This window comes from Azoarcus sp. PA01, from assembly GCA_001274695.2.
In the GTDB taxonomy this organism is placed as follows: Bacteria; Pseudomonadota; Gammaproteobacteria; order Burkholderiales; family Rhodocyclaceae; genus Aromatoleum.
In genome coordinates, this window is sequence record LARU01000002.1 from 172549 (window position 1) to 228800 (window position 56252).

Annotated in this window: 57 protein-coding genes (2 of these 57 only partly in view); 33 read left to right on the forward strand and 24 right to left on the reverse strand. The window is 66.6% G+C overall.

Annotated elements, in window-relative coordinates; genetic code table 11:
• Nucleotides 1-388: the 5' end (the start) of a DNA ligase gene (locus tag PA01_01895; protein KON82242.2), read on the reverse strand. It extends 527 nt beyond the left edge of the window; the window shows 388 of its 915 coding nt (coding positions 1-388); its start codon is at nucleotides 386-388; the stop codon falls past the left edge of the window.
• Nucleotides 389-603: 215 nt separating this feature from the next.
• Between PA01_01895 and miaA the strand changes: the two genes are divergently transcribed.
• Nucleotides 604-1566 carry a tRNA (adenosine(37)-N6)-dimethylallyltransferase MiaA gene (miaA, locus tag PA01_01900; GenBank protein ID KON80559.1) on the forward strand — a complete coding sequence of 321 codons (963 nt, stop codon included), beginning with the start codon at nucleotides 604-606 and terminating at the stop codon, nucleotides 1564-1566.
• On the opposite strand, the gene PA01_01905 is transcribed toward miaA, so the two are convergent.
• The 4 genes from PA01_01905 to purM form a co-directional block, all read right to left on the reverse strand.
• Nucleotides 1546-2877 (reverse strand): hypothetical protein, encoded by a 1332-nt coding sequence (locus PA01_01905; protein KON80560.1) that lies wholly within the window; start codon nucleotides 2875-2877, stop codon nucleotides 1546-1548. The two genes, miaA and PA01_01905, sit on opposite strands and share 21 nt — an antisense overlap.
• Nucleotides 2878-5952 (reverse strand): efflux RND transporter permease subunit, encoded by a 3075-nt coding sequence (locus PA01_01910; protein ID KON80561.1) that lies wholly within the window; start codon nucleotides 5950-5952, stop codon nucleotides 2878-2880.
• Nucleotides 5953-5965: 13 nt separating this feature from the next.
• Entirely contained in the window at nucleotides 5966-7126 is a 1161-nt protein-coding gene (locus PA01_01915) for an efflux RND transporter periplasmic adaptor subunit (GenBank protein KON80562.1), read from the reverse strand.
• A gap of 100 nt (nucleotides 7127-7226) precedes the next feature.
• The gene (gene purM / locus PA01_01920; protein ID KON80563.1) at nucleotides 7227-8273 is read right to left on the reverse strand and encodes a phosphoribosylformylglycinamidine cyclo-ligase; all 1047 of its coding nucleotides are present in this window, start codon (nucleotides 8271-8273) and stop codon (nucleotides 7227-7229) included.
• Nucleotides 8274-8426: 153 nt separating this feature from the next.
• On the opposite strand from purM, the gene PA01_01925 reads away from it, so the two are divergent.
• From PA01_01925 to PA01_01970, 10 genes are all read left to right on the forward strand, one after another.
• Entirely contained in the window at nucleotides 8427-9524 is a 1098-nt protein-coding gene (locus PA01_01925) for an AI-2E family transporter (protein ID KON80564.1), read from the forward strand.
• The gene (gene hda / locus PA01_01930) at nucleotides 9521-10192 is read left to right on the forward strand and encodes a DnaA regulatory inactivator Hda (protein ID KON80565.1); all 672 of its coding nucleotides are present in this window, start codon (nucleotides 9521-9523) and stop codon (nucleotides 10190-10192) included. The genes PA01_01925 and hda overlap by 4 nt, the downstream gene beginning before the upstream one ends.
• A gap of 80 nt (nucleotides 10193-10272) precedes the next feature.
• A complete protein-coding gene (locus PA01_01935) occupies nucleotides 10273-10935 on the forward strand; it encodes an HAD-IB family hydrolase (GenBank protein ID KON80566.1) in 663 nt (220 codons plus the stop codon).
• 77 nt (nucleotides 10936-11012) lie between these two features.
• The gene (gene pcnB / locus PA01_01940; GenBank protein KON80567.1) at nucleotides 11013-12371 is read left to right on the forward strand and encodes a polynucleotide adenylyltransferase PcnB; all 1359 of its coding nucleotides are present in this window, start codon (nucleotides 11013-11015) and stop codon (nucleotides 12369-12371) included.
• The gene (gene folK, locus PA01_01945; GenBank protein KON80568.1) at nucleotides 12368-12892 is read left to right on the forward strand and encodes a 2-amino-4-hydroxy-6-hydroxymethyldihydropteridine diphosphokinase; all 525 of its coding nucleotides are present in this window, start codon (nucleotides 12368-12370) and stop codon (nucleotides 12890-12892) included. Before pcnB ends, folK begins: the two co-directional genes overlap by 4 nt.
• 7 nt (nucleotides 12893-12899) lie before the next feature.
• Nucleotides 12900-13262, forward strand: a complete 363-nt coding sequence (locus tag PA01_01950) for a DMT family protein (GenBank protein KON80569.1) — start codon at nucleotides 12900-12902, stop codon at nucleotides 13260-13262.
• 15 nt (nucleotides 13263-13277) lie between these two features.
• A complete protein-coding gene (locus PA01_01955; GenBank protein KON80570.1) occupies nucleotides 13278-13919 on the forward strand; it encodes a deoxynucleoside kinase in 642 nt (213 codons plus the stop codon).
• Between the two features lie 87 nt (nucleotides 13920-14006).
• Complete coding sequence (panB, locus tag PA01_01960; GenBank protein ID KON80571.1) at nucleotides 14007-14822, forward strand: 3-methyl-2-oxobutanoate hydroxymethyltransferase; 816 nt, start codon at nucleotides 14007-14009, stop codon at nucleotides 14820-14822.
• 30 nt (nucleotides 14823-14852) lie between these two features.
• Nucleotides 14853-15683 carry a pantoate--beta-alanine ligase gene (gene panC / locus PA01_01965; GenBank protein ID KON80572.1) on the forward strand — a complete coding sequence of 277 codons (831 nt, stop codon included), beginning with the start codon at nucleotides 14853-14855 and terminating at the stop codon, nucleotides 15681-15683.
• A gap of 138 nt (nucleotides 15684-15821) precedes the next feature.
• On the forward strand, nucleotides 15822-16268 hold the full coding sequence (locus PA01_01970; protein KON80573.1) for a CBS domain-containing protein: 447 nt from the start codon (nucleotides 15822-15824) through the stop codon (nucleotides 16266-16268).
• 110 nt (nucleotides 16269-16378) lie between these two features.
• On the opposite strand, the gene pepN is transcribed toward PA01_01970, so the two are convergent.
• From pepN to PA01_01995, 5 genes are all read right to left on the reverse strand, one after another.
• Complete coding sequence (gene pepN, locus PA01_01975; GenBank protein ID KON80574.1) at nucleotides 16379-19081, reverse strand: aminopeptidase N; 2703 nt, start codon at nucleotides 19079-19081, stop codon at nucleotides 16379-16381.
• Nucleotides 19082-19273: 192 nt separating this feature from the next.
• Nucleotides 19274-19717, reverse strand: coding sequence for an RDD family protein (locus tag PA01_01980; protein ID KON82243.2), 444 nt, complete (start codon nucleotides 19715-19717; stop codon nucleotides 19274-19276).
• 25 nt (nucleotides 19718-19742) lie between these two features.
• A complete protein-coding gene (locus PA01_01985; GenBank protein ID KON80575.1) occupies nucleotides 19743-20183 on the reverse strand; it encodes a DUF3106 domain-containing protein in 441 nt (146 codons plus the stop codon).
• A complete protein-coding gene (locus tag PA01_01990) occupies nucleotides 20156-20530 on the reverse strand; it encodes a DUF3619 family protein (GenBank protein ID KON80576.1) in 375 nt (124 codons plus the stop codon). Before PA01_01990 ends, PA01_01985 begins: the two co-directional genes overlap by 28 nt.
• Entirely contained in the window at nucleotides 20527-21090 is a 564-nt protein-coding gene (locus PA01_01995) for an RNA polymerase sigma factor (protein KON80577.2), read from the reverse strand. The genes PA01_01990 and PA01_01995 overlap by 4 nt, the downstream gene beginning before the upstream one ends.
• Before the next feature lie 121 nt (nucleotides 21091-21211).
• On the opposite strand from PA01_01995, the gene PA01_02000 reads away from it, so the two are divergent.
• The 5 genes from PA01_02000 (at nucleotide 21212) to pssA (ending at nucleotide 26249) form a co-directional block, all read left to right on the forward strand.
• Nucleotides 21212-22921 carry an acetolactate synthase 3 catalytic subunit gene (locus tag PA01_02000; GenBank protein ID KON80578.1) on the forward strand — a complete coding sequence of 570 codons (1710 nt, stop codon included), beginning with the start codon at nucleotides 21212-21214 and terminating at the stop codon, nucleotides 22919-22921.
• A gap of 148 nt (nucleotides 22922-23069) precedes the next feature.
• Entirely contained in the window at nucleotides 23070-23561 is a 492-nt protein-coding gene (gene ilvN / locus PA01_02005; GenBank protein ID KON80579.1) for an acetolactate synthase small subunit, read from the forward strand.
• 97 nt (nucleotides 23562-23658) lie between these two features.
• Nucleotides 23659-24675, forward strand: coding sequence for a ketol-acid reductoisomerase (gene ilvC / locus PA01_02010; GenBank protein ID KON80580.1), 1017 nt, complete (start codon nucleotides 23659-23661; stop codon nucleotides 24673-24675).
• A 69-nt stretch (nucleotides 24676-24744) separates the two neighbouring features.
• Nucleotides 24745-25392 carry a phosphatidylserine decarboxylase gene (locus PA01_02015; protein KON80581.1) on the forward strand — a complete coding sequence of 216 codons (648 nt, stop codon included), beginning with the start codon at nucleotides 24745-24747 and terminating at the stop codon, nucleotides 25390-25392.
• Nucleotides 25393-25475: 83 nt separating this feature from the next.
• Nucleotides 25476-26249: a CDP-diacylglycerol--serine O-phosphatidyltransferase gene (gene pssA, locus PA01_02020; GenBank protein ID KON80582.1), complete on the forward strand. Its 774-nt coding sequence runs from the start codon at nucleotides 25476-25478 to the stop codon at nucleotides 26247-26249.
• Nucleotides 26250-26369: 120 nt separating this feature from the next.
• Here the strand turns inward: pssA and PA01_02025 are convergent, their stop codons facing one another.
• From PA01_02025 to PA01_02040, 4 genes are all read right to left on the reverse strand, one after another.
• Nucleotides 26370-27302: a DUF533 domain-containing protein gene (locus PA01_02025; GenBank protein ID KON80583.1), complete on the reverse strand. Its 933-nt coding sequence runs from the start codon at nucleotides 27300-27302 to the stop codon at nucleotides 26370-26372.
• Nucleotides 27303-27470: 168 nt separating this feature from the next.
• Nucleotides 27471-28841 (reverse strand): sensor histidine kinase, encoded by a 1371-nt coding sequence (locus PA01_02030; protein ID KON82244.1) that lies wholly within the window; start codon nucleotides 28839-28841, stop codon nucleotides 27471-27473.
• Nucleotides 28838-29500, reverse strand: a complete 663-nt coding sequence (locus PA01_02035) for a response regulator transcription factor (protein ID KON80584.1) — start codon at nucleotides 29498-29500, stop codon at nucleotides 28838-28840. Before PA01_02035 ends, PA01_02030 begins: the two co-directional genes overlap by 4 nt.
• Nucleotides 29500-29835 carry a PepSY domain-containing protein gene (locus tag PA01_02040; protein KON80585.1) on the reverse strand — a complete coding sequence of 112 codons (336 nt, stop codon included), beginning with the start codon at nucleotides 29833-29835 and terminating at the stop codon, nucleotides 29500-29502. The genes PA01_02035 and PA01_02040 overlap by 1 nt, the downstream gene beginning before the upstream one ends.
• 193 nt (nucleotides 29836-30028) lie before the next feature.
• On the opposite strand from PA01_02040, the gene PA01_02045 reads away from it, so the two are divergent.
• The 4 genes from PA01_02045 (at nucleotide 30029) to PA01_02060 (ending at nucleotide 34180) form a co-directional block, all read left to right on the forward strand.
• Nucleotides 30029-30445 carry a DUF1924 domain-containing protein gene (locus tag PA01_02045; GenBank protein KON80586.1) on the forward strand — a complete coding sequence of 139 codons (417 nt, stop codon included), beginning with the start codon at nucleotides 30029-30031 and terminating at the stop codon, nucleotides 30443-30445.
• A gap of 63 nt (nucleotides 30446-30508) precedes the next feature.
• Nucleotides 30509-31003, forward strand: a complete 495-nt coding sequence (locus PA01_02050; protein ID KON80587.1) for a diheme cytochrome c — start codon at nucleotides 30509-30511, stop codon at nucleotides 31001-31003.
• 45 nt (nucleotides 31004-31048) lie between these two features.
• A complete protein-coding gene (locus PA01_02055; protein ID KON82245.1) occupies nucleotides 31049-32368 on the forward strand; it encodes a ferric reductase-like transmembrane domain-containing protein in 1320 nt (439 codons plus the stop codon).
• A gap of 276 nt (nucleotides 32369-32644) precedes the next feature.
• Nucleotides 32645-34180: a 2-isopropylmalate synthase gene (locus PA01_02060; GenBank protein ID KON80588.1), complete on the forward strand. Its 1536-nt coding sequence runs from the start codon at nucleotides 32645-32647 to the stop codon at nucleotides 34178-34180.
• 38 nt (nucleotides 34181-34218) lie between these two features.
• Here the strand turns inward: PA01_02060 and PA01_02065 are convergent, their stop codons facing one another.
• Together PA01_02065 and wrbA are read right to left on the reverse strand one after the other, a co-directional pair.
• The gene (locus PA01_02065; GenBank protein ID KON80589.1) at nucleotides 34219-34578 is read right to left on the reverse strand and encodes a DUF2069 domain-containing protein; all 360 of its coding nucleotides are present in this window, start codon (nucleotides 34576-34578) and stop codon (nucleotides 34219-34221) included.
• A complete protein-coding gene (gene wrbA, locus PA01_02070) occupies nucleotides 34578-35174 on the reverse strand; it encodes an NAD(P)H:quinone oxidoreductase (protein ID KON80590.1) in 597 nt (198 codons plus the stop codon). Before wrbA ends, PA01_02065 begins: the two co-directional genes overlap by 1 nt.
• A gap of 66 nt (nucleotides 35175-35240) precedes the next feature.
• On the opposite strand from wrbA, the gene PA01_02075 reads away from it, so the two are divergent.
• Entirely contained in the window at nucleotides 35241-36464 is a 1224-nt protein-coding gene (locus tag PA01_02075) for a YihY family inner membrane protein (GenBank protein ID KON82246.2), read from the forward strand.
• Here PA01_02075 and PA01_18450 read toward each other — a convergent pair.
• Nucleotides 36452-36625, reverse strand: a complete 174-nt coding sequence (locus PA01_18450) for a hypothetical protein (GenBank protein KAI5913008.1) — start codon at nucleotides 36623-36625, stop codon at nucleotides 36452-36454. The two genes, PA01_02075 and PA01_18450, sit on opposite strands and share 13 nt — an antisense overlap.
• Nucleotides 36626-37401: 776 nt before the next feature.
• On the opposite strand from PA01_18450, the gene PA01_18455 reads away from it, so the two are divergent.
• From PA01_18455 to rplS, 5 genes are all read left to right on the forward strand, one after another.
• Complete coding sequence (locus PA01_18455; protein KAI5913009.1) at nucleotides 37402-38151, forward strand: hypothetical protein; 750 nt, start codon at nucleotides 37402-37404, stop codon at nucleotides 38149-38151.
• 13 nt (nucleotides 38152-38164) lie between these two features.
• The gene (gene rpsP, locus PA01_02085) at nucleotides 38165-38416 is read left to right on the forward strand and encodes a 30S ribosomal protein S16 (protein KON80591.1); all 252 of its coding nucleotides are present in this window, start codon (nucleotides 38165-38167) and stop codon (nucleotides 38414-38416) included.
• Between the two features lie 21 nt (nucleotides 38417-38437).
• Nucleotides 38438-38944 carry a ribosome maturation factor RimM gene (gene rimM, locus PA01_02090; GenBank protein ID KON80592.1) on the forward strand — a complete coding sequence of 169 codons (507 nt, stop codon included), beginning with the start codon at nucleotides 38438-38440 and terminating at the stop codon, nucleotides 38942-38944.
• Between the two features lie 7 nt (nucleotides 38945-38951).
• The gene (trmD, locus tag PA01_02095; protein KON80593.1) at nucleotides 38952-39743 is read left to right on the forward strand and encodes a tRNA (guanosine(37)-N1)-methyltransferase TrmD; all 792 of its coding nucleotides are present in this window, start codon (nucleotides 38952-38954) and stop codon (nucleotides 39741-39743) included.
• Nucleotides 39744-39828: 85 nt separating this feature from the next.
• Entirely contained in the window at nucleotides 39829-40215 is a 387-nt protein-coding gene (rplS, locus tag PA01_02100) for a 50S ribosomal protein L19 (GenBank protein ID KON80594.1), read from the forward strand.
• A gap of 144 nt (nucleotides 40216-40359) precedes the next feature.
• Here the strand turns inward: rplS and lptG are convergent, their stop codons facing one another.
• The gene (gene lptG, locus PA01_02105; GenBank protein ID KON80595.1) at nucleotides 40360-41439 is read right to left on the reverse strand and encodes an LPS export ABC transporter permease LptG; all 1080 of its coding nucleotides are present in this window, start codon (nucleotides 41437-41439) and stop codon (nucleotides 40360-40362) included.
• Nucleotides 41436-42515: an LPS export ABC transporter permease LptF gene (gene lptF, locus PA01_02110; GenBank protein KON80596.1), complete on the reverse strand. Its 1080-nt coding sequence runs from the start codon at nucleotides 42513-42515 to the stop codon at nucleotides 41436-41438. Before lptF ends, lptG begins: the two co-directional genes overlap by 4 nt.
• 109 nt (nucleotides 42516-42624) lie before the next feature.
• Here lptF and PA01_02115 point away from each other — a divergent pair, with 109 nt between their 5' ends.
• Genes PA01_02115 through PA01_02125 form a run of 3 tightly spaced genes read left to right on the forward strand, consistent with a single transcriptional unit; the run spans nucleotide 42625 to nucleotide 45088 of the window.
• Nucleotides 42625-44127 (forward strand): leucyl aminopeptidase, encoded by a 1503-nt coding sequence (locus PA01_02115; GenBank protein KON80597.1) that lies wholly within the window; start codon nucleotides 42625-42627, stop codon nucleotides 44125-44127.
• 17 nt (nucleotides 44128-44144) lie between these two features.
• On the forward strand, nucleotides 44145-44582 hold the full coding sequence (locus tag PA01_02120) for a DNA polymerase III subunit chi (GenBank protein ID KON80598.1): 438 nt from the start codon (nucleotides 44145-44147) through the stop codon (nucleotides 44580-44582).
• Entirely contained in the window at nucleotides 44579-45088 is a 510-nt protein-coding gene (locus PA01_02125) for a hypothetical protein (protein KON80599.1), read from the forward strand. Before PA01_02120 ends, PA01_02125 begins: the two co-directional genes overlap by 4 nt.
• 347 nt (nucleotides 45089-45435) lie before the next feature.
• Here the strand turns inward: PA01_02125 and PA01_02130 are convergent, their stop codons facing one another.
• Complete coding sequence (locus PA01_02130; GenBank protein ID KON80600.1) at nucleotides 45436-46701, reverse strand: CAP domain-containing protein; 1266 nt, start codon at nucleotides 46699-46701, stop codon at nucleotides 45436-45438.
• Nucleotides 46702-47045: 344 nt separating this feature from the next.
• Between PA01_02130 and PA01_02135 the strand changes: the two genes are divergently transcribed.
• The gene (locus PA01_02135; protein KON80601.1) at nucleotides 47046-49895 is read left to right on the forward strand and encodes a valine--tRNA ligase; all 2850 of its coding nucleotides are present in this window, start codon (nucleotides 47046-47048) and stop codon (nucleotides 49893-49895) included.
• A gap of 98 nt (nucleotides 49896-49993) precedes the next feature.
• Here PA01_02135 and PA01_02140 read toward each other — a convergent pair whose 3' ends face one another.
• Complete coding sequence (locus tag PA01_02140) at nucleotides 49994-50224, reverse strand: sulfurtransferase TusA family protein (GenBank protein KON80602.1); 231 nt, start codon at nucleotides 50222-50224, stop codon at nucleotides 49994-49996.
• A gap of 167 nt (nucleotides 50225-50391) precedes the next feature.
• Complete coding sequence (locus PA01_02145) at nucleotides 50392-51831, reverse strand: M48 family metalloprotease (protein ID KON80603.1); 1440 nt, start codon at nucleotides 51829-51831, stop codon at nucleotides 50392-50394.
• Nucleotides 51832-51910: 79 nt separating this feature from the next.
• On the opposite strand from PA01_02145, the gene moaC reads away from it, so the two are divergent.
• Nucleotides 51911-52426, forward strand: a complete 516-nt coding sequence (moaC, locus tag PA01_02150; protein KON82247.1) for a cyclic pyranopterin monophosphate synthase MoaC — start codon at nucleotides 51911-51913, stop codon at nucleotides 52424-52426.
• Nucleotides 52427-52723: 297 nt separating this feature from the next.
• Here the strand turns inward: moaC and PA01_02155 are convergent, their stop codons facing one another.
• Nucleotides 52724-53626 (reverse strand): 3-methyladenine DNA glycosylase 2, encoded by a 903-nt coding sequence (locus PA01_02155; protein KON80604.1) that lies wholly within the window; start codon nucleotides 53624-53626, stop codon nucleotides 52724-52726.
• Nucleotides 53623-54150, reverse strand: coding sequence for a methylated-DNA--[protein]-cysteine S-methyltransferase (locus PA01_02160; GenBank protein ID KON80605.1), 528 nt, complete (start codon nucleotides 54148-54150; stop codon nucleotides 53623-53625). Before PA01_02160 ends, PA01_02155 begins: the two co-directional genes overlap by 4 nt.
• A gap of 243 nt (nucleotides 54151-54393) precedes the next feature.
• Between PA01_02160 and PA01_02165 the strand changes: the two genes are divergently transcribed.
• Nucleotides 54394-55452, forward strand: a complete 1059-nt coding sequence (locus PA01_02165; protein ID KON80606.2) for a hypothetical protein — start codon at nucleotides 54394-54396, stop codon at nucleotides 55450-55452.
• A 1-nt stretch (nucleotide 55453) separates the two neighbouring features.
• A protein-coding gene (locus tag PA01_02170) for an AMP-binding protein (GenBank protein KON80607.1) crosses the window boundary here: on the forward strand, nucleotides 55454-56252 show its beginning. The gene runs 977 nt beyond the window's last position; the window shows 799 of its 1776 coding nt (coding positions 1-799); it begins with the start codon at nucleotides 55454-55456; its stop codon lies off the right edge, out of view.

Genomic DNA, 56252 nt, shown 5'->3' on the forward strand with positions numbered 1-56252 from the left:
GCTTGCGCACGACGCCCGACAGCTGCTCGAAGCTGCGCCGGCCGATCCACAGCTCGCCGTCGAGCGCCTCCCGCGGCAAGCCGTCGAGGAACCATTGCGGTGTCGCGATCGGCTGTCCGCTGCGAAAGCGCAACGTCCGCCCGTCCCACAGCGCCCTCACGCCGTCGAGCTTTTCACTGATCCAGTACGCTGCCGGATCGATATCGTCGCGATACACCATCGCGAGCGTCGCAGCGGGCCCGCTTGGCGTATCGGCGGGCGCTGGTAGCGGCGACGCGAGCAGCAGGACGCAAAGAAGCGTGGCCAGGACCTGCGGACGGAAGCTGCTTTCGCGGCACGCTCGGCCGATGCGCGGAAAACGGGAAAGCGACAGCGAGAACGGATTCATCGGGCGCACGCTCCGGGCTTTAATGCCTTTGGCATTGTACGACCTTTCGTGCCTACCGGCATTGCGACCGCCTGGAACACTCCTTGTGCACCTTGCGCGGCCCGGTCCGTTCGCACGGCCTGCGTGACCCCGCGGCGTGAGGCGACGTCGATCGCGCTTCGCCGCTACAATCCCTTCCCCGGATTCTCCGTCACCGCCCCCCGCCCCTGCTCCCGATGCAACCCTCCGCCCTCCTCCTGCTCGGCCCGACCGCCAGCGGCAAGACCGCCTCCGCGCTCGCCCTGGCGCGCGCGCTGCCGATCGAGATCGTCAGTGTCGATTCGGCGCTCGTCTATCGCGACATGGACATCGGCACCGCGAAGCCGAGCGCAGCGGAACGCGCCGCCTGCCCGCACCACCTAATCGACATCGTGTCGCCCGAAGAGCGCTATTCGGCAGCGCACTTTCGTCGCGACGCGCTGCGGCTGATCGGCGAAATCCACGCGCGCGGGCGCATCGCGCTGCTCGCCGGCGGCACGATGCTGTACTTCAAGGCGCTGCGCGACGGGCTGTCGGACCTGCCCGGCGCCGACGCGGACCTGCGCGCCGACATCGACGCCGCCGCGGCGCGCCTCGGCTGGCCGGCCCTGCATGCGCAGCTCGCACAGCTCGACCCGGACGCCGCGGCGCGGCTCGATCCGGCCGACGCGCAGCGCATCCAGCGCGCGCTCGAGATCGTGCGTCTGACCGGACGGCCGCTCGCCGAAAGTTACGCCCGGCGCGAGGCTGCGGCGCTGCCGTTCCGCATGCTGCCGATCGCGCTCGTGCCATCGGATCGCGCGGTGTTGCATGCGCGCATCGAACAGCGCTTCGACCAGATGCTCGCAGCCGGCCTGATCGACGAACTGCGTGCGTTGCGCGCGCGCTACACGCTCGACCCGGCGCTGCCGTCGATGCGCTGCGTCGGCTACCGGCAGGTGTGGGACTATCTCGAGGGCCGGGACGATTACGCCACGATGCGCTTCAAAGGCATCGCCGCGACGCGCCAGCTCGCGAAGCGCCAGCTCACCTGGCAACGCCAGTTCCGCGACAGCTGGCCCGGGCTCGTCGAGATCGACTGCCTGCGCGCGGACCTGACCGACGCCGTCGGCGCAGCTGCCGCGCGCCTGCTCGCCCGCTCACGGGACGCCGCGCACTAGCGCGACGCCGAACAGCCACACGACCGCCAGCGCATACGCCGCGAGGCAGTAGCGCAGGTTCGCGCGCGCGAGCCCGAGCGCCGGCAGCGCGAAGCGCCCCTGCAGCGACAGATGCACGCCGGACATCGGATTGAGCGCGAGGCCGATGCCCCAGCTCATCAGGAACATCAGCGCGAGCAGCAGCGGGTCGGGCGCGAGCGGCGCGAGCCACGCCGACGCGATGACGATCGTCACCAGCGCGTGCACGCCGAGCGCCGACAATGCGATCATCAGCCCGAGCACGACCGCCGCCTGCAGCGGGCCGAAACGCTCGAACGGCAGCCAGCCGGAATCGGTCTGCATCAGCGCCTGCAGACCGGTCGCCAGCACGCCGGCGGCGAGGAACAGCATCAGCTCGCCCGACATCGCCGGCAAGCGACGATGGGCGTGATCGATGATGCGCTCGAGGCCATCGGCCGCGCCGCTGCGGCCCAACACCGCGGCGACGCTGATCGCGAGCGCCGCGCCGCTGATGATCGCGAGCGACGACCACGCGGGCAGCAGGAAATGACCGGCGCTGACGATGCCCGTGAGCACGAGCGGCAGCCACAGCGCCGACAGGCGCATCGGGAAACCGACGAAGTCGGGAGCCTCGCCCGCGGCCGCCGGCGGCAGCGTCCGCCCCGCGACCCACACCAGCACGGCGGCCAGCGGCGCGCCGGCGAGCGCGACGTCGGCGAGGCGCGCCTGGGGCGCATACGTCAGCGCGACTGCCATGGCGCCGAAAAACGGCGACCACAGCGCGGCGAGCATGAACGCGCGCGCGATCGCGGCCGCCTGGCGCGGCGACAGCTGTCCGGACTGCGCAATCCGCTCGGCGACGATGAAAATCACCGACATGTTGATGACGGCGCCGAAAACATGCACGCCGGCCAGCGTCTGCCACAACGCGCGTCGCCCGCGCGGCAAGGGCCGGCGATCGTCGCCCCCCATGCCGACGAGCTGGAGGAAGCTCACCGCGGCGAGCATGCCGAGCAGCGGCGTGTTCTTCGTCAGCACGCCGCTCCACGAAGGGCTGTGGCCGCGCCACAGCGCAAGCGCGAGCGCGACGGCGCCGAGCGCGGAGAGGATGATCGCGAAGCGGTGCTGCTTGTGGTCGAGGCGCGGCCACAGCGCGATTGCCGCGCCCCATGCGGCGAGGCCGGCGGGCCAGGCCGGAAGGCCGGTGCGCGCGCCGTACGCGAGCGACAGCAGCACCAGCGCCACCATCAACCACGCGGCGAGCGCCGAACGCGGCCGCGAAAGGATTTGTTGCGGCGGCGAATGCGGCACTTAGTCGGTCGCCGCGACCGGCTGCTCGGCCTCGATGCGGGTGCGCTCGCGGCGCGCGAGGAGCGTATAGACGGTCGGCACGACGAACAGCGTGAACACCGTGCCGAGCAGCAGGCCGCCGACGATGACCCAGCCGATCTGCTGGCGGCTCTCGGCGCCGGCGCCGGTCGCGAGCGCGAGCGGAATCGAGCCGAGCACCATCGCCCCGGTCGTCATCAGGATCGGGCGCAGCCGCAGCACCGACGCGTCGATGACCGCGTCGCGCAGCGCCGCGCCCTCGTCGCGCAGCTGGTTCGCGAACTCGACGATCAGGATGCCGTGCTTCGTGATCAGCCCGACGAGCGTGACGAGCCCGATCTGGCTGTAGACGTTCAGCGTGCCGCCGGTGAAATACAGCGCCGCGAGCGCGCCGGTCATCGACAGCGGCACCGTCAGCATGATGATGAACGGGTCGCGGAAGCTCTCGAACTGCGCCGCGAGCACGAGGTAGATGAACGCCAGCGCGAGCACGAAGGTCAGCGCGAGGCTCGCCGAGCTGGTCTTGAACTCGCGCGACTGGCCGTCGTAATCGATCGCGTAACCGGCCGGCAGCACGTGCGCCGCCGTCTGTTCCAGAAACGCGAGCGCTTCGCCGAGCGCGAAATCCGGAGCGAGGTTCGCCGAGATCGTCACCGAGCGGCGCTGGCCGAAGTGATTGAGCTCGCGCGGGCTGACCGTCTCGCGCACCTGCACGAGGTTCGCGAGCGGCACCATCTCGCCGCTTTTGCCGCGCACGTAGATTTCGCGGATGTCGCGCGCAATGGCGCGGCTTGCCGCTTCGACCTGCACGATCACGTCGTACTGCTCGGCGTCTTTCTTGTAGCGCGTGACCTGCCGCCCGCCGAGCATCGTCTCGAGCGTGCGGCCGATCACGTCGACGGGAATGCCGAGGTCCGCGGCGCGGTCGCGGTCGACGTCGACGGCGAGTTCCGGCTTCGTCAGCTTCAGGTCGGTGTCCGGCGACACGAAGCCCGGATGGGCGCGGAGCTCGTCGAGCATCCGCTCGGTGTGGCGCGCGAGTTCGTCGTACGACTCCGACGTCGTGATGACGAAGCTGACCGGACGCGAGCGCGAACTCTGTCCGAACGCCGCCGGCAGCACCGGGAACGCGAGCAGCCCCGGCACCGCCGCGAGCTTCGGTCGCAGCTCGCCCGCGATCTCGGCGGCGCTGCGCTCGCGCTCGGCCCAGTCCGTGAAACCGGCGAACGAGATCCCCTGCGACACGGTCGGGTTGCCGGAAATGACGAGGTAGCGGTCGACTTCCGGCGTCTGCGCGAAGATCGCTTCGACCTGTTCCGCATACCGGCCCATGAAGTCGATCGTCGCGCCTTCCGGCCCGGAAAAAATGCCGACGACGCGGCCGCGATCCTCGACCGGCGCGAGTTCGGTCTTCAGCGTGTTGAGCAGCACGAGCGACAAGCCGGCGACGACGACGAACGCGAGCACCACGGCCCAGCGCAGCTGCAGCGCGGCGGTCAGCGCGCGGCGGTAGCCGTTGGTCAGCCAGCCGAGGAAGCGCTCGATCGCGTTGTAGAAGCGGCCGTGCCGCTCTTCGTGGCGCAGCAGCTTCGAGCACATCATCGGCGACAGCGTCAGCGCGACGAAGCCCGACACGATCACCGCGCCGGCGAGCGTCAGCGCGAACTCGGTGAAGAGCTTGCCGGTGCGCCCGGTCATGAACGCGACCGGCGCATAGACCGCGGCCAGCGTGATCGTCATCGCGACGACCGCGAACCCGATCTCGCGCGCGCCGCGAAACGCCGCCTGCACGGGCTCCATGCCTTCCTCGATATGCCGGTAGATGTTCTCGAGCACGACGATCGCGTCATCGACGACGAGGCCGATCGCGAGCACCAGCGCGAGCAGCGTCAGCGTGTTGATCGAGAAGCCGAACACCAGCATCAGCGTGAACGCGCCGACCAGCGACACCGGGATCGTCACCAGCGGCACGAGCATCGCGCGCCAGTTGCGCAGGAAGAAGAAGCAGATCACGGCGACGAGCAGCACCGCCTCCCAGATCGTCCTGAACACCGACGCGATCGAGCGTTCGATGAACACCGTCGTGTCGTTCGCGATGTTCATCGTCATGCCTTCGGGCAGTTCCGCCTCGAGCACCGGCATCATCTCGACGAGGCCGCGCTTGAGGTCGAGCGGGTTCGCGACCGACTGCTTGATCAGGCCGAGCGACACCGCCGGCTTGCCCATGAAACGCACCAGCGTGCGCTCGCTCTCGGCAGCGACTTCGACGCGACCGATGTCGCGGATGCGCACCGGGCGCCCGTCGGCCGTTCCGGGCTCGCGCACGACGATCGCCTCGAACTCCTGCGGCTCGTCGAGATCGGTCTGCGCGACGACGGCGAACTCGCGCTCGCGGCTTTCGATGCGCCCGGCCGGGAGCTCGACGTTCTGGCGCCGGATCGCGTCCTCGACGTCCTGCGGCGTGAGGTCGAACGCCGCGAGCCGGTCGCGGTCGAGCCAGATGCGCATCGAATAGCGGCGCTCGCCGAACACGCGCGCGTCGGCGGCACCGGACAGCGTCTGCAGCCGCGGCTTGACGATGCGGCTGGCGATGTCGCTCAGTTCGAGTGACGAGTGGCGATCCGACGAGAACGCGATCCAGATGATCGGGCTCGCGTCGGCCTCGACTTTCGCGATCACCGGCTCGTCGATGTCGTCGGGCAGCTGGCGGCGCGCGCGCGACACGCGGTCGCGCACGTCGGCGGCGGCGCTGTCGGCATCGCGCTCGATGCGAAAGCGGACCGTGATCTGGCTGCGCTCCTGGCGGCTGATCGACTGGATCACGTCGACGCCTTCGATGCCGGCGAGCGAATCCTCGAGCGGCTTCGTCACCTGCGATTCGACGATCTCGGCGCTGGCGCCGGTGTAGGTCGTATCGACGGTGACGACCGGTTCGTCGATGTTCGGGTATTCGCGCACCGTCAGGCGTGAATACGACATCAGCCCGACGAGCAGCACCAGCAGCGACAGCACCGTCGCGAACACCGGACGCTTGATGCAGATCTCGGACAGGATCATCGGGGGTCTCCGGTCAACCGGCTCCGCCGGCAGCACCTGCCGAAGGCGCCTCGCCAGTCCCGTTCGCGCGCACGACGCGCACCGGTGCCCCGTCGCGCAGCTTGAGCTGGCCTGCCGTCACGACGACGTCGCCGGCCTGCACGCCGCGCACGACTTCGACGCGCGTGCCGCGCCGCACGCCGGTCGACACCTCGACGCGCTGCGCCTTGCCGTCGACGACGCGATAGACGAACTGCACGTTCCCGGGCGCCGACACCAGCGCCTCCTCGGGGAGAATCGCGACGTCGGCGCGCTGCTGCAGGATCAGCCGCACGCGCGCGAACATCCCCGGGCGCAGCCGCCGGCCTTCGTTCGGCAGCGTCGCGCGCATCACGACCGAACGCCCCTGGTCGTCGACGAGCGGGTCGATCGCGGCGACGCGCGCCTCGAAGCGCTCACCGGGTATCGCGTCGGAGGTGATTTCGAGCGTCTGCCCGGGGCGCACGCGCGCGAGATAGTTTTCCGGCAGGCGGAAATCGACTTTCAGCGTCGCGATGTCCTCGAGATTCACGAGGTCGTCGCCTTCCTTGACATAGTCGCCGACGCTGACGTTGCGAATCCCGACGACGCCGGCGAACGGCGCGCGGATGCGCGTGCGCTCGAAGTGCGCCTGCGCGAGCGCCATGTTCGCGCGCGCGACTTCGAGCTGCGAAGCTGCCTCGTCGCGCGCGCTGTGGCTGAGGAACTTGCGCTTGAACAGATCGTCGGTGCGGCCGTAATTCGCCTCGGCGAGCGCGAGGTTCGCCTTCGCCTGCTGCACTTCGGCCTGCTGCACCGCTGCGTCGAGTTCGATCAGCACTTCGCCGCGCCGCACCGGCCCGCCTTCGCGAAAGCGGATCACGGCGATACGTCCGGCGACCTCGGGCCGCAGCACGACCGATTCGTTCGAGCGCAGCGTGCCGACTGCGGTGACGTCGTCGGCGACGGTCTCGGAGGTCACCGTGACGGTCTCGACGCCAACCGGGTCCGCGTTGGCCGCAGTACCGGGTGCGCCGCCATTGCTCCGTTGTGCCGCAGGCACCGCGCCCGCTGGCTGCGGCGTCGCCGGGTTGCGGTTCGCGTAATACGCGTAGCCTGCGAGCGCGGCGAGGCCGACGAGGCTGAGGGCGACGATCAGGCGACGAGGGGCGGGCATGAAAGACGGAAGCTCTGGTGACGCACCGGCCCGCGGCAGGACTGGTGAAAGTTCGGAAAAACCGGGCGCCCCGGATGGCGGCGCGCACATCCGCCCGGCCTCAGCCGACTGTCGTCTGCGCCGCGCCTTCGGCCCGCGACTCGATGCGGCCGAGCCGATAAACGGTTTCGCCCGCGGCTTCGAGGTTTTGCACTGCCGCGTCGGCCTGCTCGGCCGACACGATGACGACCATGCCGACGCCGCAGTTGAACACGCGGTACATCTCCTGCGCGTCGACGTTGCCGGCGTCGCGCAGCCACTGGAACAGCGGCGGCAGCGTCCAGGCGGACGCGTCGAGTCGCGCCGTCAGGTTTTCGCCGAGGATGCGCGGCACGTTCTCGAGCAGTCCGCCGCCGGTGATGTGCGCCATCCCCTTGACGACGCCGGGGACCGCCTGCATCAGGCCGAGCATCGGCTTCACGTACAGGCGCGTCGGCTCGAGGATCACGTCGCGCAGCGCACGGCCGTGGAAGTCGGCATCGAGGTCCGGCTTGGCAAGGTCGATGATCTTGCGGATCAGCGAATAGCCGTTCGAATGCGCGCCGCTCGACGCAAGGCCGAGGACGACGTCGCCGGGGACGATGCGCGAGCCGTCGATGATCTCGGACTTCTCGACTGCGCCGACCGCGAAGCCGGCGAGGTCGTACTCGCCGTCCGGATACATGCCGGGCATCTCGGCGGTCTCGCCGCCGATCAGCGCGCAGCCCGAGAGCTCGCAGCCGCGCGCGATGCCGCCGACGACCGCCGCAGCCGTGTCGACATCGAGCTTGCCGCAAGCGAAGTAGTCGAGAAAGAACAGGGGTTCGGCGCCCTGCACGAGGATGTCGTTGACGCTCATCGCGACGAGGTCCTGGCCGACGGTGTCGTGCTTGTTCAGCTGGAACGCGAGCTTGAGTTTCGTGCCGACGCCGTCAGTACCCGACACCAGCACCGGCTCGCGGTACTTTTTCGACAGCTCGAACAGCGCGCCGAAGCCGCCGATGCCGCCGAGCACTTCGGGGCGCATGGTGCGTTTGGCGAGCGGCTTGATGCGGTCGACGAGCGCGTCGCCGGCATCGATATCGACACCGGCGTCGCGGTAGGAAAGCGAAGGTTTCGGGGAGCTCAAGTGGGTTCCTCTAGCGTACGGAATGCGGGGTTCGGCCGGACCCGGCGAGCGGGAAACTTGAGGCCGCAACGCCAAGTGGCTACATTTACGGGTTTCACGGGTCACTCCGGCACTTGCCGGGCACCTGCGCCAAGCTCGCGATTTTACTCGAAAATGACCCAATCCCGCGCCGACCGTCTGCAATCCGCCGTGTGGGTCGGCGTAGCGCTTGCGCTCGTCGCGCTGCTCTACGCGCTCGGGCCGATCCTCGCGCCGTTCGTCATCGCGGCGGTGTTCGCGTACATCTGCGACCCGGCGGTGAACTGGATGGTCCGGCGCCGCATTCCGCGCCCGCTCGCAGTGCTGCTGGTGATCCTCGGCCTGGGCGCGATATTGCTGCTGCTGCTGCTGATCCTCGCGCCGATGATCTATCGCGAGGCGCTCGCGCTCGTCGGCCGCCTGCCGGACCTGATCGAGCTGCTCAATTCGCGCGTCGCACCGCGACTGATGGAACGCTTCGGCATCGACGTGCAGCTCGATACGGCGTTCGTGCGCACCTGGATCACCGAGAACTGGAGCACTGCGCAGGACCTGGTACCGGTCATCCTCGGTCACCTGCGCGAAGGCGGCAGCGCGCTGGTCGGCCTCGCGGCGCTCGTGCTGCTGATCCCGGTCGTGATGTTCTACCTGCTGCAGGACTGGCCGCACCTGGTCGAGAACGTGCAGGCGATCATCCCGCGCCCGATGCTGCCGCGCACGCTGCGCATCTTCAACGACATCGACTCGGTGCTGTCGCAGTTCCTGCGCGGCCAGCTCTCCGTGATGCTGCTGCTCGCAGTGTTCTACAGCGTCGGCCTGTGGCTCGCCGGACTGAAGTTCGCGCTGCCGGTCGGCGTCATCACCGGCCTGCTCGTTTTCATCCCGTACGTCGGCTTCGGCGGCGGCCTGATCCTCGCGATCCTCACGGCCCTACTGCAGGCCGACGGCTGGTCGCCGCTGATCGGCGTGGCGATCGTGTACGGCCTCGGGCAGGCGATCGAGAGCTTCGTGCTGACGCCCTACCTCGTCGGCGAGCGCATCGGCCTGCATCCGGTCGCGGTGATTTTCGCGCTGATGGCGTTCGGCCAGCTGTTCGGCTTCGTCGGCGTGCTCGTCGCGCTGCCGGCAAGCGCGGCGATCCTCGTCGGCTTGCGCGAACTGCGTGCCGCGTGGGTCGCGAGCCGCCTCTACCAGGGCGACAACGAATCGCGCATCGAGGAGATCGGCAAGTGAAGCAGCTCGTGCTCGACATCCGCCCCGATGCACCGCCGACGCTCGACAACTTCGTCGTCGGCAGCAACGACGAACTGGTCGCTGCGCTCGATGCAATCGGACCGCGCGCCGCTCACCTCTATCTTTGGGGTCCCGCAGGCAGTGGTCGCAGCCATCTGCTGCGGGCGGCGGTGGCCGGAGCGCGCGCAACGGGCCGTCCGGCGCTGTACGTCCCGGCCGCCGAAGCGGGTGACGAGCTGCCGCAAACGGCCGGCGCGCTGCTCGCGGTCGACGACCTCGATGCACTCGACGCCGCCGCGCAGGTCGCGCTGTTCAACGCGTTCAACCGCGCGCGCGGCAACGGCCAGACGCTGCTCCTCGCCGGCGCGACCGCCCCGCTGCAGCTGGCGGTGCGCGAGGACCTGCGCACACGCGTCGGGCAGTGCCTGGTCTATGAAGTCCGCCCGCTCGACGACGAAGCGCGTGCGGCGATCCTGCGCACGCTCGCCGAGCGACGCGGCCTGCCGCTCGCCGACGAAGTGACCGATTTCCTGCTGCGCCACGGCCGCCGCGACTTGCCGAGCCTGCTCGCGGTGCTCGATGCGCTCGACACCGCGTCGCTCGAACGCAAGCGCGCGGTTACCCTGCCGCTGCTGCGCGAGATGATCCAGTCCGGCCTCGACATATGAGCCCGCGCCCGCATCTTCGGGCCGTGCCCGGCTCGCCTGTCGCCCCCGACTTTACCCGGACCTCATTGAAGGAAACCAGCTTGGACCTCGTACTCTTCGACCTCGACAACACGCTGCTCGACGGCGACTCCGACTTCGCGTGGGCGCAGTTTCTCATCGCCAAAGGCGTGCTCGACCGCGAAGTGCAGGAAGCGAAGAACATCGGTTTCTACGAGCAGTACAAGGCCGGCACGCTCGACATCTTCGAGTTCCTCGATTTCCAGCTCGCCCCGCTTGCGCGCCATCCGCGCGCGCAGCTCGACGCGTGGCACCGCGAATTCATGGCGACGGCGGTCGCGCCGATGATCACCGACAAGGCCCGCCGGCTGGTGCGCGAACAGATCGAGCGCGGCGCGCTGGTCGCAGTGGTCACTGCGACGAACAGCTTCGTCACCGGCCCGATCGTGCGCGAATTCGGCATTTCCCATCTCGTCGCGACAGTCCCGGCGCAGGAACACGGCGCCTTCACTGGCAAGCCGCGCGGCACGCCAGCGTTCAAGGCGGGCAAGATCGAGCGCGTCGACAGCTGGCTCGAGTCGCTCGGCCTGTATCCCGGCAGCTTCTCGCGCTCGTGGTTCTACAGCGACTCGCACAACGACTTGCCGCTGATGGCGCGCGTCACCGATCCGGTCGCCGTCGACCCCGACGACACGCTGCGCGCGCATGCGTTCGCCCACGGCTGGCCGGTCATCTCGTTGCGCTAAGGTGGCCGCGACGCCCTGCAAGGCCTGCGCATCGGTTATGATTGCACGCTTATGTTGACCGCTCCGCCCTCTTTCCAATGATCCGCAAGCTGCTGCGCAAAGTCTTCCAGCGCGCCGCGCTGCCAGTCGTGAATACCGAACCCGCGCTGATTCCCGTTACTCAGCATGGCGTTCGCCGCGAGCAGCTCTCGCCGGTCGCCCGCAAGGTCTGCACCGTGCTGCAGGAACACGGCCACAAGGCCTTCGTCGTCGGCGGCGCAGTGCGGGATCTGCTGGTCGGCCACCCGCCGAAAGACTACGACGTCGCGACGAGCGCGACGCCCGAGGAAGTCCGCGCGCTGTTCCGCCGCTCGCGCATCATCGGCCGCCGCTTCAAGATCGTGCATGTCATGAGCGGTCCGGAGACGATCGAAGTGTCGACGTTTCGCGCGAGCCAGGCGGCCGAAAGCACCGAGACCGACGAACACGGCCGCGTGCTGCGCGACAACGTCTTCGGCTCGCAGGCCGAAGACGCGACGCGGCGCGATTTCACCGTCAACGCGCTGTATTACGATCCGACCACCGAGCAGATCGTCGATTACCACCACGGCGTCGCCGATCTGAAGCAGAAGACGCTGCGCATCATCGGCGACCCGCGCGCGCGCTATCGCGAAGACCCGGTGCGGATGCTGCGCGGCGTGCGACTCGGCGCCAAGCTCGGCCTGACGCTCGACCCTGCCGCGCGCAACCCGATTCGCGAAATGGCCTCGCTGCTCGAAAACGTCCCGGCCGCGCGGCTCTTCGACGAGATGCTGAAGCTGCTGTTCTCCGGCTACGCGCTGAAATGCCTGGAGCAGCTGCGCGAGGAAGGCCTGCATCACGGCCTGCTGCCGCTGCTCGACGTGATCCTCGAACAGCCGATGGGCGAACGCTTCGTCAGGCTCGCCCTCGAAAATACCGACGAGCGCGTGCGCCAGGACAAGTCGGTGTCGCCGGGCTTCCTGTTCGCGACGCTGCTGTGGCACGAAGTGCTCGCCGCGTGGGAAACGCGCAAGCGCAACGGTGAGCACACCCAGCCCGCGCTGTTCGCGGCGATGGACGACGTGCTCGAAGCGCAGGCCGGCAAGCTCGCGATCACGCGGCGCATCGTCGGGGACATCAAGGAAATCTGGGCGCTGCAACCGCGCTTCGACAAGTGCAGCGGCAAGACGCCGTATCGCCTCATCGAACAGCCGCGTTACCGCGCCGCATGGGACTTCCTGCGCTTGCGCGCGCAGTCGGGCGAAATCGACCTGGCGCTCCCCGAGTGGTGGGACCGGTTCGCCCATGCCGGTCACGACGCGCGCGAAGCCCTGCTCGCCGAGGCGGCCGGCCGCGGCGAAGCGCCCGAGCGCAAGCGGCGCCGGCGCCGGCGCAAGCCGGCCGAGGCCGACACCGTCGCCGTCGACGCGTCATGAAACGGTCCGGCCCGGGCCGGACCGGCGCGACGCACGCTCCGACGCGCGCTTTCGTCGCGCTCGGTGCGAACCTCGGCGAGCCGGTCGCGACGCTCCGGACTGCATTCGAAGCGCTCGACAGCTTGCCCGACACGCATGTGGTCGCCCGCTCGAGCGTGTACCGCACCGCCCCAGTCGGCGTCAGCGGGCAGCCGGACTTCTTCAACGCGGTCGCCGCGCTCGACACGAGGCTGCCCGCGCGGTTGCTGCTCGACGCCTTGTTCGACATCGAGGCCCGCCTCGGCCGCACCCGCGTGTATCCGCAAGCGCCGCGAACGCTGGACCTCGACCTGCTGCTCTACGACGACGACACCGTCGCTGAACCCGGACTCGAAATCCCGCATCCGCGCATGCACCTGCGCGCCTTCGTGCTCGTCCCGCTCGCGGAAATCGCGCCGGCGACGATGATCCCGAGCCGCGGCCGCGTCGCCGATCTGCTGCCGGCAGTGCGCGACCAGGTGGTCGAACGCCTGCCCGGCTGATTCGGCGATGTCGGCTTGGCTGCAGGCGATTCCAGTCTGGCTTCAGGCTACGCTGCTGCTCGCCGCGTCGAACGTTTTCATGACATTCGCGTGGTACGGGCATCTCAGGAACATGCAGTCGAAAGCCTGGTTCATCGCGGCGCTCGCGAGCTGGGGCATCGCGCTGTTCGAATACCTGCTGCAGGTGCCGGCGAACCGCATCGGCGCGACGCAGTTCAGCCTCGCGCAGCTCAAGATCCTGCAGGAAGTCATCACGCTGCTGGTGTTCATCCCGTTCGTCGTGCTGTACATGAAGCAGCCGATGAAGCTCGACTACCTTTGGGCCGCGTTGTGTATGCTTGGTGCGGTATATTTCATTTTCCGCAACTAGGGACGGGTCCGGCACATGCTCGACAAGGCGCGCTACATCGTCATCGAAGGGCCGATCGGCGCCGGCAAGACTTCGCTCGCGCGCCGGCTCGCGGAGCGGCTCGATGCCGAGACGGTGTTCGAGCAGCCGGAGCGAAACGCGTTTCTCGGGCGTTTCTATCAGGACCCGCAACGCTGGGCGCTGCCGACCCAACTGTCCTTCCTGTTCCAGCGTGTCGACCAGCTTGCGGCGCTGGCCGGGCACGCCGACGCGCACCCGCGCATCGTGGCGGACTTCATTCTCGACAAGGATCCGCTGTTCGCGGCGCTCAATCTCGCCGATGACGAACTGGCGCTCTACCGGCGCATCTTCGACAGCGTGCAGCCGGCTGCGGTCCGGCATCCGGATCTGGTGATCTATCTGCAGGTGAAACCCGAAACCCTGATCGAGCGTATCCGGCGCCGAGGCGTGGAAAGCGAACGCCGGATCACCGAACGTTACCTGGAGCAGGTCGCCGAGCGCTACGCGCGGTTCTTCTACGATTACGAGGCGGCGCCGCTGTTCGTCGTCGACGCCGAAGTCCTCAACCCGGTCGAGCAGGACGATGACTTCGAGCTCCTGCTCGACCGGCTGCGCAACATGCGCGGCTATCGCGAGTTCTTCGGCTACGCCGGCTGACCGCCTCCTCGCCCGCAGCCTTTTCGCAGACCCACTTGTGCGCCGCGACATTTTGCGGAAAACTCCGGCTCTCCTCAGGAGTCCCCCATGAGCTACCTCCAGGACGACAAACCCGTCACCCTGTTCGAAATTGGCAAGATGCGCGCCGAAGGGCGCAAGATCAGCATGCTCACCTGTTATGACGCTAGCTTCGCGTCGCTACTCGAGCGCGCCGGTGTCGACATCCTCCTCGTCGGTGACTCGCTCGGCAACGTCATACAGGGGCAGAAGTCCACGCTGCCGGTGACGCTCGAGCACATGGTCTATCACACCGAATGTGTCGTGCGCGGCGCGACCCGCCCGTTCATCGTCACCGACATGCCGTTCGGTGCGTATCACGAAAGCCCGTCGCAGGCGATGCGCAGCGCCGCCCGCCTGCTCGCCGCCGGCGCGCAGATGGTCAAGCTCGAAGGCGGCGCCTTCATGGCCGAAACCGTTCGTTTCCTCGTCGAGCGCGGCGTCCCGGTGTGCGCCCACATCGGGCTCACGCCGCAGTCCGTGCACCAGCTGGGCGGTTATCGCGTACAGGGGCGCAGCGAGGCTGCGGCCGCGCAGCTGAAGGCCGATGCGCTTGCGCTGCAACAGGCCGGCGCCGCGCTGATGGTTATGGAAATGGTCCCCGCCGCGCTCGCCCGGGAAGTCACGGCGAGCCTCGGCTCGATGGCGACGATCGGCATCGGCGCAGGCCCGGACTGCGACGGCCAGGTGCTCGTGCTGCACGACATGATCGGTGTCTATCCGGGCAAGAAAGCGCGCTTCGTCAGGAATTTCATGACCGGGAAGACCGACATCGACGAAGCCGTCGCCAGCTACGTCCAGGCCGTCAGGGACGGCAGCTTTCCCGCCGCCGAACACTGTTATTGAGCCGCGCCCTTTCCGCTCCGAGACCTCGCCATGCAGATCCATACCACCATCCAGAGCCTGCGCGCCGCCCGCGCTGCGCTCGGCGGCAAAGTCGCCCTCGTGCCCACGATGGGCAACCTGCACGACGGGCACATCGCCTTGATGCGGCAGGCCGCAGGCCATGCCGATTCGATCGTCGCGAGCATTTTCGTCAACCGCCTGCAGTTCGGCCCGCGCGACGACTTCGACCGCTATCCGCGGACGTTCAAAGCCGACTGCGAACGGCTCGAGGCGGCCGGTGTCGCCCACGTGTTCGCGCCGGACGAAGGCGAAATGTACCCGCAACCGCAGCAGTACCACGTCGAGCCGGCGCCGGCGCATGTGACCATCCTCGAAGGCGAGTTTCGCCCGGATCACTTCCGCGGCGTCGCGACCGTCGTGCTGAAACTCCTCAATATCGTGCGCCCGGACGTCGCGCTGTTCGGCAAGAAGGACTACCAGCAGCTGATGGTGCTGACGAACATGGTGCGCGAACTGGCCGTCGCAGTCGAAGTCGTGCCGGGCGAGACGATCCGCGCGGCCGACGGGCTCGCGCTGTCGTCGCGCAACGGCTACCTGTCCGCCGAAGAGCGCGCCGAAGCGCCGCGGCTGTACCGCGAACTCGCGCGCATCCGAGATGCCGTCCTAAGCGGCGATCGTGATTTCCTGAAGCTCGAAACCGAGGCCACGGCCGGGCTCGCCGCGCATGGCTGGCACCCCGACTACGTCGCCGTGCGCCGTCGCGCGGACCTGCAGCCTCCGGGTCACGCCGATGATCCGCTGGTCGTCCTCGCCGCGGCGAAGCTTGGCCACACGCGGCTGATCGATAATCTCGAAATCTGAACTGCATCGGGCGCCGCCGGCCCGCTTGCCCGCGCAGGTGGCGCTTGCGTCGGCGCCGAAGTCGATTCAAGCTATGACGACGTGTTCACGTCGGTGCCGGCCGGCACGGCAGCCAACGACAAGAGGAGAGAAGCAGCGATGACCATCACGACAGTGCGGCAGATTCTGGAAACAAAAGGCGCAGGCGCCCATGCGGTGTCGCCGGACGTCAGCGTGTTCGATGCGCTGGCAGTCATGGCCGAGCACGACATCGGCGCCGTGCTGGTGACCGAAAACGATCACCTCACGGGGATATTCACCGAACGCGACTACGCGCGGAAACTCGTGCTGAAAGGCCTCAGCTCGAAAGAGGCGACGGTCGGCGAGCTGATGACGCCGAACGTCTGCACGATCACGCCGTCGCACACCGTCGATGAGGTCATGAACATCATGACCGAGAACCGCTTTCGCCACCTGCCGGTCGTCGAGCGCGGCAAGATCGTCGGCATCGTGACGATCGGCGACGTCGTCAAATCGATCATCGTCCAGCAGGAAGAGACGATCAGCCACCTGTCGAGCTACATCGCCGGCGACATCACGAACTGAGCGGCCGCGACGGCGCAGTCTGCCGAATCGGCTGCGCGGCCCAGAGCGCACGCTGCGCCCAGCCGCGCCCGCTTCGCCTTCCGATCCCGGCGGGCTGCGCCGGCGTCGCGCTAGCGCCCCTCCTGCAGCGCCTTGTCGATGATCTCCGCGACGTCGGGTGACAGTCCGGTGGCGCTGCGCACGCGCTCGAGCTGCACGCCGACGCGATTCCGTATTTCAGGCGTGAACCGGCGCCAGCTCTCGAGCGCCCGTGCGATGCGCGACGCGACCTGGGGGTTGCGCTGGTCGAGCGCCAGCACCTGGTCGACCCAGAATACGTACCCGCCGCCGTCCGGCGCATGGAACTCTGCCGGATTGGCGCGGAAAAAACTCCCGAGCAGCGCATAGACCTTGTTCGGGTTCTCGATGCTGAAACCCGGATCGTCCATCAACCTGCGCACCCGCTCGAGCACCGCTGGAGCCTCGGCCTGCCAGCGCCATGCGCCGGCCTGCAGCGCGAACCACTTGTCGAGCACGAGCGCGTCGTCGCGGTAGCGGCGATGAAACGCGTCGAGTGCGGCCTCACGCGCCGGACTCGCGCTGTTGACCAGCGCGGCGAGTGCCCCGAAGCCTTCCGTCATGTTGTCGAAGCGCTCGAACTGCGCGTGCGCCCGCTCGAGACCTTCGCCGACTCCGGCGGCAGCAAGATACTTCAGCGCGAGGTTGCGCAGCGCGCGCCGTCCCGCGTCGGCCGGATGATAGCGGTACGGCCCGGTCACTTCATGCTTGCGGTAAAGCGTCAGCCACTCGTCGCTGAGCGCTCCACCCAGCTCGCGCATCAGCGTCATCAACGCCGCGCGCAGCGGCGCCGGGTCCGCGACCGCCATGCGTTCGAGCAGATAGGCTTCGGCAGGTAGCGCAGCGGCCTGCGCCCTGAAAGCGGGGTCGAGCACTTCATCCGTCAGCAGCGCGCGGAAAGCGCTGACGAAAGCGGCCGGCACCGCCAGCCGACGGCCTGCGGCGGCGTCGGCAGCGAGCGCAAGGGCGACGCGCTCCGCATAGCGCTGCGCCGCATCCCAGCGGTTGAACGCATCGGAGTCGTGCGCCATGCGGAACGCGAGGCGCGCGTCGTCCTCGTCGAGCTCGAGGATCACCGGGGCGGAAAAACCGCGCAGCAGCGAAGGCACGGGCTCGACGTCGAGGTCCGTGAACTGGAAGCTTTGCTCCGCTTCGGTCAGCTCGATCAGTTTCGTCGTCGCGCCGTGGTTGTCGGCGTGCAGCCGCAGCGGCAGGTCGGCGCCGTCCGGCCCGATCAGGCCTACCGCGACCGGAATCACGAGCGGCAGCTTTTCAGGCTGGCCCGGCGTCGGCGGAGTGTGCTGCGCGAGCGTCAGCGTGTAGCTGCGGCTTTCGGCGTCGTAGCGCCCTTCGGCCTTCACGCGCGGCGTGCCGGCCTGGCCGTACCAGCGCATGAACTGGTCGAGGTCGCGCCCGTTCGCTTCGGCCATGCAGTCGACGAAATCGTCGCAGGTCACCGCCTGGCCGTCGTGGTAGCTGAAGTACAGGTCCATGCCGTTGCGGAACCCTTCTGCACCCAGCAGCGTGTGCAGCATGCGGATGACTTCGGCGCCCTTCTCGTACACCGTCGCGGTGTAGAAGTTGTTGATTTCCTGATAGCTGCCCGGGCGGATCGGATGCGCCATCGGGCCCGCGTCCTCGGCGAACTGCGCGGTGCGCAGCACGCGCACGTCGTCGATCCGCTTCACGGCGCGAGCCGACGCGGCGGCGGCCTCGCCCCCCGCCTCGGCCATGCGTCCGAGCATGTCGGCGGAGAACTGCTGGTCGCGGAATACCGTCAGCCCTTCTTTGAGCGTGAGCTGGAACCAGTCGCGGCATGTCACGCGGTTGCCGGTCCAGTTGTGGAAATACTCGTGCGCGACGACGCTTTCGATGTTCTCGTAATCGACGTCGGTAGCGGTGTCGGGCTTCGCCAGGACGTACTTCGAGTTGAAGATGTTGAGGCCCTTGTTCTCCATCGCGCCCATGTTGAAGTCGCTCACGGCGACGATCATGAAGCGGTCGAGATCGAGTTCGAGGCCGAAAGTCTGCTCGTCCCAGCGCAGCGAATGGATCAGCGACTCCATCGCGTGCGCGCTGCGGTCGAGATTGCCGTCTTCGACCCACACCTGCAGCAGCACCTCGCGCCCGGACGCGGTGTTCACCCGCCGTTCGAGCGACACCAGGTTCGCCGCGACGAGCGCGAAAAGATAGGACGGTTTCGGAAACGGATCTTCCCACTTGGCATAGTGGCGACCGCCCTCGAGTGCTCCCTGCTCGACGAGGTTGCCGTTCGACAACAACACCGGGCACGTCGCGGCGTCCGCCTCCAGCGTGACGGTGAACCGCGTCATCGCGTCGGGCCGGTCGGGAAAGAAGCTTATGCGGCGAAAACCTTCCGCTTCGCACTGGGTGAAGAAGCCGCCGCGAGACAGGTAGAGACCCGAAAGCGTCGTGTTCGCCGACGGGTCGACGCGAGTGGCGATTTCGATTTCCGCGCGTTCTCCTGCCAGCGTGATCTCGATTCCGTCAGCGGTGCGCGTAACTGCGTCGGGCGCCGGTTGCGCGCCGTTGACGATCAGCTCGAGCAGTTCGAGGTCTTCACCGCAGAGCCGCAGCGGGGCCGCGGGCGCGACCGCGTTGCGCACGCAGCGCAGACGGCTTTTGACGATCGTCGCCACCGGATCGAGATGGAAGTGCAGGTCGAGGTGGTCGATCCGCCACGCGAGGGGCACATAGGCGGATCGAAGAATGCTGGGGGCGTTTTCCGTTTTCATTGTCGTCTCCGGTCGAGCCGGATCCCTTCAGGCAAATTCAAAGTATACGCAGGATTTTTGCGACGCGAAGAATGCGGCGCGGGAACGCGGCATACGGAACGGGAAGACCGTTGGCGGTTCGTGCCACGGCACGAAGCCGCTTCGCTGCCGCCGCAAGCGGCACCCGCCGCGCCGGTCCGAGCGGCGCCGGGGTCAGGCGGGCCGGAACACGACGCGCGTTCCGGCGAGCCGGTCGTGCAGGAACTGGCGGTCGCGGTCCACGAGCGCCCACACCAGCCCCACACCGAAGCACAGCACGGAAGGCCACGCGAGCGTGTAGCGCAGCCAGGCTGTCGCGACCGGCACCGAACGTCCGTCCGTCGCCACGAGCTGCAGGCGCCAGGTCTGCATCGCGAGCGTCTGGCCGCGCCGCCGCCAGTACCAGACGAAGTACGCACCGAGCACCAGATATACATGCAGCCACGCGACCCATCCCGCGGGAGCGACGTTCAGGACGACGCCGAGCACGAGATAGGGGACCATGAACGTCAGCCCGAGCACACCGAGCAGGAGCAGCGCTTCGTACAGCATGCTGGCAAGGCGGCGACGCAGGCCGGCCAGTTCGACGCGGGGGCGCTGCGGCAAAGGCTTGTTCAATCGAAGATCCAGTTCAGCGAGAGTTTCATTTGTCGTCCGCACGCAACGGCGAGCGCGGCTCGCGCCTGTCGTGCTGCGGCTGGCGTTTTTCCGGCGGGATGCTGCGGTAGCGCTGCCACAGCTCGGGCAGCGACTCCCGCTGGTCGGGAGGAATGTTGCGCAAGGTCCGGTACTGGTCGCGCGCGCGTTCGCGCTGTTCGGGTTCGAGATCGGCCCACGCCTTCATGCGGGCGCGGATGCGCGCCTGCTCTTCGCGCGTGAGCCGACCGTAGCTGTTGGCGATGCCGATCCATTTCTGCCGGTGAGGCTCGCTCATGCCGTTCCAGTCGTTGGCGAGCGGCGCGAGGATTTCCCGCTGTTCGGCGTTCAGATCGCGCCATCCCGGCGCTCCGATCGGCGTGACCGCTCCGACAGCGCCGGCGAAAACCAGCGTTGCGATCAGGATTGCGAGTCTTGCTGCAGCCATGCCTTGAAATCCGCGTCGAGATAAGCGTCGATCGGCAGGTCGTCGATCAACAGCGCCGTGTCCACTTCCTGAAGGGAATTGACACGCGACCAGGTCACCCAGTAATCGCCGACGAGCACCGTCGCGAGGACCGCGAACACCAGCACGGCAGGCCTGAGCACCGCGGGAAGCATCAGGCGAAAACGAAGCTTCCGGCCGAAAAAACGTCCCGACGTTCCGGCGCGGGAACTGGCCCGCAGCGCCTCTTCGCGCGCCCTGCGCAGCCGGCGAGCGAGCTCGTCGTCGATTTCGCGGGTTGCGGCCGAAAGATGACCGGCGAGCTTGTGCCCGAACTCCTGTTCGTTCATAACACGATCCCCTTTGCCTTGAGGGCTGCCGCCAATGTTTGCGTGGCGCGCGAACAGTGGGTCTTCACGCTCCCTTCCGAACACCCCATCACAGCGGCGGTTTCGGAAATATCCATTTCCTCCCAGTAACGCAGCAGGAAGGCTTCGCGTTGACGATTGGGCAGGCGGGCGATCTCCCGCTCGATCGCCGCCATCGTCCTCGCGCGCTCGAACTGGGCGTGCGGCGTGCTGGCGTGAGCGGCATCGGAGTCGGCTGTCAGCATATCCAGCGGATCGCTGTCGTCGTCGCTGCCCGACGTGAATGACGACAGCAGCGTGGTCCACGCGTTGCGCACCTTCTGCCGCCGCAGCGCGTCGTAGATCACGTTCTGCAGGATGCGCTGGAACAGCAGCGGGAGTTCGCCGGGCGGACGGTCGGCGTAGCTGACCGAGAGCTTGAGCATCGCGTCCTGCACCGCATCGAGCGCCGCCTCGTCGGTCCTCAGCGCGTACACGGCCTGCTTGAACGCGCGCTTTTCGACGCCTTCGAGGAAGGTCGAGAGTTCTACCCGGGAAGCCAGCTGTGAGTCCTTCAGAAGCCCGACTGTTCAGTGCTTTGCTGCAATGCGGCGGCAGCCTTGACCAAATGTCGAGTGACCGGTAACGTTCGCCGTTTAGAACGTAACAATGAGCGAGTTTGTAATGGTGCTGACTGGTGCGGAAATTGTAATCAGGTGTCTTCAGGAAGAAAAGGTCGAATACGTGTTCGGCTACCCTGGCGGCGCCGTCCTCTTCATCTACGACGCACTCTTCAACCAGGACAAGGTACGCCACGTGCTGGTGCGCCACGAACAGGCCGCGGTGCACGCGGCCGACGGATTCGCGCGCAGCACCGAAACCGTCGGCGTCGCGCTGGTGACCTCCGGCCCCGGCGCGACGAACGCGATCACCGGCATCGCCACCGCGTACTGCGACTCGATCCCGATGGTCATCATCAGCGGCCAGGTTCCGACCGCCGCGATCGGCCAGGACGCATTCCAGGAAGTCGATACCGTCGGCATCACCCGCCCGTGCGTCAAGCACAACTTCCTCGTCAAGGATGTCCGCGACATCGCGACGACGATCAAGAAGGCGTTCTACCTCGCCAAGACCGGCCGCCCGGGCCCGGTGCTGGTCGACATCCCCAAGGATGTCTCGATGCACAAGTGCGAATTCGAGTACCCGAAAGAGGTCTCGATGCGTTCGTACAACCCGGTCGTCAAGGGCCACCAGGGGCAGATCCGCAAAGCCGTGCAGCTGCTGCTCGACGCCAAGCGCCCGATGATCTACACCGGCGGCGGCGTCGTGCTGTCGGACGCGGCCGAACAGCTCACCAAACTCACCCGCCTGCTCGGGTTCCCGATCACCAACACGCTGATGGGCCTCGGCGGCTACCCGGCGAGCGACCGCCAGTACCTCGGCATGCCCGGCATGCACGGCACCTACGAAGCCAACATGGCGATGCATTACAGCGACGTGCTGCTCGCCATCGGCGCGCGCTTCGACGACCGCGTGATCGGCGACCCGGCCAATTTCGCCGAAGAGCCGCGCAAGATCATCCACGTTGACATCGACCCGTCGTCGATCTCGAAGCGCGTCCGCGTCGATGTCCCGATCGTCGGTGACGTCAAGGAAGTGCTCGAAGAGATGATCCGGCAGATCGAAGCCTCGTCCGCCCGCCCCGATGCCGAGAACGTCGGCACGTGGTGGAAGCAGGTGGACGAATGGCGTCGTCGCGACTGCATGAAGTTCAAGAACTCGGACGAGATCATCAAGCCGCAGTTCGTGATCCAGAAGCTGTGGGAAGTGACCGGCGGGGACGCCTTCGTCACGTCCGACGTCGGCCAGCATCAGATGTGGGCCTCGCAGTACTACCGCTTCGACAAGCCGCGCCGCTGGCTCAACTCCGGCGGGCTCGGGACGATGGGGGTCGGCCTGCCCTACGCGATGGGGGCGCAGCTCGCGCATCCCGGCTCGCCGGTCGCGTGCGTCACCGGCGAAGCCTCGATCCAGATGAACATCCAGGAACTGTCGACGTGCAAGCAGTTCCGCCTGCCGATCAAGATCGTGAACCTCAACAACCGCTATCTCGGCATGGTGCGCCAGTGGCAGCAGCTCTTCCATGGTGAGCGCTACTCCGAGTCCTACATGGATTCGCTGCCCGATTTCGCGAAGCTCGCCGAATCCTACGGTCACGTCGGTTTCAAGATCGAAAAGCCGGCCGACGTCGAAGGCGCGCTGCGCGAAGCTTTCGCGCGCAAGAACGATCTGGTGTTCCTCGACTTCCAGATCGACCAGACGGAAAACGTTTACCCCATGGTCCAGGGCGGCAAGGGCCTCACCGAGATGATCCTGTCCGCCGAAGACCTGTAATCACCGTTCGTTTCGCGGGACGCGCCGACACACTCCCGGCGCGTCGTGCGACGGGGCGCTTACCGGCGCCCGTCGCCGCGGATGCCGGCCTCCGGCAGTCCGTCTCCGCGGAAGCGCGGTTCAATCGTAGCCCTCGAAAGAGACCATCATGAGACACGTCATCTCCCTGCTGATCGAGAACGAATCCGGCGCGCTGTCGCGTGTCTCGGGGCTGTTCTCGGCGCGCGGTTACAACATCGAATCGCTGACGGTGGCGCCGACCGAGGACGCCTCGATGTCGCGCATGACCATCGTCACGTCCGGCTCCGACGACATCATCGAGCAGATCACCAAGCAGCTCAACAAGCTGGTCGAAGTCATCAAGGTCGTCGATATTTCCGAATCGGCGCATATCGAGCGCGAACTGATGATCACGAAAGTCCGCGCAACCGGCAAGGACCGCGACGAGATGAAGCGCATGGCGGACATCTTCCGCGCCCGCGTCATCGACGTGACCGACACCTCTTACGTGATCGAGCTCACCGGCAGCCAGTCGAAGCTCGACGCGTTCATCGATGCGATCGATCCGGCGCTGATCCTCGAAATCGTCCGCTCCGGCGTATGCGGCATCGGCCGTGGCGACCGCATCCTGAAAGTCTGACTCGAACGAACCCGAACGAACCATTTGCGACCGGTGCGAGCGCCGCTATCATGGCGAGCGCCGGAAGCCACCCCCATCGAAAGCTGAAAGGAACAACATGAAAGTCTATTACGACAAGGATGCCGACCTCTCCCTGATCAAGGGCAAGCAGATCACCATCGTCGGCTACGGCTCGCAGGGTCACGCCCATGCCCAGAACCTGAAGGATTCCGGCTGCAAGGTCACGGTCGGCCTGCGCAAGAGCGGCGCCTCGTGGAAGAAGGCCGAAGCAGCCGGTCTCGACGTCCGGGAAGTCGCCGAAGCGGTCAGCGATGCCGACATCGTCATGATCCTGCTGCCCGACGAGAACATCCCCGGTGTCTATTACAACGACGTCGAGCCGAACATCAAGCAGGGCGCGACGCTCGCGTTCGCGCATGGCTTCAACGTGCATTACAACCAGGTCGTGCCGCGCGACGATCTGGACGTCATCATGGTTGCGCCGAAAGGCCCGGGCCACACCGTGCGTTCGGAATACCTCAAGGGCGGCGGCGTGCCGTCGCTGATCGCGGTGCATCAGGACCGCTCCGGCAAGGCCAAGGACATCGCGCTGTCGTACGCCGCGGCCAACGGCGGCACCAAGGGCGGCGTCATCGAGACGAACTTCCGCGAAGAAACCGAGACCGATCTCTTCGGCGAACAGGCCGTGCTGTGCGGCGGCGCCGTCGAGCTCGTGAAAATGGGCTTCGAGACGCTGACCGAAGCCGGCTACGCGCCCGAGATGGCCTACTTCGAGTGCCTGCATGAGCTCAAGCTGATCGTCGACCTGATGTACGAAGGCGGCATCGCGAACATGAACTACTCGATCTCGAACAACGCCGAGTACGGCGAGTACGTGACCGGCCCGGAAGTCATCAACGAGCAGTCGCGCGAAGCGATGCGCGCCGCGCTGAAGCGCATCCAGACCGGCGAGTACGCGAAGATGTTCATCCAGGAAGGCCGCACGAACTATCCGTCGATGACGGCGCGCCGGCGCCTCAACGCAGCGCATCCGATCGAGCAGGTCGGCGGCCAGCTGCGCGACATGATGCCGTGGATCAAGAAGAACAAGCTCGTCGATCAGTCAAAAAACTGAGCTGTCTCGAACGACGGGCCGGGTTCCGCGTCTTGCCGGAACCCGGCCTTTTTTTATCTCGGGTACATCATGTCAAACAATTATCCGCACCCGCTCCTCGCCCGCGAAGGCTGGCCTTTCATCGCGATCGCACTGGCGGTCGCGCTGGTCATCAACGGCGCGGCCGGCTTCGGCTGGGCACTGCCGTTCTGGCTGCTGTTCATCTTCGTCGTGCAGTTCTTCCGCGATCCGTCGCGGCCGATCCCGCAGGGCGCGAAGGACGTGCTGTCGCCTGCCGACGGGCGCATCGTCGCGATCGAGCCGGTACGCGATCCGTATCTCGACCGGGACAGCCTCAAGATCAGCGTGTTCATGAACGTGTTCAACGTGCACTCGAATCGCAGCCCGGTCGATGGCGAAGTCGTCGCGCGCTGGTACAACGCCGGGCGTTTCGTCAATGCCGCGCTCGACAAGGCGTCGGTGGAGAACGAACGCAATGCGCTGCACCTGCGCACGCGGGACGGGCACAACGTCACGTGCGTACAGGTCGCTGGCCTGATCGCCCGGCGCATTCTGTGTTACGTCGAAGCGGGAGCGTCGCTTGCCCGTGGACAGCGCTACGGCTTCATCCGTTTCGGCTCGCGCGTCGATGTCTATCTGCCTCCGGGCAGCCGCGCGCGCGTGACGATCGGCGACAAGGTTTCGGCGTCGAGCACGATCCTGGCCGAGCTGCCCTGATTGCGCGGGGCATGTCATGACATTCCGGGGCTGCGCTAGAATCGCCATTCGGCATCCCGGCCCATAGCGGAACACGCCTCCTCATGCCCATGATCTCCCCCGAGAAACGCCGGCGCGGCATCTACATCCTGCCGAACCTTTTCACGACCGCGGCACTGTTCGCGGGTTTCTACGCGATCGTGCAGGCGATGAACCTGCGTTTCGAACATGCGGCGGTGGCGATCTTCGTCGCGATGGTCCTCGACGGCCTCGACGGCCGCGTCGCGCGCCTGACCCACACGCAGAGCGAATTCGGCGCGGAATACGATTCGCTTTCCGACATGGTGTCGTTCGGCGCGGCCCCGGCGCTGGTGATGTACGAGTGGGCGCTCAAGGATATGGGGAAACTCGGCTGGATCGCGGCGTTCATTTATTGTGCCGGCGCGGCGCTGCGACTGGCCCGCTTCAACACCAACATCGACGTCATCGACAAACGCTACTTCCAGGGGCTGCCCAGTCCTGCCGCCGCCGCGTTGATCGCAGGGCTGGTGTGGGTCGTCATCGACAACGGCCTGACGGGCGAAGACGTGCGCTGGTTCGCCGCGGCGCTGACCATCTTCAGCGGTCTGTCGATGGTCAGCAACGTGCTGTTCTGGAGCGGCAAGAGCATCAACCTGCGCAAGAGCGTGCCGTTCATCGTCGTCATCGCGCTGGTGCTGGCCTTCGCACTGGTATCGAGCTACCCGCCGGGGGTACTGTTCGCGCTATTTCTGGGCTATGCCGTCTCCGGCTACGTGGTCTACATCTGGCGCTTCATGCAGCGACGGCGCACGCAAGAGGCGGCGGTCGGACCGCGAGACGACGAACCGGCACCCTGACCCGGTCCGCAAGAGGCGCGCAGCGCAAGGCCGGGAGGCACGGCTGCGCGAGGCTCCCGGAGCGGCGAGTTCTGTGCGGAACTCCACCGCCCGCGAGGATTCGCCTGCGGAGGCCGCTCTTCAGGCGCGCAGCTCCGCCGTCAGGCGCTTCAGGTCGAGCGTGCGCGCACGCTGCGCGATTTCCGGCGCGTAACGGTCCTGCAGCCCGCGCGCGCTGTCGGTGAGTTGCGCGAAACTCGTCTTCAGCGCCGCCGCGTCGAGCTTGCGGCCGTCCGCGTAATAGCGCTTCGCGACATGCCCGAGCGCATAGGTCGTCGCGAACGAGAACGCCGAACCCGTCGCCTCGCTGCCGATCGTCCGGCCCGTGCCGCCGAGCATCTTGCCGAGCAGTCCGCCGACGAGCTTGCGGCCGAACTGCTCGACGTACTGCGACGTCAGGCCGACGCCGACGGTCGCGAGAAAATCGGTGATGTGCCGCCGGTCCAGTTCGAAGCCGTGCGCCTTGCCGACGCGATACACGAGCCGCGTCTGCAGCGGGATGATCGCCATCGACGCCAGCGACTCGGGCAGCAGTTCCAGCGCGCCGTTCAGGATCGCGGCGTTGAGGATCATCTTGTCGAGTTCGGCCTGGTCGGGTCCGGCGGCGACGGGTATTTCGGGGATCGCCTTGTCGACCGGCGCTTCGGCCAGCGCATCGGCGTCGCGCACGATCGCCGCCGACGAGGCGGGCGCGAGTCCGAGCACACCGCTGAGCCGGTCGAGAAAAGCCGTCTCGCCGGCGTCATGCACGCCGTCCGCATCACACACGCCGACCGCCATCTCGAATGCGAGCTGGCGCAGCTCCGGACTGCCGAGCGCTTCGACCGCCTGCTCGAGGCTGATGCGCTTGAGCAGCACGTCCTGATACAGCGGCATGAAGTCGATGCCGGCTTGCGCCGACAGCGACTCGGCGACGCGGCGCACGTGCTCGCGCTCGCGCGGGTCCTGGTGCCCGTCGGCGAACGCCGCCATGAGGCAGATCGTGATCAGGGAGCGGGTCTGTTCGGGATTCATCGATATCTCTCACGGTAGGTTGGAAAATACAAAGGTCGCGCATCGCGGCGAACCCTAAGGAAGCGCTGATTAAATCAAAACCGTTCGGGCTGAGCCTGTCAAAGCCCTTGTTGTTGCAGGGAATGCCCTTCGACAAGCTCAGGGCGAACGGAATAAATCAGCGCTTCCCTAAACGGCCGGCAGCGTCAGCTCGACACGCAGGCCACCGGCCGGCGCGGCATCCAGCCGCACGTCGCCGCCGTAGAGCTGTGCGAGGTCACGCACGATCGCCAACCCGAGCCCCGACCCGGGCGTGCGTTCATCGGCGCGCACCCCGCGACCGAACACGGCTTCGCGTTCCGGCGCTGCGAGCCCGGGGCCGTCGTCGTCGACGACGATCACGAGCTGGCTGCGCTCGACGGCGATGCGGACCTCGACACGGTGCCGCGCCCATTTGCACGCGTTGTCGACGAGGTTTCCGAGCATTTCCTGGAAATCCTGCTCTTCGCCGCGAAAAGCGGGTTCGCCGGCGCAGGCTTCGATCGCAATCTCGAGGTCACGTTCCGCATGCACGCGCTTCATCACCCGTAGCAGCGATTCGACCAGCGGAAGGACCGCCGTGCGCATCCCCGGCACTTGCACCGCGGCGGCGGCGCGCGCACGCGCCAGATGGTAGTCGACCTGCCGCTGCGCGGTCGCGACCTGCTCGGCGACGAGACGTGCGAGCGGGCCGTCCTCGCGCGCCGCGGCGTTGCCGAGCACCGCCAGCGGCGTCTTGACGGCGTGGGCGAGATTGCCCGCCTGGGTCCGCGCGCGGGTAACCACTTCGGCGTCGTGCTGCAGCAGCGCGTTGAGTTCGTCGACGAGCGGCTGCACTTCGTTCGGATAGGCGCCGTTCAGACGCCGCGTGCGTCCGTCACGCACTTCGCCGAGCGCACTGCGCAGCCGGCGCAGCGGCGCGAGTCCGACCGATACCTGGAGCACCACCGCGGCGACGAGACCGGCCGCCAGCACGCCGAGCGCGATCGCAAGCAGGCCGACGAACTCGCGCACCGGATCGGTCATGCCGCGCTCGTCCGCGGCGACGCTCAGGCGCAGCGACTCGTCGGGGAAAGCGGCCGGGCGGACCACGCGCTCCATCATCACGGCCTGGGCGCGGTCCGGTCCGGCGATGCGGTGGACATGGAGTTCACCGTCGGCCGGACTGTCGGGTGGCACGCGCAGCGTCGTGTCCCACAATGAGCGCGAACGCAGCACCGCCGGCTGCCCCCCGTTCGCAGCGCGGTCGATCTGCCAGTAGAGTCCCGAATACGGCTTCTGCAGCCGCGGGTCGCTCAGTTCGGCGCGCAACCGCGGTGTGCCGTCGACGGCGAAATCGAGATTCGCGGTGAGCTGGTCGAGATGGATGCGCAGTTCGGCTTCGAATCGCTCCGTGACGTGGCGCCGGAAAAGATCGGCGAGAACGAACCCGGTCAGCGTCAGCGTCCCGAGAATCCACACCAGGCTGCCGGCGAGCAGCCGCACGCGCAGCGATCCGGGCGGTGCGCCGAACAGGTTCACGTCGGGCAAGCCATGCGGTAGCCGAGGCCTCTGACTGTTTCGATCATCCCGGGCGGAAGCTTCTTGCGCAGGCGGCCGATGAAGACTTCGATGGTATTCGAATCGCGGTCGAAATCCTGGGCGTAGATGTGCTCGGTGAGATCACTGCGCGACACGATTTCACCCTGGTGGTGCATCAGGTAATCGAGCACGCGCAGCTCGTGGCTGGTCAGGTTCACGGCATCGCCATTCACGCTGACGCGCCCGGCACGCGTATCGAGCAGTACCGGACCGCACGCGAGCTCGGCGCTGGCGTGGCCGCCGGCGCGCCGGATCAGCGCCCGCAGGCGCGCGAGAAGCTCTTCCATGTGGAACGGCTTGGTGAGGTAATCATCGGCGCCGGCATCGATCCCGGCGACTTTTTCATGCCAGTTGTCGCGTGCGGTGAGGATCAGCACCGGCATCGTGCGTCCGGCCGCGCGCCATTTCTTCAGCACCGTGATCCCGTCCATCAGCGGCAGGCCGAGATCGAGCACCACCACGTCGAGCGCTTCGACGTCGCCGATGAAGTGGGCGTCCCGCCCGTTGTCGGCATGGTCGACCGCGTAGCCGGCAGTCGTGAGCGCTTCGACGAGCTGTGCGGCAAGCGTCGGTTCGTCTTCGACGACCAGGACATGCATCAGCGCCTCCCTCCTGTTCCCGGTGCACGTTCGCGATCCCGCAGCACGACCCCGTCGCGCGCGTCGATCTCCAGTTTGACGAGCGCGCCGCCCGCTTTCAGCACCTTGATTTCGTATATCCAGCGCCCCTTTTCCTGCTCGAGCTCGACTTCGATGACCTGCCCCGGGTGATCGCGCTCGACGTTGTCGAGTATGCGTTGCAGCGGCATCACTTCCCCCCGCTCAACGGCGCGGCGGGCGCGATCGTGGTCGTGCTCGTCATCAGCGAGAAGAGCGGACGGTCCCAACGCAACGACCGACGACACGATGACGGCAATGAGGGAAACGAAGCGCACGAGTGACTCCCGGTTGTGGCGATCTGCGAATGTTCCGGCAGCCCGTTTTTAGCAGCCTCGCCATGAACGCACCATGAACGGCCGCTTCAGCTTGGGTTCAGGCACGCCGCTCCACACTCCAGTCACGCTTTGCAATCGCCGTCACCCACCGTCCCGGCCGGAACCGCAGTGCCGCCACGACAAGGATGAAAACATGCCTCCCACACGCTATGCAATCGGTTTCCTATGCGCGTTCGGCCTCGCGTCGACAGCAATCGGCGGGCCGCGGGAAACCCTGATCGATCGCTACGCCGCGGCAGCAAAGGCCGCCGACCCGGATTTCGCCGGGTTTTCGGCCGCTCGCGGCGAAACCCTGCACCGCACGCAACACAACACGGGCAAGGCCGACACGCCAGCCTGCACGTCCTGCCACGGTAACGACGCCCGCAGCGCCGGTCGCACCCGCACGCGAAAGCCGATCGAGCCGATGGCGCTGTCGGTTTCGCCGGAGCGCTACAAGGACGCCACGAAAGTCGAAAAGTGGTTCAAACGCAACTGCGACGAAGTGCTGGGTCGCGAATGCACCCCGCTCGAAAAGGGGGACTGGCTGGCCTACATGATGAACCGCTGATCGCCCTTCCCCACCCTTCCCCGCCCGTCCGAATCGTTTTGCCTTCCGGAAAAGGAGAATCGCATGGACACATCCGTACGTTCGGTCGTCGCCAGCCTGCTCGTCGTCGGCCTGACCGCCACAGTGCTGACCAGGGCTCGCGCCGGCGGCGACGATTATTTCCCGCCCGTCACGGACAAATCCACGGTCGACGAATGCGGCAGCTGTCATATGGCGTTTCCGCCGGCGATGCTGCCCGCCGCATCCTGGCGACGCATGATGGTCGAGCTCGACGATCATTTCGGCGACAACGCCAGCCTCGACCCCGAGACCGCCGCGCATGTCACCCGCTATCTCGTCGACAACGCCGCCGACAGCGGCGGCCGACGCTACGGACGCAAGCTGATGAAAGGCGTGGCAGCCGGGGCTTCGCCGCAGCGCATCACCGAACTGCCGAAATGGGTCCGCGAACATGACGAGGTGTCGCGCAGTGAGTGGCAACACAAGGACGTCGGCTCGAAGGCCAACTGTCCCGCGTGCCACGTGGATGCCAACGACGGCTATTTCGAGGACGACTGACGAATGATGCAGGCCCCTTTTCCGACCTTGAATCCGGACACGACCATGAAGACCCTAATCGCCAGCTTCCTCGCGCTCGTGACCGTCGCCTGGGCAATCACTTCGTCATCGAGCCCCGCCGACGGCGTGTCCCTGCCTTGGGCGGTGCGGCAGGAAGCGCTGTATCTAACCGGGCTGTGGGCGTTCTCGCTGATGTCGCTGGCGATCGTGCTGGCGACGCGGCCGGCGTGGCTCGAGCGGCCGCTGGGCGGCATGGACCGGATCTACCGCGTGCATAAAGGGGCAGGTATTCTCGCGATCAGCTTCGCGGCGCTGCACTGGCTCGTCGAGATGTCCGACGATCTCATCAAGTCTGTCGTCGGCCGCGAAGGGCGGTTGCCGAAAGAACACGAAAGCGGCTTTCTCGAAGTCATGCGCGACGTTGCCGAGGATTTCGGCGAATGGGCGATCTACGCGCTGATCGCGATGCTCGTGCTGACGCTGTGGAAGCGCCTGCCGTACCGGCTGTGGCGCCACGTGCACCATGCGATGCCGGTGCTGTACGGCATGCTCGCGATCCACGCCGCGTTCCTCGCGCCGCTCGACTACTGGACGGGCGCGATCGGTGCGCTGCTCGCGCTGTTCATCGCCGCCGGCACCGTTTCGGGCCTGCGCTCGCTGTCCGGACGCATCGGGCGGGCGCGCCAGGTCGGCGGTCGCATCGAGTCGGTGCGGGAACAGGCCTCCGGTCTGACGGAGGTCGTCTGCCGCCTCGAGGACGGCTGGCGCGGTCATCGCCCCGGGCAGTTCGCGTTCGTCACGTTCGATCGCATCGAAGGCGCCCACCCCTTCACGATCGCGTGCGCCGACCGTGGCGACCGCCGCATCGCTTTCCAGATCAAGGGTCTGGGCGACTATACGCAAGGCCTCGCGGCGCGGCTTTCTGCCGGCCAGCCGGTAACGATCGAAGGCCCGTACGGCCGCTTCGACTATCGCCGCGGTACGCGCAAGTCGGAACAGGTTTGGATCGCCGGCGGCATCGGCGTCACGCCTTTCCTGGCGTGGCTCGAGTCGCTGCAGGAAGCGCTGGCGCAAGCTCCGGTCGCAGACTTCTACTACTGCACGCGCCAGCGCGACGACGATCCGTTCGTGGCGCGCCTCGAGTCGCTGTGCGCCGCGCTGCCGACAATCCGCCTGCATGTCGTCAGCACCGACCGCGACCGGCCGCTGACCGCCGAAGCGCTGCACGCCCGCCACGCCGGCCCGCGCCAGCCGGAAATCTGGTTCTGCGGGCCGCCGGCTTTTGCCCAGGCGCTGCGCAGCGGACTGCGTCGTTTGGGCATGAGGCGCGTGCGGTTTCACCAGGAGGCGTTCGAAATGCGCTGACGGCGCTCGCAATCGCGAGGATCGACAAAAACAATCGGCCTCGCGCTTGCGCAGTTTCCGGCGCCTGTTTTATAGTCCCGAGCATGACTTTCGAACGCGACCCCTCCCTTCTGTCGCTTCGCCCTCTGCCGGCGGGCCTGCTGCTGCTCGGCCCGCTGCTGCGCCCCGCGCGCTAAATACATTCCCCTCCCTTCGTGTTGTTTGCCTGCTGCCGGCGTGAAAGCGCCGGCACTTGTCATATCCGCTTTCGCCATCCCATTTCCACAGGAGCCGACGATGAAAGACCACTTGATCGTATTCGATACCACTTTGCGTGACGGCGAACAAAGCCCCGGCGCGTCGATGACGCGCGACGAGAAGCTGCGCATCGCCCGGCAACTGGAGCGGATGCGCGTCGACGTCATCGAAGCCGGTTTTCCTGCCGCTTCGAACGGCGACTTCGAGTCGGTTCGCGCGATTGCCGAAGCGATCAGGGAATCGACGGTGTGCGGCCTCGCGCGCGCGAACGAAGCCGACATCCGCCGCGCCGGCGAGGCGATTCGCGTCGCCGCGCGCGGACGCATCCACACCTTCATCGCGACCAGCCCGATCCACATGGAAATGAAGCTGCGGATGTCGCCCGACCAGGTCGTCGAGCAGGCGGTGCGCGCGATCGGCTGGGCCAAGGAATACACCGACGACATCGAATTCTCGGCAGAGGATGCCGGCCGCTCGGAAATCGACTTCCTCTGTCGCATCTTCGAGGCCGTCATCAAGGCCGGTGCGAAGACGATCAACGTGCCCGACACCGTCGGCTACAACGTCCCCGAGCAGTATGCGCAGACCATCCGCACGTTGATCGAGCGCGTGCCGGACGCCGACAAGGTCGTCTGGTCGGTGCATTGCCACAACGACCTCGGCCTTGCCGTCGCGAACTCGCTCGCCGCCGTCATGGCCGGCGCGCGTCAGGTCGAATGCACGCTCAACGGGCTCGGCGAACGGGCCGGCAACGCGGCGCTCGAGGAACTGGTGATGGCGGTACGCACGCGCCAGGACGTGTTTCCGTGCGACACGCGCATCGACGCCACGCAGATCGTGCCGGCGTCGAAGCTGGTTTCGGGCGTCACCGGTTTTCCGGTCCAGCCGAACAAGGCGATCGTCGGCGCGAATGCTTTCGCCCATGAATCCGGCATTCACCAGGACGGCGTGCTCAAGCACCGCGAAACCTACGAGATCATGCGCGCCGAGGACGTCGGCTGGGGCGCGAACAAGCTCGTCCTCGGCAAGCATTCCGGACGCAACGCGTTTCGCAGCCGGCTGCAGGAAATCGGCATCGTCGTCGCGTCCGAAGAGCATCTGAACCACGCGTTCGCGCGCTTCAAGGAACTCGCCGACAAGAAGCACGAGATTTTCGACGAGGATATCCAGGCGCTGATGAGCGACGAGGTCGTCACTCCCGACCAGGAGCACTACCGCCTCGTCGCCTCGCGCTTCCATTCGGAGACCGGCGAGACGCCGCGGGCCGACCTGACGCTGTCCGTCGACGGCCAAGAGACGCGCACTTCAGCCGAAGGATCCGGCCCCGTCGATGCCGCGTTCAAGGCGATCGAGGCGATCGCCGGCAGCGGCACCGAGCTGCTGCTGTATTCGGTCAATGCGATCACCACCGGCACCGACGCGCAGGGCGAAGTCACCGTTCGCCTGGCCAGGGAAGACAAGGTCGTCAACGGCCAGGGGGCCGATACCGACATCATCGTCGCGTCGGCGAAAGCGTATCTCAACGCGCTGAACAAGCTGCACAGCAAGCTCGAGCGGCTGAACCCGCAGTTGTGAGCTGCCGCGGCCGCCAGCGCCGATGCGGGCGGCCTCGATCAGGCGTTCTCCGGCCGCTGGCGCGACGGGGCCGAGCGCCGTGCATACAGCACGGCGCTCGCAAACAGCAGCATCGCGAGGGCCGCTTCGGCGATCGCGAGGGCTCCGGCCAAGCCGGGATCGCTCGCGCGCACGACCCCTTCGACGAGGTACAGCAGCACCAGCATCGACAGCCACTGGTAGGTGTAGCGCCGCCCTTTCAACACGCCGAACAGCGCCGGCATCAACGGCAACACTTTCAGCATCATCCACGAGCCGCCCGGGCGCAGCGGCGCGAGCCAGATTTCCCACAGCAGGCACAGCGCGATCAGGGCGACGAGCAGGACGCTCGATGCGAAGTTCAAGGCCCGCAGCGTCATCACCGCTCCGCGAGTTTCAGCGCGCTCGACGCGAGGCGCCGCCCGAGCGCGACGGCGAGGCGCATCTCGTCGTCGCTCGGTTCGGGATTGCCATCCGCGCCCGACACGTGACTCGCGCCATACGGCGTGCCGCCGCTTCGCGTGGCGTTGAGTTCCGGCTCGGAATACGGCAGGCCGACGATCAGCATGCCGTGGTGCAGCAACGGCAGCATCATCGACAACAGCGTGGATTCCTGCCCGCCGTGCAGGCTCGCCGTCGACGTGAACACCGCTGCCGGCTTGCCGGCGAGCGTGCCATTGACCCACGCGCCGGCGAGCCCGTCGAGAAAATACTTCAGCGGCGCGGCCATGTTGCCGAACCGCGTCGGGCTGCCGAGCGCGAGGCCGATGCACTCCTGCAGGTCGCGCGCCTCGGCATACGGCGGCCCGGCGGCGGGAATGTCGTCCTCCACGGCTTCGCATACCGTCGACACGCGCGGCACGGTGCGCACGCGCGCCGCGACACCCGGCACCTGATGGATGCCGCGGGCGATGTGCTCGGCGAGCGCGCGCACCGAGCCGCGGTGGCTGTAATACAGGACGAGGATTTCTTTCATATCGACAGCCGCAGCTAGAATGACGAAATTATACGCGTCTGCCTCGCGCCGCCCGGAACCCACTCGATGATGCCGCTGACCGCCGCCCGCGAGTTCATGCGCCTGCTGGCCGGACGTTTCCTCGCCACCCGCTGCCCGCAGGTTGCCGGCAGCCTCGCCTTCACGACGCTGCTGGCGATCGTTCCGCTGGTCACGGTGATCATCGCCCTGTTCAGCAATTTTCCCGCGTTCTCGCGCCTCGGCGCGTCACTGCGCACTTTCCTGCTCGAAAACCTGCTGCCGGAGCGTGCCGGCCAGATCATCGCGACCTATGCGTACCAGTTCTCGCAGCAAGCGGCCGGGCTCACGCTGATCGGCACCGTGCTGCTGGTGCTGACCGCGCTGATGCTGCTGATGACGATCGACCACGTGTTCAATCACATCTGGGGCGTGCGTCGTCCGCGCCCGCTCCTCACCCGCCTCATGGTTCACTGGTTCGCAATGACCCTCGGCCCGCTTGCGCTCGGCGGCACCGTGCTCGCGACCGGCCATCTGGTCGCGACATCGATCGCGCTGGCCGGCGAAGGGTCGTGGCTCGGCGAAACGTTTGCCCGCCTCGTGCCGACCGTCCTGCTCGGTTCGCTGTTCAGCGTTCTGTACTACGTCGTCCCGAACCATCCGGTGCGGATGCTCCATGCGCTCGCCGGCGGCGTCGCTGCAGCGGTCGCGTTCGTGCTGATGCAGCGGCTGTTCGGGCTCTTCCTCGTCCGCATGCCGACCTATACGCTGATCTACGGCACTTTCGCGGCGCTGCCGATCTTTCTCGTCTGGCTCTATCTGTCGTGGGTCGTGATCCTGCTCGGTGCGGCGCTGTCGGCGACCTTGCCCAGCTTCTTCGAGCGCGCGCGCATCCTGCGCGCATTCCCCGGCGATCGTGCGTGGGCCGCGGTGACGATGCTCATCGCGCTCGCCGAAGCCCAGCACGCCGGCACCACGCTTCCGTTCGCGACGCTCCAGGTTGGCGCACGCGTCAGCAGCAACGAAGGCGAGGCGCTGCTCGGCGAGATGCGCGACGCGGGCTGGGTCGCGCACACCGAAGAGGGGAACTGGCTGCTGAGCCGGCAAGCCGCGGAGATCGGCCTGGCAGCGGTCGTGAACCGCTTTGCGCTGTCCCCGGCGGCCTGGCGCGAAGCTGCGGGCGACGACGAGGCCTCGCGGCGCATCGCCGAGCAGCTCGCCACGGCCCTGCATTGCGCCGATCTGCCGCTGTCCGCGCTGACTTCGGCCGGGAGCAGGGTTCAACCGGGATAAAGATCGATTTCGTACTGGAAGATTTCCACGCTCGCCGTCTGCATGTCCAGACCGAGGACTCGCGCCTGCGCGACATACAGGTGATCGCTCTCCTGCACGAGGCTGAACGCGCGCGACTTGCAGGTGCCGGCCGCGGCGACGAGCGCCGGATGGCGGCGCACGGGGGCACGGGCGCCAATCGCAGCGCCGGAACCATCGCTGGCGTTTCGCCGCCGCCGAAACCCAGCATGACGGCGCTCCACGCGGATGCGATCACCTGCAGCCCGAGCTCGACGCGATCCGGGCTGTCGTGGCGAATCCAGCGCACGAGGCACAGCGTCCACGCCTCCGCGGCATCCCGGCGCAGTGCCAGCGGCATCCCGGCCGCGACACTGCCGGTCACCCCCGCGACGGCGATGATCGCGTAGCCGCCCGAACTCTCGTTGATCACGATCCATTCGGCAACGCTCGCAGCGTCGCCAGCGTCGCGGCTCGCGTCCCAGAGCGCCTGCAGCCCGACACACACCTGCACCGGATATCGACCGGAACGCCGCGTGTCGGTGCGGCTCGGCGGAGACATCCAGCGCTCGCGCATCCGCCCGAGCAGCGACAGCGCCTCGTCCGGAGTCAGCCCGACCGGCAGTCCCGGCCCTTCCATTCCGAACGCCTCACTGTCCGGGGCAAACCCGACCGACGCCTCGGGAGAAATGCCCGCCCTGAGCCATTCGAGCTTTGGCAATAGCGCACGGGCGACGCCGTAAGCCGAGAAATACAGCAGCGTGTCCGACACCGGCGGCTTGCCACGCGCGATCGGCACCGGCGGCGTTCCCGCCGCCGGATCGATCCAGAATGCGGCCGAGAGCGGCAGGAGTGGCACGCGTGAAAACTCCGCCGCGGCGGCTGCCTGCGCGAGGAAATCGTGCGCCCACACGACTTCGCGAGCGCTCAGGGTTTCCGGTTGCAGTGCGGCGAGCGCGAGGAGGCGCTTGAACTGCAGCGCCACGTCTGCGGCAGCCGTGCCGGCAAGCGCATCGCCATCTGTGTCGGCAGTGTCGCCGGCGACCGCGAGTTCGCAAGCGAGGCGCCACGACTCGCCGGGAGCCGGTCTGCCGCCCATCATCGCGATCAGGCAGGCTTCCTCCACGAGCCGCAACGCTCGTGCGCAGTAGACGTCCGGATCGCTGCCTGTCCGCATTCCCCCGTCACGCATGATCGCCATCACTCGCTGCAGACTCGCGGCGATCTCCAGCAGCGCGCCGGTCAGTTCGGCCGCCGCGACGTGCTGCCTGCGCGGCACCGGCAGCGCCGCGGCGAGAAGCCGGGACTTGAAACGTTCGCAGACATCGAGCACCCGCGCTTCGAACTGTTCGACGCATTGCAGGAACCGCATGTTGCCGACCGGCAGCTCCGAAAGCGCAGTGAAATGGGCGCGCAGCCGTTCCAGGTCCACGCCCGGATCGTCGGCCGGCTCCGCGTCGAGCCACGCAAGTGCCGCAGCGACGCAAGCCGGAACGGGGTCGGGGGAAGTCATGCGGTGCGGGTTCCGTCCAAAAGATCCGGCATTCTAGTCAAGAATCACCGCGCTGCGCGCCTTGCACCGCCTCCGCACCCGCGAACATCGAGCGTGCGTGAATTGCGTCACGATGAAGACGGCCCTTGTCCCCACCGAGCATATGCCCTACAATCGTCGGCTTTTCGCACCTACTAATCAGGACACCCAAATGGTCGTCATTCGCCTTGCCCGTGGTGGCGCCAAAAAGCGCCCGTTCTACAACATCGTCGCTGCCGATTCGCGCAACCGTCGCGATGGGCGCTTCATCGAGCGCGTTGGTTTCTACAACCCGATGGCTGCAGAGTCCGAAAAAGGCCTGGTCGTCAACGCCGAGCGCCTGGAATACTGGAAGCAGCACGGCGCCCAGCTGTCGCCGACGGTGCTCCGTCTGGCCAAGCAAGCAGCGAAAGCCGCTGCCTGATCGTTCCGGCAGCCCGCCGACATGATCGTACTGGGGCGCATTGTCGCCCCTTTTGGCGTCAAGGGATGGGTCAAGGTTCATCCTTTCGGGGATGATCCGCTGTCCTGGGGCGAGATGCCGCAGTGGTGGCTCGCGGACGACGCCGACGCGCCAGAATCGGCGTGGCAACCGGTCGAGCTCGCGGGGTTCAAGGAGCACGGCGCCGGACTGGTCGCAGCCTTCGTCGGCCACGGCGATCGCAATGCGGCCGAAGCGCTTCAGGGCCGTTTCATCGGGGCGCCGCGCGAAGCGCTGCCCAAACCCGACGCAGACGAATACTACTGGGGCGACCTCATCGGACTGGCGGTCGTCAACCAGGCCGACGAAGCGCTCGGCACGGTCGAAGCCCTGATGTCCACCGGCGCTCACGACGTACTGCAGGTGCGCGACGGCGACGAGGAACGGCTGATTCCGTTCGTCGCAGCTTATGTGCTCGACGTGGATCTCGCAGCGCGGACGATCCGTGTCGATTGGCAAAAGGACTGGTGAAGGCAGCGTGAACGCCCCGGCGGCCGCAAGGCGCTTCGATGTGATCACGCTGTTCCCGGAGATGTTCGCAGCGCTGACGGCGAGCGGTATCACGCGGCGAGCACTGGAGCGCGGTCTCTACGAGATCGCCTTCCACAGCCCGCGGGATTTCGTCTCCGACCCGCACCGCACCGTGGATGACCGCCCGTATGGCGGGGGGCCGGGGATGGTGATGCTGGCCGAACCGCTCGAGAAAGCGGTCGACAGGGCAAGAACGGCGCAGGCGCAAGCGCTCGGCACCGCCGGACGCGTGATCTACCTGTCGCCGCAAGGCCGACCGCTGGATCACGCGAAGGTCGTGGAGCTGACCGCCCTGCCGGCGCTGACGCTGCTGTGCGGACGGTACGAAGGGGTCGATCAACGGCTGATCGATCGCTGCGTCGATGAAGAACTGTCGCTCGGGGACTTCGTCCTTTCGGGCGGCGAACTGCCGGCGATGGTGCTGCTCGACGCGATCGTGCGCCAGCTTCCCGGCGCGCTGAACGATGCGGAATCGGCGCAGGAAGACTCGTTCGTGGATGGGCTGCTCGACTGTCCCCACTACACGAGGCCGGAGATTTACGAAGGAGAGCGCGTACCGCAGGTGCTGCTCTCCGGCAATCACGCCGCGATCCGTCGCTGGCGGCTCAAGCAGGCGTTGGGCACAACCTGGCGACGGCGCCCCGACCTGCTGGACGGGCGCCCGCTGAGCAAGGAAGAATTGTCGCTGCTTGAAGAATTCAGGCACGAACAAGAAGGGGCCGAAGGCGGCAGCGCCTGAACGCCCGCATACAAACCGCATGCATCAGGCTTCGGGCCTGCTCTGCCTGCAAGGCCAAGTGCCATTGAAACGACAGGAGTCGCAAATGAACCTGATTCAGCAGCTCGAACAGGAAGAAATCGCCCGCCTCACGCAGAACAAGACCATCCCCGCGTTCGCTCCCGGTGACACCGTGATCGTTCAGGTGAAAGTCAAGGAAGGCACGCGCGAGCGTCTGCAGGCCTATGAAGGCGTCGTGATCGCGAAGCGCAATCGCGGCCTGAACTCCAATTTCATCGTCCGCAAGATCTCTTCGGGCGAAGGCGTGGAACGCACGTTCCAGACCTACTCGCCGCTGGTCGACAGCATCGAGGTGAAGCGCCGCGGCGACGTGCGCCGCGCCAAGCTGTACTACCTGCGCGAGCGCTCGGGCAAGTCGGCGCGGATCAAGGAAAAGCTCAACTACAAGGCGCCGGCCGCGAAGAAAGCCTGAGCGGACGTCGATCGGTAGCTGGAAACGGGCCTTGCGAGGCCCGTTTTTTGTCGACCTCACTGCCCACCTCACTGCCCACCTCACTGCCCACCTCACCGCGCGACTTCGCCATTGCGACGGCTTCCGCCGCCGTCCGGCATCACGTCAGCGCCGTTCGACCCAGACCAGCATCCCCGCTGCCGCGGCGAGGAACAGCGCGCTCGGCGTCAACGCCGCGAGCGCCGGTTGCCAGCTGTTGATGACGCCGAGGCTCGAAAAGAGGCCATTCAGCAGGTGGAAGCCGATACCGAGCATGACACCGAGAAACACTTTCATGCTGACTCCGCCCATGCGGTCGTGGGTGAAGGAAAACGGCAGCGCCAGCGCCATCATGACGAGCGCCGCGAACGGATAGACGAGCTTCTTCCACAGCGCGATTTCATAACGATCGGCGTTCTGGCGATTCTCGCGCAGGTGGGTGATGTACGCGAAGAGTGTCGCCACCGACATGCGTTCCGGAACGACCATCAGCACGCTCAGGACCTGCGGCGTCAGATCCGAGCGCCACGTGAGTTCGGGCAGATCGACGACGTCGGTGCGGTTGTCGAGGAATCTCGTCTGCCGCACCCCTTCGAGCCGCCACCCCTGCTGCGCCGCGTCGTATTGCCCGGTCGCCGCCTCGCTGATCGACTGCAGCGCGTATTGCGCATCGAAATCGTAGATCCGCACCTGCTCCATGCTGCGATCGGGCAGCACCGTGCGCACGTTGACGACGCGCGAACCGTCCTTGACCCACAGCCCGGAGCGCAACTGGTTCGACACTGCCGAATGGGTCGCCGTCAGCCGCCACTGCTGCGCCGCCTGCTCGGCAGGCGGGGCGACGTATTCGCCGATGACGAACGTCAGCACGACGAAGATCACGCCGATCCCCCCGAGGGCGCGCAGCATCGCGGGCGTGGACATCCCGGACACGCGCATGACGGTGATTTCGGAGTGGCGCGCGAGCGTCGTCAGCGCGTACAGCGTGCCGATCAGCACCGCCACCGGCAGCAGCTCGTACACCCGGCCCGGGATGAGCATCAGGACGAAAATCAGTGCCTGGTGCAGTTCATAACCGTCCTTGCCGACCACATCGAGCTCGTTGATGAAGTCGAAGAACACGAACAGGCCGAGGAAAGCCAGCAGCACCATCGCCGTTGCGCCGAGAATTTCCCGCGCGAGATAGCGGGTCAGCACGCGGTTCATGCGCGGGCTCGCCAGAACGGGGAAATCGCCAGCCGCCGATAGAACATCAGCGCGAGAACCGCGAGAACGACGACGTGCGGCAGCCATACTGCCAGCTCGAACCGCAGCCGGCCCTGCGACACCCACGCCTGGAACACGCTGATCGCATTGCTGTAGACGAGATACGTCAGGATCGCGAACAGCAGGTTGTTCGCGCGCCCCGCGCGAGGATTGACAAACGACAGCGGGATCGCCATCAGCGCCAGCAGCAGCGCGGCGACCGGCATGCCGATACGCCCGAGCAGTTCGCCGAGCTGGCGCGGGGTTGGGTCGGTCAGCAGTTCCAGCGTCGGTGTCGTGCTGGCGCGCGATGCCGGTCCTGCCGCTTCGCGTTCCTCGACGAGGACGCTGTAGCGGTCGAACTCGAGCACGCGGTATTCGGGCGAACCGGGCTCGCCCTCGTAGCGGCGGCCTTTCTCGAGGACGACGAAACGGTCGCCATCCGCGTCGGTGCGCAACGATCCTTCGGCCGACACGATGACATCGAGCCGTCCGTCCTTCTCGGTGCTGACGAAGACGTTGCGAACCTTGCCATCCTCGCCCGCTCCCGTTTCGACGAAGAACACCCGCTGCGCGCCGACCGACTCCCGGAACACTCCGGGCGCAATGCGCGAGGCGTCGTTGCGCGCATCGATTCGCGCCTGGTATTGCGCGCTCTTCAGCTGCGCCCACGGCGCAACGAACAGCGTCACCGCCGCGATCGTGAACACGATCGGCAACGCAAAGCGCAGCACGGGACGGATGAACGCCGTCAGCGGCAGCCCGGAGGCGAACCAGACGACCATCTCGGAATCGCGGTACGAGCGCGACAGCGACAGCAGCACCGCGATGAACACCGTCAGCGACAGCACGATCGGCAGGCGGCTCAGCGAACCGAAGCCGATCAGCGCGAGCACCGCATCGGACGGCAGGCGCCCGCCGGCGGCCTGACCGAGCAGGCGAATCAGCACCACGGTGATCAGAATGGCGAACAGCGCCACGAACACGCCTGCGGCCGACTGGAAGAACTCACGCTGAAGAGCGCGGCTGAAAATCATCGCGCGAAGGATTCGATATGCGTTGGGGAAAGTGACTTTTGACGCATTCGCCGGGGACGGGCCATAATCGGCGGCAATCGGAACGTCGCGTCTATCAAAGGAGCTGTGCGTGGAATTTACCATAAAGACCGGGACGCCGGAAAAACTGAAGACCGGCAGCGTCGTGGTCGGGGTCTTTGCCGACGGACAGCTCGGCGACGCGGCAGCCGCTCTCGACAAGGCTTCGAAGGGAAAATTCGCCGCGCTCCTCGCCCGCGGCGACCTCGAGGACAAGGCCGGCTCGCTGCTGGCGGTCCACGACCTGCCCGGCAGCGCGTGCGAACGCGTGCTTGCCGTGAGCCTCGGCAAGCGCGACGAGTTCGGTGACAAGGCGTGGCGCGACGCGCTCGCCGCTGTCGGCAAGGCTCTCGCGTCGGGTCCGGCGAGCGACGTCGCCGTATGCCTCGCCGATACTCCGGTACCCGGGCGCGACATCGACTGGGCGCTGCAGCAGCTCGTCCGCGCGATCGCGGATGGCGCCTACCGCTTCGACGCGACGAAGAGCAAGGACAAGAAGGACTCGAAGCGGCGCGGCGCGGGCAAGGTCGTGCTGCTGACGCGCGAGAAGATCACGGCGAACATGGAGGTTGCCGTCCAGCGCGGCCAGGCGATCGCAGAAGGCATGGCGCTGGCGAAGGACCTGGGCAATCTGCCCGGCAATTTCTGCACGCCGAGCTATCTCGCGGACACGGCGGTTGCGCTCGGCAAGCAGTACAAGCTCAAGGTCGAAGTGCTCGACCGCGACGACATGGAAAAGCTCGGCATGGGCTCGCTGTTGTCCGTCGCGCGCGGCTCGCACCAGCCGCCCAAGTTCATCGTCATGCACTACAAGGGCGGCAAGTCGAAGGACAAGCCGATCGTGCTGGTCGGCAAAGGCATCACTTTCGATACCGGTGGCATTTCGCTGAAGCCCGGCGCCGAAATGGACGAGATGAAGTTCGACATGTGCGGCGCCGCGAGCGTGCTCGGCACGTTCAAGGCGATCGCGCGCATGGCGCTGCCGATCAACGTCGTCGGCCTGATCCCGACGACCGAGAACATGCCGGGCGGCGGCGCGACGAAACCGGGCGACGTCGTCACGTCGATGAGCGGTCAGACGATCGAGATCCTCAACACCGATGCCGAAGGCCGGCTGATCCTGTGCGACGCGCTGACTTACGCCGAACGCTTCAAGCCCGCCTGCGTCGTCGACATCGCGACGCTCACCGGCGCCTGCGTCATCGCGCTAGGCAAGATCCCGAGCGGACTGCTGGCGAACGACGACGCGCTCGCGCGCGAACTGCTCGACTGCGGCACCATGTCCGGCGACCGCGCGTGGCAGCTGCCGCTGTGGGACGAATACCAGGAGCTGCTGAAGAGCAATTTCGCCGACATGGGGAACATCGGCGGGCGCTTCGCCGGCACGATCACGGCAGCATGCTTCCTCGCGCGCTTCACGAAAGCGTACAAATGGGCGCACCTCGACATCGCCGGTACCGCGTGGGTGTCGGGCGACGCCAAGGGCGCGACGGGGCGGCCCGTGCCGCTGCTCGCCGAATTCCTGATCGCCCGCAGCCAGGGGGCGCCGGGCTGAACGCGGCGTCGACGCTCATGACGCGGGTGCAGTTCTACCACAACGCCGAGAACCCTCTCGCGCTGGCGTGCGAACTGGCTGCCCGCGCCTACGCTGGGGGCCGCCGGGTTGCGCTGCGGGTGTCGGACGCAGCCGCGGCACGCGAGCTCGACCAGCTGCTGTGGACCTTCGACCCGCTGATGTTCGTCCCCCACGCGATGGCGGACGCGCCGTTGGCCGCCCGCACTCCGGTCGTCATCGGCGACGCTGGCCGGACGATCTCCTGGCCGCATGCCGAGCTGCTGTTCAATCTTGCCGACGACATTCCGCCGGATTTCGAGCGCTTTCGCCTGCTCGTCGAGATCGTCGGCCAGAGCGAAGCGCTGAGACTCCCCGCGCGGGCGCGCTGGGCACACTACAAGCAGCGCGAACTGCCGCTGCAGGCGTTCGATGCGGTACGGCGGGAGGCGATATGAGCAGCTGGAGCGAGCCACTGCGGATCGATCCCGACGACGACCTGAAAGCTGCGGACGAACTCCTCGACAAGGCCGATGCGCTGCTGCGCCGACACAAGGGCGCCGATCTTCCGGAACCCGATGAATTCGTCGCGCTCGACGACGACGAACTACCGGTTTTGACCGACATCGTCGACCCGTCCGAACTGGAAGGGCTGGAGCTTGCCGAACCGCTTCCTGCGGCAGCGGCGCCAGAAGAGCCCATCCCGATCGCGGCGAGCGAACTTGCCGAACAGCTCGTCAGCCTCGACACCGCAATTTCGCGTGAAATCGAGAACTGGTTCGCCACCGAACTGCCGCAACTGCTGTCGCGCGAACTCGACAAACTCTCCGACCGCCTGCGGGTCGAAACGCTCGCCCACGTGCGCGCAACCCTGCTCCCGGCGTTGTCGGAGCGCATCTCCCGCAGCCTGGAAGGCGGTCCGGGCAGCGACGCCGGATCTCGCCAGATGTCGCACGACGAATAGGCGACCCGTCAGATCGTACCAGCGGGACGACTCCCGGACGGAGTCGCGGCGGGCGAACACGAAGGATGGGGCACGCGCCCGGATCGCGCTGCAGCGCACCCTCATTCTCTCGCGGCAGACCCCGGTTCGCGACGCTTCACTCGCGATCTCGGCCGGGTTTTCCGAGAACCTGGCGGCACTTTCGGCCCGCTGACCCTGCAGCTGCAGCAGGCGCGGGCGCGAGATGACGTTCTTCTCGAACAGCCGCTGGTTCAGCCGGCTCTCCTCTTCGCATTCGTCTGCAGCTCGACCAGTGAGGCTCCCTTGCCTTCCCGACTGTTCCGTGCCCGCTCGGGCGGATTCCCCGATCAGATGACGTAGAAGTCCGCGTGGGTGACGGCGAGTCCCGGGGTCAGCTGGGCGAACTGCTGGGCAGCCATCGTCCCGGTGCCGTCGGCGTCGTAATAGAGGGCCCCTGTTCCGCCATCGTAGATCACCCGATCCGTCGCATCGTGTGCTTTCGTACCGGCATGGAAGGCAGAGGTGCGCAGGCCACCCGTAACCAGGCCGGTGTAGATCGCGTTCTCCAGGCGGATCATATCGTCCGCCGGCGAGAAATCGGTAATGCGGTCGACGGCGCCGACAAACGGCGCGTCGAACACGAAGATGTCGGTTCCCGTCCCGCCGCTCAGCACGTCCGCGCCCGCTCCGCCCCACAGCCGGTCGTTGCCGGTACTGCCGTACAGCCGATCGTTGCCAGTACCGCCGTACAGCTGGTCGGCACCGGCCCGGCCGTACAATGTGTCGGCGCCGCCAAGACCGAAGATCACGTCGTTGCCGGTCGTTCCGCTCAGCGTGTTCCCCGCGGACGTGCCGGTAATCGTGCCGGGCTGCGTTGTCGAGGCCACGGTGCCACCGCTGGCGATCGGGTCCATCAGGTCGAGCTTCACGTTCCGCGTGCCGATCGTGGCCTGCTGGATCGTGGTGGTGAATCCGCTGCCGGAAAACGTCACCGTGTAGGTGCCGGCGGCCAGCCCGATGTCGTAACCCCCTGCTGCCGTCGTTGTCGTGGTTGTCACCGCTCCGGTGGTGTTGTTCCTGGCGCTGATTGTGAAGCTGCCCAGACCTTCGCCGACGTCGTAACGCCGGTCGCCGTCCAGATCGTCGAAGGCGACACCGGTCAGGAAAGGGCTGGACGCGGTACGGGCGAAATTTTGCGTGACGAACGCGCCTTCGTAGCTGCCGTACTGGCCGACTTCGAGACCGACACCGATCTCGCGGTAGGTGTCGTTCAGCAGGTTGGCGCGGTGGCCGGAGGAATTCATCAGGTTGGTGTGAAGTTGCAGCACCTCGTCCTGCAGGCCGGCAGGGGCGCGTGTGCTCATCCAGGCAATGTTCTCGGCCCACGCCCACGAACCGCTGAACACGTAGCCTGCCGCCTTCATACGCCCACCGGGACTCGATCCGCCTGCGCCGGTATGTGAGAAAGTGTCGGTCGCGATCATCCATGAACTGTGATTCTCGGCCGATTCGTTCAGATCGCCATCGAAGGCGAGCGGCTGAGCGCCCACCTTGGCGCGTTCGCTATTGATGAGTTCGAGCATGTACTGCTCGTAGGCGTTGGCTTGCGACATTCGTTCTGTCCTGGTGTTATTCGATTCATGGAGTCAGTTGGAGCAGGCACTGCGCCGTGCACTGCGCTCCCCTTTGGTGCCACCCCAAGGGCTGTTCACAACCCTGGGTCCCGAAACGGGGCGAGCCATTAAACAGGAGCTCCCCCGCCCCTGCAACCCACTGATCGCCCTGAAAAATGTAAGCAAGAGTGATGCACAACGGCTAATCGGGGATGCGCGCGCGGGCCCCGACTCTGCGTTCCAGCGCGTTCCAATGCAGGTTGGCTGATCGACTGGCCAGGTTCCGGAGGCCCGCCGTCGATCCGCTATAATCCGCCTTTTGCCTTCAAGCCCCCGAGCACACCATGGAACTGGCCAAAAGTTTTGAGCCCGCGGCGATCGAAGCCCGCTGGTATCCCGAGTGGGAATCGCGCGGTCATTTCGACGCCGGCCTCGACAAGTCGAACCCGAACGCGTTCTGCATCCTGTTGCCGCCGCCGAACGTCACCGGCACGCTGCACATGGGCCACGGCTTCAACCAGACGATCATGGATGCGCTGACCCGCTACCACCGCATGCGCGGCTTCAACACATTGTGGCAGCCGGGCACCGACCACGCCGGCATCGCGACGCAGATCGTCGTCGAGCGCCAGCTCGACGCGAAAGGCGTCTCGCGCCACGACCTCGGCCGCGACAAGTTCGTCGAGAAAGTGTGGGAGTGGAAGGAATACTCGGGGGGCACGATCACGCGGCAGATGCGTCGCCTGGGCACGTCCCCCGACTGGAAGCGCGAGCGCTTCACGATGGACGAAGGCCTGTCGAAGACCGTCACCGAGACTTTCGTGCGCCTCTACAACGAAGGCCTGATCTACCGCGGCAAGCGGCTCGTGAACTGGGATCCGAAGCTCGGCACCGCAGTGTCCGACCTCGAAGTCGTCTCGGAAGAGGAAGACGGCTTCCTTTGGCACATCACCTATCCGTTCTCGAACGGGCCGATCGGTGACTTGCAGGGCCTCACGGTCGCGACGACGCGGCCCGAAACGATGCTCGGCGACGTCGCGGTGATGGTGCATCCGGAAGACGAACGCTACGCCCACCTCATCGGCAAGACGGTGCGCCTGCCGCTTTGCGACCGCGACATCCCGATCATCGGCGACGACTACGTCGACCGCGAGTTCGGCACCGGCTGCGTCAAGGTCACGCCGGCGCACGACTTCAACGACTACGCGGTTGGCCTGCGTCATGATCTTCCGATGATCAGCATCCTGCGGCTCGACGCGAACGTCAGCGACGACGCGCCGGAGAAATACCGCGGCCTGGATCGCTTCGTCGCACGCGAAGTCATCGTGCAGGATCTCGAGGCGCAAGGGCTGCTCGCCGGCATCAAGCCGCACAAGCTGATGGTGCCGCGCGGCGACCGCAGCAGCGCGGTCATCGAGCCGATGCTGACCGACCAGTGGTTCGTCGCGATGACGAAGCCCGGCACGGATGGCAAAAGCATCACCGCGAAAGCGCTCGAATGCGTCGCGTCCGGCGAGATCCGGTTCTATCCCGAAAACTGGGTCAACACCTACAACCAGTGGCTCAACAACATCCAGGACTGGTGCATCTCGCGCCAGCTGTGGTGGGGCCACCAGATTCCGGCGTGGTACGCGGACGCCGAAGGCGACGCGCGCGTGTGGGTCGCGCACGACGAAGCCGAGGCGAAATCGCTCGCCGCGCAGGACGGCTACACCGGTCGGCTGCGCCGTGACGACGACGTGCTCGACACGTGGTATTCGTCCGCGCTGTGGCCGTTCTCGACGCTCGACTGGACCGGCGACGAGGCCACTGATGCCGCAAACCCGCTTCTGCAGCAGTACCTGCCGTCGTCGGTGCTCGTGACCGGCTTCGACATCATCTTCTTCTGGGTCGCCCGGATGGTGATGATGACGAAGCACATCACCGGCAGGATCCCGTTTCGCGACGTCTATGTGCACGGGCTGATCCGCGATGCGGAAGGGCAGAAGATGTCGAAGTCGAAAGGCAACGTGCTCGACCCGATCGACCTCATCGACGGCATCTCGGCCGACGAGCTTGCGAAGAAGCGCACGTTCGGCCTGATGAACCCGAAGCAGGCGCAGAGCATCGAGAAGAAGACGCGCAAGGAATTCCCGGAAGGCATTCCCGCGTTCGGCACCGACGCGCTGCGCTTCACGTTCGCGTCGCTCGCGACGCCGGGGCGCGACATCAAGTTCGACCTGTCGCGCTGCGAAGGCTACCGCAACTTCTGCAACAAACTGTGGAACGCGACGCGCTTCGTGCTGATGAACTGCGAAGGCCAGGACTGCGGCATCAGCGCCGCGGCCGGCAGTGCCGCGTGCAACGTCGCGAACCTCGACTTCTCGTTTGCCGACCGCTGGATCGTGTCGAAGCTGCAGCGCACCGAAGCCGACGTCGCGCAGCATTTCAACGACTACCGCTTCGACCTCGTCTCGAAAGCGGTGTATGAATTCGTCTGGGACGAGTACTGCGACTGGTACCTCGAGCTCGCCAAAGTGCAGATCCAGGGCGGCACCGAAGCGCAGCAGCGCGCGACGCGTCGCACCTTGCTGCGCGTGCTCGAGACGGTGCTGCGCCTCGCGCATCCGCTGATCCCGTTCATCACCGAGGAGCTGTGGCAGACCGTTGCGCCGCTCGCCGGGCGCAAGGACACCGACAGCATCATGCTGGCGCGCTATCCCGAAGCCGACCTGTCACGGCTCGACGAAGCGTCCGAGGCGAAGATCGCCGAGCTGAAGGCGATCATCGGCACCTGCCGCAACCTGCGCAGCGAGATGAACATCTCGCCCGCGCAGCGCATGCCGCTCGTCGCCGCGGGCGACGCGACGACGCTCAAGAGCCATGCGCCTTATCTCGCCGGCCTTGCGCGCCTGTCGGAGGTCGCGGTCGTCGACGAGATCGGCACCGACGAACTCGCTCCGGTCGCCGTCGCCGGCAGCTTCAAGCTGATGTTGCGCGTCGAAATCGACATCGCCGCGGAGCGCGAGCGCATCGCGAAAGAGATCGCGCGGCTCGAAGGCGAGATGACGAAAGCCGAGAGCAAGCTCGGCAACGAGAGCTTCGTCGCACGCGCACCGGCGACGGTCGTACAGCAGGAACGCGAGCGGCTCGCCGGGTTCAAAGCGACGGTCGAAAAACTGCGTCCGCAACTCGAAAAACTCGGCGCACGCTGAGCCGGGCACGGCGTAACACAAGGGGCCACCCGCAGTTAATGGGTGGCCCCTTTTTTTACGGCGCCGAGTCACGGCGATAAAAAAGGAACCCCGCCGTCCTACTTGCGTCGCAGGAAGAATTCGAAAGCCTGGTCGGCCGTCTCGCCCTGCTGCAGCAGATCGTTGCCGGTCTGCTTCGCGAACGCCTGGAAATCCTTCACCGATCCGGGGTCCGTCGCGAGCACGCGCACCACCTGGCCCGGCGTCATTTCCGCGAGCATCTTCTTCGCGCGCAGGATCGGCAGCGGGCAGGTCAGCCCGCGTGCATCGACTTCCTTGTCGAAATCCATCTGTCCCTTCCTCATCGCATTCGTCGATCGATCAAGCGGCGGATTCTAAAGGCTCACTCGCCATTCGCGAAAGGCCACCTGCGCGCCTCATGAGAAAACGCAGGGCCGCCCCAAGCTTTCTTGTCCCGCTCGGGGGCGGAAACGGCAAAGCCGTTTACTGGGGGCGCTCAGTTCCCGTCGCGCCTGTCGAGGCGGCGTTGGCGTTCCTCGGCCTTCAGCTCGCGCATCCGCGCATCGACGGCGGAAAGCTCGTAGAAGTCGCCGTCCCCGGCGCGGCGCGCGAGGTCGAGTTGCTCGATCGCTGCCGGCATACTTCCCTGCAGCACGTACACTTCCGCCTGGGCACGATGCTGCGCGGTGCGGCGGCCGAGCGCCGCCTCCGAGCGCGCGACGAGCGTCCACATGCGGTCGTCGTCGGTGCGACGCAGCGCGTCCGCCCGCGCCATCGCGGCCGCCTCGGGGGCGCGACCGGCGTGCAGCAACGCATCGACCAGCGCGTAGCGCAGCGCCCGGCTGTCGGGAAACCGTCCCTGCGCCGCCTCGAGGATCTTCACCGCGGCGGCGGGGTCACGCGCCGCAAGGCGCAACTCGGCGGCGAGAGATTCGATGAACGGCGATGCAGGAGCGTCACTTCGCAGCGCGTCGAGCGCCTTGGTCGCCTCATCGATCCGCCCGGTGGCGAGCAGCGCGCGCGCCAGCCCGTAGCGCGCCGCGGCGTCGGCTCCGGGTTTCGCCGCCAGTGACTGGAATTCCCGCACGGCATCGAGCGGCGCGACCGCGCCGACCCGCAGCTTCGCCCGCACGAAGCCGAAATCCTGCGAATCCGGCACCTGCCGATAGCGCATCTGCGCGACACGGTTGCCCATGTCCGAAATCCGCTCGCCGGTCAGCGGGTGGGTGCGCAGGTAGCTCGGCGCATTGTTCTCATAGAAACGGCTCGCGCGTTGCAGGCGCTCGAAAAAACTCGGCATGCCGCGCACGTCGTAGCCGGCGCCTTCGAGCGTCTGCAGACCCAGGCGATCGGCCTCGCGTTCGAAGTCGCGCGTGTAGCCGAGCTGAGACTGGATCGCCCCGGCTTGCCCGGCGGCGATCGCCGCCTCGCTGATCTCTGAATTGCTGCGCGCAGCCAGCACTGCGACGAGCAGCGACGCGAGCATCACCATGCTCGACTGGCTCTGCTTGCCGACCAGCTGGGCAATGTGGCGCTGCGTCACGTGGGCGATTTCGTGTCCGAGCACTGAAGCGAGCTCGGATTCCGATTCGGCCGCCAGGATCAGCCCGCTATGCACGCCGATGAACCCGCCCGGCAGCGCGAATGCGTTGAGCGTCGCATCGCGGATGACGAAGAAGTCGAACGCCTGGTACGGCGCCGCGCTCGCCGTCACGAGGCGCTGCCCGAGGCGATCGATGTAGTCCTCGATTTCGGCGTCGTCGAGATAGGCGGCGTCGCGAAAACGGATCTCGCGAATGATCGACTCGCCGATCCTGCGCTCGGCGAGCGGAGAAAGCTCCGACGCCGCGACGTCGCCCAGGTCCGGCAGATCGGCCGCGTTCAGGCGCGGCATCATCGCGACGCACAGCAGCAGGATAAAAAGTCGTTTGATCATCGGGTGCTATGATACCCATCCACTTCCAACCGTTCCGCGCGGAATGTATCGCGCTATCGCCGCGACGCGCACACAGCTCATGACCCAACCCGGCACGCCTCCGCTCGACACCCCGATCCTCACCCATTTCGACGCCGACGGACAGGCCCACATGGTGGATGTCGGCGACAAGCGCGAAACCCGTCGCGTCGCAATCGCCCAAGGCCGGATCACGATGCAACCGGCGACGTTCGCGATGATCCAGTCCGGCACCGCGAAAAAAGGCGACGTGCTCGGCATCGCCCGTATCGCAGCAATTCAGGCATCGAAGCGCGCCAGCGAGCTGATCCCGCTGTGCCACCCGATTGCGCTGACGCGGGTCGCAGTCGAGTTCGCGCTCGACGCGCCGGCGAGCGCGATCGCCTGCAGCGTGACCGCGGAAACCGTCGGACGCACCGGTGTCGAGATGGAAGCGCTCACCGCGGTCAGCGTCGCGCTGCTGACGATCTACGACATGTGCAAGGCGGTCGACCGCGGCATGCGCATGGACGGCATCCAGCTCGTCGAGAAACTCGGCGGCAAGTCGGGGCACTGGGTCGCCGGGAACCCCGGATAGCCGATGCTGCAGCCCCGTGCGGCGACGCGCCCCCTTCCCCCGCGAACGCGTTCGCGGGGACAGCGGAGATCACCTCGATCACAATTTCGGCGACCGATACCCGAACCTTGCAAGTTGACGATCGCGAACTAGAATAGGGGTGTGCCCCGCGTGGTCGGTCAAAGTCTTTCGGAGGCAGTATTTCGGAAAGACAAGCGTAATTGCAGACCGGCCATAACGCGGGGCTATTTCTTTGTTGCCGGTCTTTGTAGCCGGCCGGTTCCACCTTCCCTTTCCCGAAAGCACGCCGGCCGGATGCTAAGGGAGCTTGCCGAGTCCGACGGCCCAAAGGTGCGCCGCGATCAATGCGCGCCACGGCGAGAATTCCGCAAGCCAGTGCTTCGCCTGCCTTTCGGTGACGCTGTCCGAGCAATCGAGCACCGTCTGCAGGCTGCGGCGCACCGCGACGTCGCCGTGCAGCGATCCGTCCAGCCAGCCGAAACCCCGCAGCAGCGCGTAATCGACCGTCCACGGCCCGATGCCGCGCACGCGCATCAGGCGCTCGCGGATCTCGTCGACCGGCGGCGTCGCGGTCCATGCATCGAGGGGCAGTTCGTCCGCGGCGACGAGATGGCCAAGCCTGATCAGAGTCTGCGCTTTCGCCTGCGAGAATCCGGCCGATCGCAGATCCGCCTCGTTCAGCATGGCGACCCGCTGCGCATCGGGGTAGCACGCAAGGCCGGCCGAATGGCGCAGCCCGGCGACTTCGATCAGCCGGCGCCGTAGCGAAACCGCTGCCCGCACGCTGATCTGCTGTCCGGTGATCGCCCAACTGAGCGCTTCGAACGGACTCGCCGACAGCGGCACCCGCAGCCCGGGATGGCGGGCGATGAGCGGGCCCAGTTGCGGATGGTCGCGATAGGCGCGTTCGAACACTTCGACCTGCTGGGTCAGGCCCAGCATGCGTGGCAGCAACTGTGCGAGCGCCGCCGGCGCAGCGGCACTCGCCCCGCCGTCGACCGCGAGTTCGGCGCTCGCCTGCGCGCCGTCGAAGCGGATCGTCAGGCATGCCGGGCGGCCTTCCCACGCGACGCCTTTGTGCAGCGTTTGTCCCTCGACTCGTTCCGCAACCGCGAGCGGATCGCGGCGATGGAAAGCAAGCACATCGTCGGTGCGGAAATCCGCCGGCAACCCGACGCGACAGGCCAACACCGCAGTCATCGCCCGGCCTCCCGATCGAGCAGCGCCCGCTTGCGTTCGATGCCCCAGCGGTAGCCCGACAGCTGCCCGTCGTTGCGCACCACGCGATGACACGGAATCGCAACAGCCAACGGGTTTGCGGCGCACGCTCCGGCCACTGCCCGGACGGCCTTCGGCGCGCCGAGTCGCTGCGCGATCTCGGCGTAGCTCGCTGTCCGGCCCGCGGGAATCTCCCGCAACGCCTGCCACACCCGTTGCTGGAATGCCGTGCCGCGAATGTCGAGCGGCAGATCCAGCCCGAGCGCCGGAGCTTCGACGAACCTGACCACGGCGGCGACAGTCTGCTCTAAACCGGCGTCACCGCCGATCAGCATGGCGCGCGGAAAGCGGCCCTGCAGGTCATCCGCGAGCCGCGCCGCATTGTCGCCGATCAGGATCGCACACACCCCCCGCGCGCTCGCGGCGACGAGAATCGCCCCCAGCGAACATTCGCCGATCGCAAACCGGACGCTTGCTGTCGCCAGCGTTTCACGCTTTATCGTCATGATCCTGCATCCTTTCCGGGGTCCGATGGCTAGAATCTAGCGGACGCCGGATAATCGCGCACTCCGGCTCTTGCTTTCGAATTCGGTGGACCGCGAAACTGTAAGGCAGATCCGTAACGAACGACAAGGCCTTCAAGGAGCCGCGAAACTGCCGTTCCGATGAATCATCCCCACGCGGTGACAGAACTTCCATCGAGCGGCCGGACCAGAGGATCAATCAGGATGAAAAAATGCAGGAAATGCTTGCTGCCGGACATCGTACCCGGAGCTGATATTGACGCGAGCGGAGAGTGCAGCTTCTGCCGCACCCGGTCGCCCGACGCTCATGCGACTTCCGCGGCGTCGGAGTATCGCGAAGATCTTGAAGCCACCCTGAAAGCAGCGCGCAACCATCCCGGCTCCGAATACGACTGCGTGGTCCCGCTCAGCGGAGGGAAGGACAGTTTGTACCTCCTTCACCGCCTGAAAGTCGATTACGGCCTGCGAGTGCTCGCTTTCACCTGCGATATCGACCTGCCGCCCGTAGCATGGGCCAACATCCGCCTTGCGCTGAGCAAGCTCGACATCGATCACGTCGTTTTCAGACCCGCGCACGGGTTCCTGACGAAGCTCTTTCGCTACCTCCTGTGCAATCAGGAAGCGCGCGGCGCGGTGTACACCGTTTCCTACGTTTACGCGCCGCTGTTTGAAGGGGCTGCAATCCGCCTGGCGCTGGAGAAAAACATCCCGCTCATTCTCGCCGGCTATTCGCCGGGCCAGCCCGAGCCCGAACGCATGCTCTACGAGTTCGATCCCGCGCTGATCCGGAGCGAGGACTGGACGCCGCCGCACCTCGTCGAGAGCGGACAATTCTCCGCCGACGAACTCGCCGCTTTCTACAATCCGCTCAAATTGCCGGGAAACACCACCTTCCCGCGCTATCTCGCTCCTTACCACGCCTGGGATTATGATCAGGACCAGGTGATTCGCAAGGTGACCGAGCTCGGGCTCGTGCAGCGCAGCTCCCATGCGAATCCGATCGTCAGCAACTATCCGATCAACTGGCTGATGATGTTTTCGGACCTGAAGCATTTCGGTTACAACCCTTATGTGCCCGAGTTCTCGGCGCTGATCCGCGAAGGGAAGGCCAGCCGGAATTACTGGCGGCTCGCAACGCCCGTCGTCAACTTCATGATCCGCAACAAGATCGGCCTGGGACGCGAGGTGCGCCGCAGCATGAACTGGTTAAGCCTCGCGGAAGCCGATCTTCGCATCACACTGCCGAAAGGCGCTTACGACCCTCCGTTGTTGCGCCGCGCCTGAAATGAACGCTTCGCTGCAGACACTGCCGGCGCGCTTGCAGGCTCGAGCGACCGCCTCGCCCGATCAGCTCGCCTATCTGCGCCAGGTCGACGGGCGCGAATGGCAGCCGATCACGTGGCGCGAACTCGCACGGCGGGTCGATATCCTCACCGGTCATTTCTCCGACCTCGGTCTGCAAAGCGGCGACCGGGTAGCGATCGCCCTGCCAACCTCGCCCGAGTGGGAGTATTGCCAGCTCGCGGCGCTTGCGGTGGGAGCCGTCGTCGTCGGCATCGACGCGCACGATGCACCCCGTAACGTCCGGCACATCCTGGACCTCGCCAAGCCGCGCCTCCTGATAACCTCCACCGCCGACACGCTTCGGACCTTCGGCGAGCTGTGGCGAATTCCGGAGATCACGATCACCTGTGAGCGGGACTCCTCGCTCGGCCACGGTCACACTCTCGGACAGCTGCTGGATACGGCCAACGGCCCTCGCTCTGCGGCGTCCCCTCCCCTGCCCGAAGACATCGCCACGATCGTCTTCACTTCAGGCAGCACCGGACAGCCAAAAGGTATCGCGTACTCGCATCGGCAGATCGCGCAAGCATGCGACACCATTCTCGAGCGTTTTCCTTCGCTGCAGCAGGATTCGCGTCTGGTCTGCTGGCTGCCCCTGTCGAACCTCTTTCAGCGCATCATCAACTTCTGCGCATTGAGCTGCGGGGCGAGATCGTATTTCGTCGATAAGCCCGATCAAGTTGTCCGCCTTCTACCCCAGATCCAGCCGACCTTCTTCCTCGGCGTCCCTCGTTTCTTCG

Excerpts from the sequence above, each read along its gene's own strand:
- miaA (KON80559.1), top strand. The coding sequence starts at position 604 with ATGCAACCCTCCGCCCTCCTCCTGCTCGGCCCGACCGCCAGCGGCAAG.
- PA01_01910 (KON80561.1), bottom strand. The coding sequence starts at position 5,952 with ATGATCCTGTCCGAGATCTGCATCAAGCGTCCGGTGTTCGCGACGGTG.
- PA01_01915 (KON80562.1), bottom strand. The coding sequence starts at position 7,126 with ATGCCCGCCCCTCGTCGCCTGATCGTCGCCCTCAGCCTCGTCGGCCTC.
- PA01_01925 (KON80564.1), top strand. The coding sequence starts at position 8,427 with ATGACCCAATCCCGCGCCGACCGTCTGCAATCCGCCGTGTGGGTCGGC.
- pcnB (KON80567.1), top strand. The coding sequence starts at position 11,013 with ATGATCCGCAAGCTGCTGCGCAAAGTCTTCCAGCGCGCCGCGCTGCCA.
- folK (KON80568.1), top strand. The coding sequence starts at position 12,368 with ATGAAACGGTCCGGCCCGGGCCGGACCGGCGCGACGCACGCTCCGACG.
- PA01_01950 (KON80569.1), top strand. The coding sequence starts at position 12,900 with ATGTCGGCTTGGCTGCAGGCGATTCCAGTCTGGCTTCAGGCTACGCTG.
- PA01_01955 (KON80570.1), top strand. The coding sequence starts at position 13,278 with ATGCTCGACAAGGCGCGCTACATCGTCATCGAAGGGCCGATCGGCGCC.
- panB (KON80571.1), top strand. The coding sequence starts at position 14,007 with ATGAGCTACCTCCAGGACGACAAACCCGTCACCCTGTTCGAAATTGGC.
- panC (KON80572.1), top strand. The coding sequence starts at position 14,853 with ATGCAGATCCATACCACCATCCAGAGCCTGCGCGCCGCCCGCGCTGCG.
- PA01_01970 (KON80573.1), top strand. The coding sequence starts at position 15,822 with ATGACCATCACGACAGTGCGGCAGATTCTGGAAACAAAAGGCGCAGGC.
- pepN (KON80574.1), bottom strand. The coding sequence starts at position 19,081 with ATGAAAACGGAAAACGCCCCCAGCATTCTTCGATCCGCCTATGTGCCC.
- PA01_01985 (KON80575.1), bottom strand. The coding sequence starts at position 20,183 with ATGGCTGCAGCAAGACTCGCAATCCTGATCGCAACGCTGGTTTTCGCC.
- PA01_01990 (KON80576.1), bottom strand. The coding sequence starts at position 20,530 with ATGAACGAACAGGAGTTCGGGCACAAGCTCGCCGGTCATCTTTCGGCC.
- PA01_02000 (KON80578.1), top strand. The coding sequence starts at position 21,212 with ATGGTGCTGACTGGTGCGGAAATTGTAATCAGGTGTCTTCAGGAAGAA.
- ilvN (KON80579.1), top strand. The coding sequence starts at position 23,070 with ATGAGACACGTCATCTCCCTGCTGATCGAGAACGAATCCGGCGCGCTG.
- ilvC (KON80580.1), top strand. The coding sequence starts at position 23,659 with ATGAAAGTCTATTACGACAAGGATGCCGACCTCTCCCTGATCAAGGGC.
- PA01_02015 (KON80581.1), top strand. The coding sequence starts at position 24,745 with ATGTCAAACAATTATCCGCACCCGCTCCTCGCCCGCGAAGGCTGGCCT.
- pssA (KON80582.1), top strand. The coding sequence starts at position 25,476 with ATGCCCATGATCTCCCCCGAGAAACGCCGGCGCGGCATCTACATCCTG.
- PA01_02025 (KON80583.1), bottom strand. The coding sequence starts at position 27,302 with ATGAATCCCGAACAGACCCGCTCCCTGATCACGATCTGCCTCATGGCG.
- PA01_02035 (KON80584.1), bottom strand. The coding sequence starts at position 29,500 with ATGCATGTCCTGGTCGTCGAAGACGAACCGACGCTTGCCGCACAGCTC.
- PA01_02045 (KON80586.1), top strand. The coding sequence starts at position 30,029 with ATGCCTCCCACACGCTATGCAATCGGTTTCCTATGCGCGTTCGGCCTC.
- PA01_02050 (KON80587.1), top strand. The coding sequence starts at position 30,509 with ATGGACACATCCGTACGTTCGGTCGTCGCCAGCCTGCTCGTCGTCGGC.
- PA01_02055 (KON82245.1), top strand. The coding sequence starts at position 31,049 with ATGAAGACCCTAATCGCCAGCTTCCTCGCGCTCGTGACCGTCGCCTGG.
- PA01_02060 (KON80588.1), top strand. The coding sequence starts at position 32,645 with ATGAAAGACCACTTGATCGTATTCGATACCACTTTGCGTGACGGCGAA.
- PA01_02065 (KON80589.1), bottom strand. The coding sequence starts at position 34,578 with ATGACGCTGCGGGCCTTGAACTTCGCATCGAGCGTCCTGCTCGTCGCC.
- wrbA (KON80590.1), bottom strand. The coding sequence starts at position 35,174 with ATGAAAGAAATCCTCGTCCTGTATTACAGCCACCGCGGCTCGGTGCGC.
- PA01_02075 (KON82246.2), top strand. The coding sequence starts at position 35,241 with ATGATGCCGCTGACCGCCGCCCGCGAGTTCATGCGCCTGCTGGCCGGA.
- rpsP (KON80591.1), top strand. The coding sequence starts at position 38,165 with ATGGTCGTCATTCGCCTTGCCCGTGGTGGCGCCAAAAAGCGCCCGTTC.
- rimM (KON80592.1), top strand. The coding sequence starts at position 38,438 with ATGATCGTACTGGGGCGCATTGTCGCCCCTTTTGGCGTCAAGGGATGG.
- rplS (KON80594.1), top strand. The coding sequence starts at position 39,829 with ATGAACCTGATTCAGCAGCTCGAACAGGAAGAAATCGCCCGCCTCACG.
- lptG (KON80595.1), bottom strand. The coding sequence starts at position 41,439 with ATGAACCGCGTGCTGACCCGCTATCTCGCGCGGGAAATTCTCGGCGCA.
- lptF (KON80596.1), bottom strand. The coding sequence starts at position 42,515 with ATGATTTTCAGCCGCGCTCTTCAGCGTGAGTTCTTCCAGTCGGCCGCA.
- PA01_02120 (KON80598.1), top strand. The coding sequence starts at position 44,145 with ATGACGCGGGTGCAGTTCTACCACAACGCCGAGAACCCTCTCGCGCTG.
- PA01_02125 (KON80599.1), top strand. The coding sequence starts at position 44,579 with ATGAGCAGCTGGAGCGAGCCACTGCGGATCGATCCCGACGACGACCTG.
- PA01_02130 (KON80600.1), bottom strand. The coding sequence starts at position 46,701 with ATGTCGCAAGCCAACGCCTACGAGCAGTACATGCTCGAACTCATCAAT.
- PA01_02135 (KON80601.1), top strand. The coding sequence starts at position 47,046 with ATGGAACTGGCCAAAAGTTTTGAGCCCGCGGCGATCGAAGCCCGCTGG.
- PA01_02140 (KON80602.1), bottom strand. The coding sequence starts at position 50,224 with ATGGATTTCGACAAGGAAGTCGATGCACGCGGGCTGACCTGCCCGCTG.
- PA01_02145 (KON80603.1), bottom strand. The coding sequence starts at position 51,831 with ATGATCAAACGACTTTTTATCCTGCTGCTGTGCGTCGCGATGATGCCG.
- moaC (KON82247.1), top strand. The coding sequence starts at position 51,911 with ATGACCCAACCCGGCACGCCTCCGCTCGACACCCCGATCCTCACCCAT.
- PA01_02155 (KON80604.1), bottom strand. The coding sequence starts at position 53,626 with ATGACTGCGGTGTTGGCCTGTCGCGTCGGGTTGCCGGCGGATTTCCGC.
- PA01_02160 (KON80605.1), bottom strand. The coding sequence starts at position 54,150 with ATGACGATAAAGCGTGAAACGCTGGCGACAGCAAGCGTCCGGTTTGCG.